Origin of the sequence: Kitasatospora sp. NPDC056731 (assembly GCF_040687675.1) — a bacterium.
Classification (GTDB): Bacteria; Actinomycetota; Actinomycetes; order Streptomycetales; family Streptomycetaceae; genus Kitasatospora.
Genome location: NZ_JBFBNR010000010.1, coordinates 57,672 through 115,342 on the forward strand (window position 1 = coordinate 57,672; position 57,671 = coordinate 115,342).

Consider the following 57,671-nt stretch of genomic DNA (forward strand, 5'->3'; position numbering starts at 1 on the left):
ATTGGGGCCAAGAACACGAGCACACACTGAGCGGATCTCCCGGTAAGCGTCCTCCGCCTCGGCAGTGATCCCCCTGTCATCGAGAATACGGGCGAGGGACAGCCGCGTGGCTAGGGTCTCTGGGTGCTCAGCTCCGAGTCGACGTTCCTGCACCTCCAGGATAGACGCCTGCTCCTTCTCAGCCCCATCTAGATCACCCTGAATGCGCATCACAACGGCGAGATTATGGCGCAGCATCAGGACTGCAGGCTGGTCTTCCAAATGCGTATCCGCCGCGTCTACGAGGGCTTCACGGTAGACGCTCGCCGCCTCCTCTAATTCGCCGAAATCCTTCAAAGCGACCCCGAGACTATTACGGGCAGTGATTGTGTCGGGATGCGCGGGCCCAGACCTCCGCTGTTCGTCGTCCGCGATTTCTCGAAGCTGACTAATCGCTTCTCTAAGCTCACCACGTGCGTGTAGCACCGCCACGAGATCGTGTCGGACGTCCAATCGGCCACCATCGTCCTCTGCCAGGGCGTTCAGCGCCTGGCGTAGTTGCTCCTCCGCCTCGGCAAGGCTTCCCTGCTGGAGCAGGAGCGTGCCCAGCGACGCGCGGACGTTAGCGACGTTCCGGTGGGAGCCGCCGAGGACTTGCTCCTGAAGCGTCAGGACCTGACGCATCTCGGATACCGCGTCATCCGTTCGCCCCATGCGACCCAAGGCCATCACCCAGTCAAAGCGAGCATTGAGTGTGACTGGGTGATTCCTTCCATGTCGCGCGGTCGCCGCGGCCAGGATTGACCTGAATTCCGACTCTGCCTCCACCATGTCGCCGATGGATCGCAGTGCCGCAGCGTGACTACTACGACCTGCCAGCACGTTGGGATGGTCGTCAACGAGCTGCTTCTTCTGCGCCTCGATCAGCTGCTCGAAGACCGCCGAGGCGCTTTTCGGATCGAGCTCGCCTCGCCGCATGAGCATTACGGCCAGGCTGTGGCGTGAGTCGAGCGTGTCGGGATGATCCGGGCCCAGGATGCGGGTGCGTGCGTCCAGCACAGCCCTGATCTCGCCCTCCGCCTCACTGAACTCCTGACGCAGGAGAAGCGTGGTTGCAAGGTTGGAGCGGGTGATCAGCGTGGACGAGTGATCGACTCCGAATGTTTCTTCCTCCAGTTCAAGTACCCGGCGGAATTCCTGCGCTGCGCGGTCGTTATCTCCCTGATCTCGAAGGGAGATCGCGAACTCGTGATGGGCCTCGAGGACATCTGGGTGCGTTTCGCCCAACTCAGTCCGCAGCCCTTCTAGTACTTGGCGCCCCTCGTCCGCCGCTTCTTCAAAGCGCCCCATGCTTCTGATACAGATCGCGCGGCCGTGTCGCGATCGAAGTGTATTCGCTGCATTTGCGCCGTACAGCCGGGCTTCATGGCGAATCACCTCGGCGTACTCTCGCTCCGCCTCCTCAAGCTTCCCTCGCTGCGATGCGGCCCTTGCCCGTTCGTATCGCACGGTAAGGGTCGTGGGGTCAGCCTCTCCGAAGTGCCTGACGCACTCCCTCACGATGCGGTCGAGTTCGGCCTCGGCTGCCTTTAGATCGCCCATCTCCTTAACCGCGATCGCCCTGTGCCGACGGATGTTGACGCCGATCCAGGGGCTTACTCGCTCGGATTCGGCTCGCGCCAGCGCTTCGTCGGCCAATCGGCACGCCGCCTCGTAGTCGCCCCGGACGCTCAGATAGGCCACAGCAACCCCAACGCAAAGCAACACATTGCCGAGACGCTCATTGGCAGCGGTGTCCCATTCTGGCAACCGATTGATCACGACTAGCCAGTGTGGGATGAGCCCCTGCCAGGTTGGCCAGGAACTCGGGTCCCGTGTATTCGCCAGGTACGGAGTGGCCGTTACAAGTAGGTCGGCAGCCGAATCCCATACCTCTCGGTAGTCCAGAGGGGCCGATAGGAGCGGGGCAACCGACACCTCGGCCACCAGTCGATGGATCTGGTACACAGGCTCTGCCGAGCGCACATTGAGTCCGATAAGGCCAAAGCGGCTAAGGCCGCCCATCGCTGCTCTGATTGCCCTAGGCGGTAGGTCCTCGGGCCACATCCCCAAGGCGGCAATCGTGGACGGATCGATCAAGACCTTCGGCAAGGGCGCGGCAGGCGCGAAACAGGACAACAACTGCAACAAGCCACGCGCCGATGCCGTCCCCTGCCGTTCGAGCAGGGCGAGGGACAACTCCCAGGTACCAGCGATCGTCCGGCGGGCACGTTCCTCCTCGCTTCGCAGATCCCCGTACACACCCTCGTGTACGTCGTCGAGGAACAGTGGGGAATCGTCAAGAGCATCGACGTATTCAGCGAAGGTCTCGGCTTCAGCCAGCGGGTCGCCGTGTGCCATAGCCAGGTAAGTGCCCGCCAAGTGCAACGCGAGCGGCAGAGAGCCGAGGCGATCGGCCAGCGCCACGGCGGAGTCCATGTCCCCCGCTGCGGGAGCCAGTTCCTGGAGAACCTGGCCTGCAAATTCGAGTTCAAGCACCTCGAGGCGGTGGAAGCTTGCGACCCGGTTGCCCCAGGATCGGTTGTTGCTGTCGCGGGTGGTGACCAGGACCCCTTGTGACCTGCCAACTGGGGTCCTGACCCAGCCCGTGCCGTCTGCCAGTGCCGTTCCTGGACACGAAAGCACATCGAGATCATCGGCATCGTCGAAGACGAGCATCCAAGGGCGGTCCAGGGTCGCGAGATGTCGCCAGAGCAGATCAGCGGCGGGCCGCCCGCCCTTTTCCCAGGCATGGGTCACATGCTCGGTCGGAGCGCCGGCTAGGAGGGCAATGTGCCGCATCCCGTCGGCCACGGCCGCTGCGGATCCGGCCTGGATCCAAAAGACCTCGACCCCGGTCTCCCTAGCCCGGTCTGCTACAGACAGAGCCACCGTAGTCTTGCCCACCCCACCCATTCCGGAGACGACTTGGATGCGTGGATGATCCACCGTTCCGGTCGGTGTGAGGACTGTAAGGACTGTGAGGATCCCGTCCCGGCCCAGCACGGCCTCCGGCAGCCTGCCGTACGGCGCCTCCACCGATCCCAGCGCGAGCAGTTCCTCAACCGACGGGGTCGGCTTGGCGAGTCCCGTTGCTAAGTTGATGTTGACCGCAGCATGGAAGACCGCGCCCGGGGCGTTGAGGCCTGTCGAGCCAATGACGGCATTCGCTGGTGCGTCTCGATCTGGCAGGGGCGGGGGCGCCGTCATCGTGCCTGCTCACCTGAGCCGAAGGACATGTTCACCGTGCCATTGAACGTAGCACCCGGCGCGTTCAGGCCGTGGGAGTCCCGCACGGAGTTGACGATGCCACTGGCTGGCAAGACCAGGCGAGACAGCCACTCCTCCATCTCGCTTCGGAAGTTCGGGTCCGCTGCGGCCTCACGACGCAGCGCCTCGGTCAGCACGGCGACCGCATCCGGATCGCTACTGTCCCGCCCATCCAGTGCGGCAACGGCCTGGCTGTCGTTGGAGAAGCGGCTCCGAAGGCGACGCCACAGATCCGTCACGACAGCCTCGCTAAGGCTTCCACTGGCGCCGCTCAAAGCCGCCAGCGCAAGCTCGGCGGACGTCATATCCATGTCTACTCCCGTGAGTTGCTCACATCGTCACGCCGCAAAGCACTCTAATGGCGCACGGCCGCGAGGGTCGGCGCCTTGTGAAAGGCCCGGCGATCCAGTCATGTTGAACGGCTGCGGCGCAGCTCGGGCGACTTACGCGTCGGGTCGAGCTTCAGGTTCGAGCGAGAGTCGCCGGCCTCACCTTCCGCAAGCCAGGCGTCGAGCGCAGTACGCCGGTAGTACACGCGGCCGGCCAGCCGGAAGCTCGACGGCCCTGACCTTCGGTCACGCAGGCCGTACATGGCCTTCGGCGTCCTGCGTACATAGACCGCAGCCTCCGCCAGCGTCAGGACCGGCGACTCCACGTGGGTCCCGTGGGCCCGATTTGCGGCAGTCATGTTCGGTCTCCGTCGTCAGCACCCGCAGCGAGCTGTGCCCTGATCTCGTCGATGCGGCTCTGTGTAGCAGCGGCGGTCTTCTGCTGACGCTTGAGCTTCGCTTCCACAGACGTCAACTCGGCGGCAAGACGCTCCCGCTCAACCGGACCAGGCGTACCGGGCTTGCGCGCGACGTCGTTGTCGCAGAGCGGCCCGATGCGCTCGCTGGACACCACTCCCCTGTCGACCTCACACTCCGGGCAACGAGCGATCCCCAGCGAGTAGTAGCTATGGTCGCGGTGTTGTGTCGTCTCCTTAACGTGGTCGCAGGTCAGCGTCAGCTTCCAGACATCCAGCTCCTTCTTCCGGTCCTCCGGCCGCGAGGAGAAGAGGATCTTCGCGATCTTTTCGGCCTGCTTCGGGCCCATCGGCGGCGTGGGACAGCAGCCGAAGCAGTGCAGTACCGGAGAGCCCGAAATACCCCAGCGTCCCTCATGACACTCGCCGTGCCGCTCCTGAAACTGCTTCTCGGCGAGGTCACGTTCCTGACGCTCCTGATCTGTCATTGGCGACTGGGGCGACCGATCGCCCGCTTGCCCAAGCAGGGGTTGCCCACAGCCGCGACATGGCACGCCGGCCTTGTACTCCTCCCACCTGAGGTACTTGCCCTCGCGTCGCCATCGCTGGCGCCGTTCCTCGTCCCGCTGGTGCCGTTCCTCACGGGCCAAGGCCTCGCGACGGGCCCGCGCTGAGGCCCGGTGCTGCCGTTGCTCCTCCGTCAGTTTCGCCATGACCCCACCCGCATGCACGCCTCCTTGTTCAGACCGCCCACAGCATCTTGGGCAGGCTGCCACCGCGATCGACAGGGATGCACCAATCAGTCAGGAAGCGGCGGACTCCAGCGAGCATTTGACCGAGCTGGGCAGGAACACGATGGAAGATGAGAGACCTGAGATCGTTCCCCCCTATAAGGCGGACCGCCACAATGATCGGCCCGTTCCCCCAACGGACTGCTACCCGACTTGATGACGCTCTGCGGGATTCCTTAGGTGCTGCTCAAACGGCGGTCAAACCTGCTCAGTTGATCTCCCCGCCCTTCATGTAGCCCTGTCCGACGTGTCGAGGTGGTCGTGGCCGGGCGGAAGCCTGCGTGCGCATGGCGTGCGGCCAGTTCGGGGGCCTTGATGTTCACCAGGGAGGACAATGCGGACGCCCACGCGCTGCGCCAGCGGGGACGGTCGATCTCGGCGATCGGGCGGTATCTGGGCCGGGATCGCAAGACGACCCGCGCCTACGTGGCCAGGGAGCGGATCGCCGGCGTCCGGGCGCCCGCTCTGGATGAGTTCGTACGTTCGACGGGCAACGGCACGTCGGCCCAGAAGACCCGGCAGAGCCAGATCCTTGTCGGATTGCTACGGGCCATCCTCTAGCCCGACCGTCGCGCAACACAGGCCCGCGTCCACCAGCGTGGACACTCGCTGCACGGCTGACCACCGGATGTCCACCGAGAGCGATCATGAGCGCCCTCCAGCGCCGTGATCCACGATCTCGCCCGAACCGGCACGTGCCGCGCCGTCCGCTCACGCACTCCGTTAGTCGTAGCTCGCTGCGGCGGCGCGTCGATCGCACGGCTCGGATAGGTCATTCATTGAAGATCGATTGTCTGTAGCGCGGGCGGCAAGTCCGCGCGGTAGGGAATCAAACCGAGGCGCCGCTGCCTAACCGTGGCCGCGACGGAGACGTGGGCCCGCACAGCCGCTCCGGTTGGGGCCTTGACCACGACGGTCACCGTCTCGTCTCCGATCAAGGGGACCGAGCTCGTCGCCTTGAACCGCCATTCGGGGTCGCTGTCACGCTCACCCATACCCACCAGGAACAGCTGCTCGTGTTGCTGATTGGGGGTGACCTCCAGGGTGGACTCGACGATGGCGAGCTTGGCTGTTAGCGCGATCCGGCCACCCACTCCACCGGCGGGAGCGAGGCGCTTCTTCGGGGCAATGGACCAGGCGATCGGCTGTCGGTCTGCAGGCTCGTCGGGAGCCTCCAAGCGGATGCCGAGGCCAGCGTCGACGAACGGGTCGTCGTTGTCGGACGGCCGGAAGGCGCAGACCAGGCTGAGGAGCAGGTAGTCGCTGTGGGCGGACTCCGACTCCAGGAAGTCGAGCCACTCCTCGTCGCCCTGGGCCGCCTGCTCAGCCGTGAGCCGACGCACCGCGGCCACCCCCAGGGACACCCGGCCGCGCAACGGGGCTGACGTGGTCGGGGTGTTGAGCCGCGGCATCGGAGACAGCTCGACGTCTTTGAGGACAGGTACGTCGATGATGATGTGGTTCACTGCGCTACTCCTCGAGGTGTGTGCGGCGCGCGCCAGTCGCCAATGAAGCAGAACGAACCCCAGTCCCGGTACGCGGGGTGCTTGGTGCGTGTGTGGCACTGGGCGGCACGAAATGCGGACCGACGATCGCCGTTGCCAGTCAGCTGTCGGTACAACTCGGCGAAGAAGTCCGTGGCCACGTCCGGATGAACCGGCCACAGGCATCCGACGACGGCCGAGGCCCCGGCGGCCAGGAAGGCTGCCGGCAGGCCGCGCAAGTTGTCGTTTACGTCGTAGCGGCCCAGGGCCGACTCGCACGAGCTCATGGTGACGAGTTCGACGCCACGCAGGTCGGTTCTGAGGATGTCGTGCGCGAAGACCCGACCGTCGTTGTCGGGATCGGGCGACAGGAAGAGACACTGGTACCAGGAGGCCCACTCATTGTGCGCGCCATGCGCCGCGACGTGCACGTAGCGCGAGGTGCCGAGCTCGCGCAGGAAGCGGCTGGGCGTGGCGGCGGCTCCGAGCACGGCTCGGCCACGCATCGACGCCGCCACCGAGGATGCATGGTGCTCCAACGCCGTCTCGGCGACCAGGCCGTGCCGCACACCGCCGGTCGCCGACCCGAACGCCACGAACTCATGGCGTGCTGTGTGCGGCGTCAGCTCCGCAGTGGTGGTGCGGAGCGAGGCGAGGCTCGAAAGCTGCGTCACGGTCCATTCGTCCGCCACCAGCCCGTCTGCGACGGGAAGCAGCGGAAAGGGGATGAAGTGGAGTGGCCCGTTCGGCCAGATACACAGATGCCGCTTGCCTTCGTCCTGCCAACGTCCCATCAGCTCCGCGAAACCAGCCAGGCATTGCGCGCTGGAGTACTCCAGAGCGGTGCCCGCCTCGCGGCTCACCAAGCGGTGCAGCGGATCGGAGGTGACGGCCTGCCTCAGCACGGAAACGGGGCCGGCCACCGGGTGGATCAGCATCGTGTGGAGACCGCGGGTGAGGCGGAGCACATCCCCGCCGACGTCGTTGAACGCGACGGTCCGCAGGCGCACTTCCTCGCGCGTCACCGCCAGGCCCACCGTCCCGGTGCGGAGGTCCGTCGCGTTCGATCCCGGGAACTGCCCGAGGAACAACGACAGCAGCACCGTGTCCTCCGGGAGCAGCGCCTGGACTTCGTCCAGACCGAGGAAGGCGTTTCGCGGGAGGTTCCGGGTCTGGTGGAGTTCCATGCTGATCCGGCGGTCGACGGCCCGCTGCAGGTTGCGCTGCCGGGCGCCAGGGCCGCACTCGGGTTCGGCCTCGCCGATGCCGACGTAGCAGAGGATGGCGTCGTCCGGGCTCAGCGACCTCTCCGCAGGCGGCGGTTGGGCAGCGTCGAGGCTCGCTCGGTCGATCGCGGCGGCGAGCGCACGTGACGGGGTGAACGGACCGGAGCGTTCGGCCGCGATCGCGAAGCCCATGCCCTTGGCCACTTGGTGCAGCAGAAGAACGGTGGCCGCATCAACGCGGGCGTGCGCAGAGAGGAGGTGGCCGAGGGAGAGGTACAGCTCTCGGAACTTCCAGGCGATTCCCTCGTCCGTGCTCGTTCGGAGCGAAGTCATACTGCCGAGCAGTGCGCTGGCAGCACTGCTCGCCGCCGGATGGTCACAACGCCGGACACATGCCAACCCGGCTTCGAAGGCGTCGAGCGCCAGGTCCTCCTGGTCGCACATCGTGTACTGCGCGCCGGCCACGGCGAAGCACTCGGCCGCCGTCACCCAGTCCGCCGCGCGGTCGGCGCGTACGGCCAGGTCGTAGGACAAGCGGCCGTACAGGTGCGCCACCATCTCGACGTGCTGGTCCACCCAGTCCGGAGCCGATCGGGCGGCCTCCAGGATCAGAGTTCGGCCCAAGGCCTGCTCGTCATCCTCGCCACAGTGCGCGGCGAGGTGGACAAGCGCCGCGGCCCGCTCGCCCGGCTCCCGGGTCGGGTCTGCTGTGAGCTCCTCCGTCACGGCCCGGATCCCGCCCGGCACTGGGCAGCCGAGCGTGTCCTCGTGGAGCAGGTGCACCTCACTGGTCCAGCGCGCCCGCCGCTGGTCGGGCTTCCGGAGCCGGAGGCCCGCCCCGTCAGCGGCCTCGATGAGTGCCGCCTCCAGATCCCGGCGCCCCATCTCGGCCACGAGGACCAGTGCCTCGGTGAACACGCTCGCCGCCTCGTGCTCGCCCTGTCGCTCCCGGACTTCGTCCAGCGGTACCGGCAGCAGGCCGTCCAGCCCGCGAGGCAGGAACAGTTCACCGAGCAGGGCGAGGATCCGCAGCAGGTACAGGTAGCCGAGCGGGTCGCGGAACGGGTCCAGGGTCCCGACAGCCTCCCGGGCCGCCGCCCTCGCCTCCTGGTCGTACGAGATCCCGGTCAGACCGGCGAGCATGGAGAGCGCCTCGACCAGGGCCTTGAGCGTTCGGCCGCGCCGGTGGCCGGTGGCGAGTACCGCCGCCTCCTCGAGCCGGGCCACGGCTTCCTCGACTGCATGCTGCGGGTCCGGCATGGTGACACCCTCCCACCGAGCGGTGTGGACACTCATGTACCGGTCCTCGCGGTCACGCCGGAGCTGCTGGGCCGAGGCGAACGACAGGTCCGCCAGCCCCCCGGTGTACGGGGTCAGACACAACAGACCGTCCGCGAACAGGGTCTCGGCAAGTTCGGCGACATCCCGCACGACGTCATGACCGCGTAGTTCGTCGATCTGCCGGCCGGCCACCTCGCGCGCGTGCTGGAACAGCGCAGCGTCCGGCTGCTCGGCCAGGGCCAGCCGGGCCGCCTCGACGTACGCGTCCGCCACCCACCACCACGGACCGTCCCGATCGGTCCCCCAACGCCGCTCAGCCGCTGCCAAGGTCAGGGTCAGCACGGCAACCGCTCGCCAGGGCGCGCCAATCCTGACCAGGTCGACGGCCCCCGCCACCACGATTCGCACGGCGGTCTCCGACAGTTCGCCGCCTGACTCACCGACCCTCCGCAGCGCCTCCTGCTCGGTGATGACCCGTTGGTCCACCTCGTCGCCGAGAGTGATCAGGCTATGTGCTTGCGCCGCCTCGGCCTCAGTCGGCGGCGGTGCCGGAGCCGCCGCGTCCTCCGTGCCCCGGTCGGTGGCGGCCGCACCAGCACGCCTCAGCCGGAGGGAGTTCTCCAGCAACAACCCGGTCGCCTTGGCCAGGTTCGTGCGATCCGGCCGCCGACCGTGCTCTTGGTCGAGATCCGCTGCCCGACGTAGCCAGTCGACCGCCTCCAGCAACTGGGCGACGACGTCACTCTGCTCGATGCCTGGTACCTCGGCCTGGCGGCCGAACCCTGTCCCCACGCCGATCATCGCCGACACCTGCTCGATAGACCCCGGTGTTGCCAGCTCCAGGGCCCGACGGTACGAGCGCGCGGCATGGGCCAGATCTGCCGGGCGTCCGGTCAGCTTGAAGCGGCCGACGTGGGCAGTGCCGAGGGTCAGCAGACGCGTGGCGGTCTGCGAAGCCGACGGTTTCGGCAGCGCCGCCACAGCGCTCAACAGCTCGACGGACCGGTCCGCGTCGGCCAGCCGCGACCGGTCGTCCCGAGCCGACGCTGTCGCACGGTACTGGTGGACCAAGCCCAGCAGGGTGTCCTGGTAGGCACCGTCCCCACCCCGGGGAATGTACTGCAGCAGCTCAAGGGCCTCGTCCAGAGCAGCCCAGTCCTGTTGCTCCTCGAAGTCCCCCACCAGGTCAGCCGCATGCTCTAGCGGATCGGCCCATGGGTCGTGCCCGGTCTCCTGTACCAGCCTGGGCCAGAGCTCACGCGGGACCTTCCTGTGGTCCGCAAGGAATAGCAGACCGAAGAGATGGATCGCCATCTCGTGCTCCACCTGCGCGCGACCATCATCGCCAAGCACACCTGCTCGTGCCCAGTGGAATACAGCCGCTGTGTACAGAGCTTCGGTGTCGACGTTGCGTGACCCCTGAACCTCCTCGGCGACGAGGGCCATGAGTCGCATGGCAGCCTCATACCCTGCTTCATCGAGTAGCGGCTCCGTCTCCGACCGGTAGGCGTACCCGGCAAGCCGAGCATCCAAGTCCTCGACGAGTGCGTCCCGCATTGCTCCCCCGTAGTGACCGACCGCCATCGTGACACGGTCCGACCCACATGGCGGCGGAATGCCAGTCTTCCAAAGCGCCCGCAGGCCTCAGACCGCTCTCTGCCCACCATCACTGACCGTTCCGCCCTCAAGCCCTGCGGCTTGGCGGGGTAGGTAGTGCACTCGATGTCTCGAGCACTCCGACTGAAGCTCTTAGCCGGTCTCCCTGCCCGAACCAGTAGCCGATGATGGTGCCGATGATTCCGGTTACAGGCACCATGTACATACTGAAGTCGTTCGCAGGGATACCCGCCGCCATGGTGTCGTGATCTGTGGTGAAGGTGTCGAGGGCGTTGGTGACGTGCTGCCAAGGGGTCGCGAGAGCCTCGTTGCCGCGTCAGCCCTGCCGCCGATCCGCCTACACGATCCCCGCCGTGGCGCAACCACGTTCGCGCTCGCGGGCGGGGTCGACATGAAGGTGGTGTCCGAAATGCTCGGCCACTCCTCCATCAAGATCACCTCGGACATCTACACCAGCGTCCTGCCCGAGATCGCCAAGGATGCCGCCGAGGCTGCCGCGAAGCTCGTCCCCCTTCAACGGAAGACCGAAGCCGAGGCTCACGCCAAGGCCGCCACGAAGGCTGCGGCCGAAGCCGAGAAGGCGAAGCGGAAGGCCGCGAAGAAGGCGAAGTTCAAGGCCAAGAAGGCCAAGGGTTAGACCAAGATCAACACCCGCGCTCACGCATCGCGTACGCAAGCGATCTTGTAGCGCGTCGCCGACACGCCTGCCCGTACACCAAGAAAAGGCAAAAGCCCCAGGTCACGGCGAGTGAGTCCTGGGGCTTCTACAGAGCCGCCTGCGGGATTCGAACCCGCGACCTACGCATTACGAGTGCGTTGCTCTGGCCAGCTGAGCTAAGGCGGCGCCGTTGTCACGCGTGGTGGCAACGCGGGCCAGTCTACACAGGTTTCGCGGGTGATCCACACCCGGTTGGCGGGGGTGGGGGTCAGGCGGAGGAGACGGCGAGTTTGGCGGCGAAGCCGGCGAAGAGGACGGCGACGCCGCTGGTGAGGGTGGCGGAGAGGCGCCTGCGGCGGCGGAAGGTGGCGGCGAGGGTGGTGCCGGCGAAGATCAGCAGGGAGAGGTAGAGCACGCTGAAGGTCTGGAGGATGCCGCCGAGCAGGCCGAAGGAGAGGGCCGGCTGACCGTAGGCCGGGTCGACGAACTGGGTGAAGAAGGAGAGCAGGAAGAGGATCGCCTTCGGGTTCAGCAGGCTGATCACCAGGGCGCGGCGGAACGGGCGCTCGACGGGTTCGGCGGCCGGTTCGGCGGTGGCGGCGGGGTTGTCGGGGTTGTCGGCGGTCCGGCGTTCGCGCCAGAGCTGGCGGGCGGCGCGGAGCATGCCGTAGCCGATCCAGAGCAGGTAGGCGGCGCCGCCGAGCTTGACCACGGCGAAGACGGCCGGGTTGGCCTTGAGGAGGGAGGCGGCGCCCAGCGAGGTGAGGCTGATCAGGGTGAGGTCGCCGACGAAGACGCCGGCGGCGGCCTGGTAGCCGGTCCGGATGCCCTTGCGGGCGGCGACGGACAGCACGTACAGGGAGTTGGGGCCGGGCAGTAGGACGATGACGAGGGCGCCGAGGACGTACGTCGCCAGGTCGTTGACTCCGAGCACGGTGCGCTCCGGGGAGGGGATGAGGGCGGGGGGCGCTCATCGTAACGTCGCACCGGCGGTCGGTTGAAGCGGAAACCATCCCGCCTACCGGGCGCAGCGCCTGCCCGGCTCCGGTGCCTCGCCCGCCAGCAGGTAGCGGTTGACCACTCCGTCCACGCAGGCGTCGTGGTGCCCGTACGCGGTGTGGCCGTCCCCGTCGTAGGTGAGCAGGCGTCCGGACTCCAGTTGCCCGGCCAGCGCCTGGGCCCACGCGTACGGGGTGGCCGGGTCGCGGGTGGTGCCGACGACGACGATGGGGGCGGCGCCGGCGGCCCGGATGGTGTGCGCCGTGCCGGTGGCCCGGACCGGCCAGTAGGTGCAGGCCAGCGCCATCCACGCCATGTCGCGGCCGAAGTGCGGCGAGGCCTGTTCGAAGTCCGGCACGGCGCGCTGGACGTCCTCCGGCCCGGCGAACGGGGCGGGCAGGTCGAGGCAGTTCACCGCCGTGTTGGCAAACATCAGGTTGGGGTACGAGCCGTCCGCCTCGCGCCCGTAGTAGGAGTCGGAGAGCCTCAGCAGGCCGGTGCCGTCGCCGGCCTTGGCGTCGGTGAGCGCGGTGCGCAGTTTGGGCCAGAGGAAGTCGGCATACATGGCCTGGATGACGCCGGTGGTCGCCTGGGCCGCGGTGAGTCGGCGGCCGTGGTCGGTGCTGGGCAGCGGATGGGCCTGGACGGTGGCGAGCAGGGCGGTGAGCTGATCGCCGATCTGCTGCTCGGTGCGGCCGAGCGGGCAGTCCTCGTGCTTGGCGCAGTCCTTGGCGAAGGCGGCCCAGGCGGTCTCGAAGCCGCCGGCCTGGGTGCGGTTGCCGGTGACCGAGTCGAGCGACGGGTCCACCGCGCCGTCCAGCACCAGCCGCCCGACCCGGCCGGGGAAGAGCCCCGCGTAGGTGGCGCCGAGGAAGGTGCCGTAGGACTTGCCGACGTAGTTCAGCCGCTCGTCGCCGAGCAGGGCACGCAGCACGTCCATGTCGCGGGCGGCCTCGACGGTGCCGAGGTGGCCGAGCGCCGCCCCGGCGCGCTGCCGGCAGCCCTCGGCGAACTCCTTGTCGGCGGCGATCAGCGCGTCGATTCCGTGCTGGTCGCCGGGGGTGAGGTCGACGGCGGTGTAGGCGTCCATCCGGGCGCCGCTCAGGCAGGTGACCGGGTTGCTGCGGCCGACTCCGCGCGGGTCGAGGCCGACCAGGTCGTACCGGGCGCGCACGCCGCTGTCGTACGTCCGGGCGGCGGCCTCCAGGTACTCGACCGCCGAGCCGCCGGGCCCGCCGGGGTTGAGCAGCAGCGAGCCGAGCCGGCCGCCCCCGGCCCCCTCCGCGGAACCCGAACCCGAGCCCGCTGGGACGGCGGTGGCGCGGGCCGCCACCAGGGTGAGGTCGCCGTCGCCGGGGCGGTCGTAGTCCAGCGGCACCCGGAAGGCGGTGCACTCGAACCCGCCGTCGCACGACTGCCAGTCGAGCCGCTGCGCGTAGTACGGGGCCAGCCCGGCCGGGACGGCGGCGGGCAGCGGCTCCAGCGGCGTGACCCCGGGCGGGGCCGGGGTGGACGACTCCACGGCCCCGGCCGCGTCCGACGAGGCCGCCCCAGCGGGACCGGACGAACCCGACGAGCTCGACGAGCTCGACGAACCCGCACCGCACCCGCCCGCCAGCAGCCCGACGGCGAGCGCCGCGGCCAGTACCCGCCCGGTGGCCCTCATCCGACCCCTCGCGATCATCCGAGCCCTCTCGATCGTCACCCAGGGTCGTCGCCCGGCGACCCGACTCGCATTGCACCACAGCACGCCGCCCGGCACCCGCCACGGGCACCGGGCGGCGACGCCCCGTCCGGGCCGGCGGCTCAGGACGCCTTGGCCAGCGCGTCGGCCAGGTACTGCGCCGCCTGCCGGACGAGCCGCATCCGCTCCCGGTCGGGGGTGTAGTCCTGCACGTTGTCGGAGATCTTCACCTCGGCCTTGGCCGCCGGTCCGGCCCCGGCCTGGAGCGCGGCCTGGAGCTTGCGGGCCGTGTCCAGCCCGGCCGTGTCGGCCTTGGCGGCGGCCAGCAGGAGCTTCGCCGCGCTGCCGGCCGGGGCCTCGGCGCCGGCCTGGGTGAGCGCGGCGGCGTCGTAGCGGCCGGACACCGCGGCGGCGGCGCCGTACAGATCGGGGCGGGACAGCCCGGCGGCGGCCGCGCACGGAGCACCGCCCTCGACGCCGAGGGTGCCCCAGGAGGCCGGGCCGGGCGCCAGGATTCGGAACGAGGCGGCGATGGCGGCGCGCAGCGTCTCGTCGTCGGCGACGGCGGCCGGCGCGGCGGCGACCAGGTCGCAGGGGTGCGCGGTGCCGTTCGGCGCCTCGGGGGCGACCAGGATGAAGGGGCGGGCGCGGCCGGTCTGCAGGGCTGCGGTGAGGCCCTCGAAGACGTCCGGGACCTCGGCGTCGGCGGTCTTGCGCGGGGTGGCCGCCTGCATCACGACGACCGGGAAGCGCGCGTTCGGCTCCTTGGCGTACTGCGGCGGCAGCCAGACCCGGACGGTGCGCGGCTGCCCGTCCGGGCCGGGCACGGCGGACTGCAGCAGTTCGCCGCCGCCCGGCTGGCCGACGCCGTCGAAGTGGCTCACGGCGGCCGCCGGGGCGCCGGAGGCTGCGGCCGGCTCCGCCACGACAGGCGGCGCCGGCTGCTGCCGGACCGCCGGTCCCCCGCCAGGGCCCGCACCCGCCGCGTCGACCATCGACTCGGCCCGGTCCGATTCCTGGCCGCGGGGGGTCAGGCCGCCGAACGCCCCGAGCGCCGTGAGCAGCGTCAACGCGGTGACGCAGACCCCGCAGATCATCGCTCCGGCCGCCCGCACCAGCATCGGCCAGCGTTCACCGGCCAGTTCGTAGGTCGCGGCGGCGCGCAGGTCGCGCCAGCGCTGGACCGCGCCGCGGGCCAGCCAGATCCCACCCAGCGCGGCCATCAGCAGGGGGATGACGAGGAGCGAACGAACCATGGGACGCACCGCCTCGGGAGGAGGGCCGGCGCCGGACGGGACCCGGTGCCGTACGGGGGCGACGGCCCCGGCACCGGGGCACAGTCGGCCCCCAGCGTGCACAACGGGCGGACGGTCGCACGCGGGTGTGCCCGGCGCGTATCGATCGTTCACTCGAAGGTGGGACAACGGGACGGCTCCGGGAGGCCTACGCCGGGCACCCGGCCCGACGATCCCACCCCGAACGGCCCAGCGGCCCAGCGGGCCGGCAGGTCGGCAGGTCGGCGCAGCTCAGCCCGCGCGCAGCGCCACCGTCATCGCCTCGACGGCGAGCAGCGGGTCCACGTTGCGGTCCAGCGCCTGCCGGCAGGCGAGCACCGCCTCGATCCGGCGCAGCGTGCCCTCCGGCGGGCCGTCCTGCGCGACCCGGTTCAGGGCCTGCCGCTGGTCCTCGTTGGCGAGGGTGCCGCTGGAGCCGAGCTGGAGCGCGAGCACGTCCCGGTAGAAGCCGAGCAGGTCGAGCAGCGCGACGCCGAGGGTCTCCCGGCGGGTGCGGGTGGCCCGGCTCTTCTGCCGCTTCTCCAGCTCCTTGACCGCCCCGGCCATGCCGCGCGGCGCCTTGCTGCCCTCGGCGGCGCCGTAGGCGGCCTTCAGGTCGTCGGTCTCCTTGGCGTCCTGGGTCTCGGCGAGCGCCTCGGCGTCGGCCTTGGCGGTGTCGACGAGACGCTGGGCGGCGGCCAGGCAGCCGCCGATGTCGCCGACCTCCAGCGGGATCCGCAGCACCTCGGCGCGGCGGGTGCGGGCCTGGTCGTCGACGGCGAGGCGGCGCGCGCGCTCGACGTCGCCCTGCCCGGCGAGTGCGGCCAGCCGGGCCGTCTCCGGGTCGACGCCGTCGCGGCGGACCAGCATGTCGGCGACGGCCTCGGCGGCGGGCGTGCGCAGGACGAGCAGGCGGCAGCGCGAACGGATGGTCGGCAGCACGTCCTGGACGGAGGGGGCGCAGAGCAGCCAGACGGTGCGCGGGGAGGGCTCCTCCACGCCCTTGAGCAGCGCGTTCGCGGCGGCCTCGGTGAGCCGGTGGGCGGCGTCGACCAGGATCACCGACCAGCGGCCGCCGGTCGGGTAGCTGGAGGCGCGCAGCACGAGCTCGCGCATGTCGCCGACGCCGATGGACAGGCCGTCGGTCCGGACGTACTTGACGTCGGCGTGGCTGCCGGCCAGCACGGTGTGGCAGCCGTCGCAGAACCCGCAGCCGGGCGTACCGCCGAGCGCGAGGTCCGGGCTGGTGCACTGGAGGGCCGCGGCGAACGCGCGCGCGGCGGTGACCTGCCCGGCCCCGGGCGGGCCGGTGAACAGCCAGGCGTGCGTCATCAGGGAGGCGTTCCCGCCCGGCTGCGGGCCGGCTCCGCGGCCGGCCGCGATCGTCGCCCCGGCCGACCGGGCGGCGGCGGTCAGCTGCTCGACCACCCGCTCCTGGCCCACCAGGTCGTCCCAGACGGCCACTGCTGCTCCCAAGCTCCGTACGGCAGCGCTCCCGGCGCCTCTTCCCCGCCGTCGAGCATACGTGTCCGCTCCGACAGCCACGGCGCGCTCCGGAGCGCCCGCCACCGAGGAGGCGCCCCGCCACCGAAGGCGACGGGCGGCGCCGCCGGGGCTCTCCACCCCGACGACGCCGCCCGTCGTCCGTACCGCTGTCCTACCGTCGTCCGTACCGCCGCACGCCCGAGGTCAGCCCCGACGGCCCCAGCGACGGCCCTTGCCCTTGCCGCCGCCCTCGCCGACCCCGCCCTCGCCGACCCCGCCCTGGTCGCCCCCGGGGGCAGGCCGGTCCTGGCCGCCACGCGGGTCCTGCGGGGCCGGGCCGCCGTGATTCCAGCGCGCCCACTCGTCACGCGAGCCGAGCAGGGTGTCGGTGAGGCTCGGCAGGTCGTCCATCGGCGTCTCCTCGGCCCACTCCGGCCGGGGTCGCTCGGCGGTGGCCTGCGACTCGTCGGCGGGCTGCGGCTCGTCGCCGACCACCGGCAGCTCGCGGGTGCTGTCCACCGGCTCCTCGCGCCACAGCCCCGGCGGCACCCGGTCCTCGGTACGGCCCGCCTCGGTACGACCCGCCCCCGCACGGCCCGGCTCCACCCGGCCCGGTGCCGGACGCTCCGACACAGAACGTTCCGACAAAGAACGCCCCGGCGCCGGACGTCCCGGCTCGATCCGCGGCAGCACCGCGGTCCGGTCCGCCTCCTCCGTGACCTTCGGCAGCACGGCTGTCTCGTCCACGGCGGTCGGCGGGACGACCGGCAGCTGGGCGGTCGCGTCGGCGGCCTCCGCCGCCCGGACGGCCGCCTGGCTGTCCCGCAGCGACAGCTCCCGCGTCGCCTCGTCGGTGCCGCCGGGCCCGGGAGTGCCCACGGGCCCCGCCCCCGGGACGTCCCGGACGGCCCGCAGCTCGGTGGTCACGGCATCCCCGGGAACCGAACCAGCGGCCGGACCAGCGGCCGGACCGGCAGCCTGACCCGCAGCCGAGCCCGAGGCCGAACCGACCGAACCGACCGAACCGGCCAGGCCGGCCGACCCCGCCGCCGCCCGATCCGCCGCCGTCTGCGCCGCCGCAGCCGCGGCCGCGAGCGCGGCGGCCTGCGCCAGCCGGGCCTCCTCGGCCCGCTGCAGCGCCTCCTCCGCCCGGCGGCGCTGCTCCTCGCGCTGGAGCTCCCGCTGCCGCTGCAGCTCCGCCTGGGCGGCCGCCTCGTCGGCGAGGCGCTTGCGCTCGGCGGCCTCCGCGGCCAGCCGGGCGTCCTCCTCGGCCTTCCGCTTGGCCTCCTCCTCGGCGCGGCGGCGGGCTTCCTCCTCCGCCCGGCGGCGGGCCTCCTCCTCGGCCTTGCGCCGGGCCTCGGCGGCGGCCCGTTCGGCCTCCTCCTTGGCCAGCCGCTCCTGCTCGGCCTGTTCGGCCCGCAGCTGCGCCAGCACTTCCTGCCGCTTGCGCTCGGCGGCCTCGGCCTCGGCCTTCTTGCGGGCCTCCTCGGCGGCGCGGCGCTCGGCCTCTTCGCGGGCGAGCCGCTCCTGCTCGGCGCGGGCGTCCTTCTCCTGCTCGGAGAGCGGCAGCTCGCGGTCGAGCCGGTGCCGGATGGCGGTGGTGACGAAGCCGGGGGCCTGGCTGCCGTCGACGACCAGGTAGCGCGCCGGGTCGGCGGCCGCGAGGGCGAGGAAGCCGGCCCGGACCCGCTGGTGGAACTCGGTGGGCTCGGACTCCAGCCGGTCGAGCGCCTCGGTGAAGCGCTCCCGGGCCCTGGTCGGGTCGACGTCCAGGACGACGGTCAGGTCGGGCAGCAGCCCGCCGGTCGCCCAGCGGGAGATCCGGGCGACCTCGGTGGCGGCCAGGTCGCGTCCGGCGCCCTGGTAGGCGATGGAGGAGTCCATGTACCGGTCGGTGATCACCACGGCGCCGCGGGCGAGGGCCGGCCGGATGACGTTCTCGACGTGCTCGGCCCGGTCGGCGGCGTAGATCAGCGCCTCGGCGCGGTGCGACAGGCCGGTGTTGCCGACGTCCAGGACGAGGCCGCGCAGCCGCTGGCCGACCGGGCTGCCGCCGGGCTCGCGGGTGAGCACGACCTCGTGCCCCTTGCCGCGGATCCACTCGGCGAGCGCCTGGGCCTGGGTGGACTTGCCGGCGCCGTCGCCGCCCTCCAGGGCGATGAAGAAGCCGGTGCCGGCACCCTGGCGCGGGGCCGGGCCGACGGCGCCGCGCACCGCGTCGAACAGGTCCCGGCCGAAGGGCGCGGTGCCGCGCCGGTCGTCGGTCCGCAGCAGGACGCCGGCGGCGAGGACCAGCGTGAGCAGCCCCGAGGTGGCGACGGCCAGGGCCGCACCGCCGTGGATGAAGGTGAACGAGCCGGGCTCGACCGTGCCGTACTCGACGTCCCCGTACGCCGCGGCGATCAGCGGGACGACGACCAGCGCGGCGCCGACCACGACCCGCAGCACCGCGTACAGGTGCTCGGTGACCTTCGGCAGCCGGGCCTCCTCGACCTCCTGGCCGAGCAGGGTGCGCCCGGCGGAGACGACGATCCCGGCGGTGAGGCCGGCCAGCACGGTGAGGGCCAGGACGAGGACGAAGTCCAGCACCAGCCCGGCCAGGATCAGCGCCACACCCTCGGTGAGCAGCGCCAGCGCGAGCAGGCGGCGGCGGGAGAGCGCGGGCAGCGTGGCCCGGGTGAGCCGGGAGCCGAGGGCGGGCGCCGCGGTGGCGGCGAGGACCAGCAGGCCGTAGCCGATCGGCCCGGCCCGGTGCTCGGCGGCGGTGAGCAGCGCGAGCGCGGCGACGCCGGCCATCGAGGCGTACCCGGCGGCGACGGCGAAGGTGAAGTACGGGGCGCTGCCGGTGCGGCCCTTGCTCAGCGCGGGGCCGGGCGTGGCGTCGGTGGGGGCGCGCAGGCCCTGCAGCGGCGAGTGCGGGGCGACGGCCACCGGGCCGACGGGCAGCTGCTGGAGGTAGTCGCGGGCGGCCGAGGCGGCGAACAGGCCGGCCGCGCCGAGCGCGGCGAAGGTGACCTGGTGGGCCCGGAGCCAGTCCGAGCCGAGAGCGGCGCCGATGTTGTTCAGCAGGGTGAGGGCGACCAGGCCGGCGGCCGCGAGCGGCAGGGTGGCCCAACCGGTGAAGCGGTCGATGCTCCGGACGGTGTCCAGGTGGGCGGCGGCGGGCCGCTGCTCGGCGGCGGGGGCGTACGGATCGGCGGGCGGCAGCAGGCCCGGGACGGCGGCGTCCTTGGCGATCCCCCGGACCCGCTCGGCGGCACCGGTGACGAACACGGTGGCGAGCAGGACGTAGGCGGCGCCGCCGGAGGGCTTCGGGCCGGAGCCCAGCCAGACGGTCCACCAGGGGGCGAGGCCGATCAGCAGGGCGCACAGCGCGTCGGCGCCGAACAGCGTCCAGCGCCGGTCCAGCCGGCCGGCGACCAGTCGGTGCACCGGTCCGAGCAGCGCGACGCCGACCAGCCCGGTGGCCGCCAGCCGGACGGCGAGGACCGCCGTGACGGCGAAGGCGAGGCTGCGCGGCAAGGCGCCGAACTGGCCGCCGAGGGCGACGGCGATCACGGTGAGCGCGAGCAGCACCAGCAGGCCGAGCCGGTCGGCGGTGCCGCCGATCAGCTGGGTGGTCCACACGCGCCGGTAGGGGCGCGTCCGCAGCAGCGCGCGAGCCCGTTCGACCGGGGTCCCGGCTGGCGCGACCTCGGGCAGCCCGGACGTGGCGTCGCGGGCGGCCGGGGCGGCGCTGGGGGTGGGCTGCTCCTCGCTCGTCATACGGTCAGCGTAGCGGGCTGGGGTTGACCGGAATGAGATGAACGGGGTTCCGGATCCCGCTCATCACCGGGTTGTGACGTTCCGCGCACACCGTCCGACCGACCTCGGGCCCGCGTCCCCGGGGTGGGGTCGCGGGCCCGTAAGCACTGGCGGAGACGCCGGCGAAGGCACTGGCAGCGGCACCGACGGAGCCCCTGCCGGAGGATCCGGAGGAGATCAGCCCTCGTCGGTGGCCGTGGCCTTCCCGACAACGGTCTTCTTGGCCGCCGTCTTCTTCGCCGCGGTCGCCTTCGTCGCCGTCGCCTTCGTCGCGGTCTTCTTGGCGGCGGTCTTCTTCGCGGCCGCGGTCTTGGTGGCCGTGGTCTTGGTCGCCGTCGCCTTCTTGGCGGTCGCCTTCTTGGCCGGGGCCTTCTTCGCCGTCTTCTTCACCGGCCCGCGCGCCCGCTTCTCGGCGAGCAGCTCGTAGCCGCGCTCCGGCGTGATGGTCTCGACCTCGTCGTCCTTGCGGAGCGTGGCGTTGGTCTCGCCGTCGGTCACGTACGGTCCGAAGCGGCCGTCCTTGACCACGACGGGACGCTCGCTGACCGGGTCGGTGCCCAGCTCCTTGAGCGGCGGGGCGGCGGCGGCCCGGCCGCGCTGCTTGGGCTGGGCATAGATGGCCAGGGCCTCCTCCAGGGTGACCGTGAACATCTGCTCCTCGTCGGTGAGCGAGCGGGAGTCGGTGCCGCGCTTGAGGTACGGGCCGTAGCGGCCGTTCTGCGCGGTGATCTCCACGCCCTCGGCGTCGGCGCCGACCACGCGCGGCAGCGAGAGCAGCCGCAGCGCGTCCTCCAGGGTGACGGCGTCCAGCGACATCGTCTTCAGCAGCGAGGCGGTGCGCGGCTTGACCGCGTTCTTGCCGGTCTTGGGCGTGCCCTCGGGCAGGATCTCGGTCACGTAGGGGCCGTAGCGGCCGTCCTTGGCGACCAGCATGTTGCCGCTGACCGGGTCCGGGCCGAGCTCGAAGTCGCCGCTGGGCTTGGCCAGCAGTTCCTCGGCCAGCTCGACGGTGAGCTCGTCCGGCGGCAGCTCGTCGGGGATGTCGGCGCGCTGGCCGGGCTCGCCCTCGACGTCGGAGGCGCGCTCGACGTACGGGCCGTAGCGGCCGACCCGCAGGGTGATGTCGTCGCTGATCCGGAACGAGCTGATCTCCCGGGCGTCGATCGCGCCGAGGTCGGTGACCAGTTCCTTCAGGCCGCCCAGGTGGTCGCCGTCGCCGTTGCCGGCCTCGGCGGCGCCGCCGGTCGTGTGGCCGTCGCCCTCGCCGAAGTAGAAGCGCTTCAGCCACGGCACGGACTTGGCCTCGCCGGCCGCGATCCGGTCGAGGTCGTCCTCCATCTTGGCGGTGAAGTCGTAGTCGACCAGCCGGCCGAAGTGCTTCTCCAGGAGGTTGACCACGGCGAAGGAGAGGAAGGACGGGACGAGCGCCGTCCCCTTCTTGAACACGTACCGGCGCTGGATGATCGTGTCGATGATCGACGCGTAGGTGGAGGGGCGACCGATCTCCCGGTCCTCCAGCTCCTTGACCAGCGAGGCCTCGGTGTAGCGGGCCGGCGGCTTGGTGGCGTGGCCCTCGGGGGTGAGCTGCTCGGCGGCCAGCGGGTCGCCCTCGACGACCTGCGGCAGCCGGCGCTCGCGGTCGTCCAGCTCGGCGTTCGGGTCGTCCGCGCCCTCGACGTAGGCCTTGAGGAAGCCGTGGAAGGTGATGATCTTGCCGGAGGCGGAGAACTCGACGTCACGGCCGTCCGCGGACGCGCCGCCGACCTTGACGGTCACCGACTGGCCGACCGCGTCCTTCATCTGGGAGGCGACGGTGCGCATCCAGATCAGCTCGTAGAGCCGGAAGTCGTCACCGGTCAGGCCGGTCTCGGCGGGGGTGCGGAAGCGGTCGCCGGAGGGGCGGACGGCCTCGTGCGCCTCCTGCGCGTTCTTGACCTTGCTGGCGTAGGTGCGCGGGGCGTCCGGCAGGTAGTCGGCCCCGTACAGCTGGGTGACCTGCGCGCGGGCGGCGGAGATCGCGGTCTCCGACAACGTGGTGGAGTCGGTGCGCATATAGGTGATGAAGCCGTTCTCGTACAGCTTCTGGGCCACCTGCATGGTCCGCTTGGCGCCGAAGCCCAGCTTGCGGCTGGCCTCCTGCTGGAGCGTGGTGGTGCGGAACGGCGCGTACGGCGAGCGGCGGTAGGGCTTGGACTCGACGCTGCGGACGCTGAACGCGGTCTGCTCCAGGGCGGCGGCCAGCTGCCGGGCGGCCTGCTCGTCCAGGTGCAGGGTGTTGGCGCTGCCGGCCTTCAGTCGGCCGTCCGAGCCGAAGTCGCGGCCGGTGGCGATCCGCTTGCCGTCCACCGAGGACAGGCGGGCGCCGAGGGTCTCCGGGTTGGCCGCGTCGGCCGGGGTGCGGCCGGTACCGAAGGTGCCGACCAGGTCCCAGTACGAGGCGGTGCGGAAGGCGATCCGCTCACGCTCGCGCTCGACCACCAGCCGGGTCGCGACGGACTGGACCCGGCCCGCCGAGAGCTTCGGCATGACCTTCTTCCACAGCACCGGCGAGACCTCGAAGCCGTAGAGGCGGTCGAGGATGCGGCGGGTCTCCTGGGCGTCGACCAGGCGCTGGTTGAGCTCGCGCGGGTTGGCCACCGCCTCCTGGATCGCCGTCTTGGTGATCTCGTGGAAGACCATCCGGTGCACCGGCACCTTGGGCTTGAGCACCTGCTGGAGGTGCCACGCGATGGCCTCGCCCTCGCGGTCCTCATCGGTGGCGAGGAAGAGCTCGTCGGACTCCGCGAGCAGCGACTTCAACTTGCTGACCTGGGACTTCTTGTCCGCGTTGACCACGTAGATGGGGGCGAAGTCGTGGTCGACGTCCACCCCGAGGCGACGCACCTCGCCGGTGTACTTGTCCGGGACCTCCGCCGCGGTACTGGGGAGGTCGCGGATGTGCCCGACGCTCGCCTCGACGATGTAGCCGGGGCCCAGGTAGCCCTTGATCGTCTTCGCCTTGGCCGGCGACTCGACAATGACGAGTCGCTGTCCGTGCGCGGTCTCGCTGCTCGGGGACACCTTCGCTCTTCTCTCCCGGTCCTTATGTGGGCTGGTCGGCGCCGGCAGCACGGGCTGCGCTCCGCCCGACCCCTCCACCGCCCCGGGGCTGCCGCTGTACGACGACCCCACCAGCGGAGTGTGACCGTACCCCGGCCACTCTTGTCAAACGGAAGGATCCCGCGTTTTCACTTTGCCGGGCTCACCGACGCCACTCGAACGGTAACCCGATGACGGAGGTTCGCGCCCCGTGGAGGGGGGCTTCGGCGGGTTCCGGAGGATGGAATGACGGATTTCAAAATCTGTCAACGGAATATCGCCGGCCCCACGGAGGGCCGCAGCGAGGCCTCCGCAGGGCGCCGGCCACCGGTTCCCGGCGAGCCCGACCGGGGTCGGCCGTCCGCCCCGGATTCAGCCGTTGACCGCCACGAGCAGCCCGGCACCCGCCGCCAGACAACCCATGCCGAGCACGCTCCACAGCAGGTCGGCGACGGCGGCCCGGCGGACCTCCCCGGCCGCCAGCACCACCCGGCTCGGGCGGCGCGGGTCGTAGCAGATCCGCACCGGGGCACCCGGAGTGAAGCGGTCCGGACGGCGCAGCGGGGTGTGTCCGCGCGGACGGGTGAGCACCAGCTCGGCGATCCGGCCCGCTCCGGCCCCTTCGGCCGGGGGCAGGACGGAGAAGGAGAGCAGCGGGGCGCTGTCGAGCTGACCGTGCGCCTCGTCCTCGGCCACGACCGTGGCCACCGCCGACGCCCCCGAGCGGCGCATCCGGTGGCGCAGGCGCACCTCGGCGGCGCACCAGAGCAGCAGCACGCCACCGAAGAGGGCGAGCACCAGCCCGCCCACCGTCGCCGTCGTCGTGTCCACCCCTGGCCCCCGGCTCCCCAGCTCTGTCCACAGCCTGTGGACAGAGCCTCACAGCAGGGGGCCAACGCGCGGCGGCCGACCGGAGACCGCCGGACGAACCGGGGAGTACGGGAAGGTGAACCGGCACCGACCGCCCCCGCCAGGGGCACCGCACCGGGGCACCACCCCGAGGGCGCCGGGTCAGGTGCGCCGGGTCAGCCCGCCGGGCGGATGAACCCCTGCTCGGTCAGCAGCCGCAGCGACTCGGGCACCCGGTCCCGCAGGACCACCCGGTCCTCGCCGAGCAACTGCGCGATGGCGTCCACGATCTCGCCCGCCGACAGCGAACCGTCACAGACCCCGACGAAACCGGCACCCACCGTGTCCACCTTGGTGGCCCGCCGCATGCCCCGGTTGTGACGCAGGATCACGTGCTCCGGGTCCTCCGCGCCCGGCTCGCCGACCTGCTCCTGGACCACCTCGTCGGCCAGCACGTAACGGGTCGCGAGCAGGCCCGCGTCGTCGTGCGAACGCAGGAAGTCCTGCCGGTCGAACCACTCCTCGATGTGCGGGCCCAGCGGCTGCTCCACCGGGTGCGGCCACTCCTCCACCCGGACGGTCGGGCGCTCCGCGCCGCTCGCCCGCAGGGTGATCCAGCCCATGCCGATGCCCTCGACCCGGCCCGCCTCGAAGGCGTCCAGCCACTCGCCGTACCGGGCCTGGTAGTCGCCGCCCGGACCGCGGTGATCGCCGCCGTCCCGCAGCCACAACTCGGCGTACTGGGCGACGTCCTGGACCTCCCGCTGGACGATCCAGGCGTCAAGTCCGGTGCCCGCCACCCAGCCGGCCAGCCGCTCGTGCCAGTCCTCGCCCTTGACGTGCTGCCAGTTGGCGAGCAACTGGCAGTAGCCGCCCGGCTCCAGGTGGTCGGCGGCCGAGCGGACCAGGCTGCGGCACAGGTCGTCGCCGGCCATGCCGCCGTCGCGGTAGGTGAACCGGCCGGTCGGCGAGATCACGAACGGCGGGTTGGAGACGATCAGGTCGAACCGGCGCTCCCCGACCGGCTCGAAGAGGCTGCCGGTGAGCGCCTCCCGCCGCTCGAAACCGGACAGCGCCAGGGTCAGCTCGGAGAAGCGCAGCGCACGCGGGTTCAGGTCGGTGGCGGTCACCTGCCCGGCGTGCCGGGCCGCGTGCAGCGCCTGCACGCCGGAACCCGAACCGAGGTCCAGCGCAGACCGGACCGGACGGCGCACGGTGATGTTGGCCAGCGTCGTCGACGCGCCGCCGACCCCGAGCACCAGGTCCTTGCGGGCCACCCCGTGCGCGGTCTCGCCGGATCCGATACCGCCCGCGCCACCCACCGCGCAGCCCAGGTCGGACACCACCCAGGCGTCCGAACTGTCCATCCCGGCCACCTCGTTGGCGTACGGCCGGACGTCCACCGTCGCCCGCACCAGTTCACCGTCGGAGCGCAGCCAGCCGTCGGCCAGGCAGTCCTCGACCGGCAGCGCGGCCGCGGCCACCCGGTACGGCACCGGCTGCTGGAGCAGGAACAGCCGGACCAGCGTCTCCAGCGGGCTGCCGCCCCTGGTCGCCCGGAGCGCCGGCACGGCCTCGCTACGGGCCAACGCCGCATAGCCGGTGGGCCCGAGCAGGTCGAGGCAGCCATCGGCGGTGAACGAGGCGGCGAGCAGCGCCTCACGCAACTTGGCGAGGCGGGTCTGGTCGAGAACGGGGCTACTGATCACCCCGCCATTGTCCCCCGCCCCGGACCGGGCGGCCGCCGGGTCCGGGGCGGGTCGGGGGCCGTCTTCGGGGCCGCCTTCGGGGGCGGGTCGGGGGCAGGGTCGGGCACCCTCCGGACCGGCGCCGGGGCGGCCGGCCCGACGGCCCCGGGCTCAGCTCGCGCTGGGCACGGGGGTGGTCGGGGTGGTCGGCGGGGCGGCGGGCGGGCTCGCCGGGGTGGTGTCGGTGCCCGCGGAGGGGGTGGTCGACGGGCTCGCGCCGTCCGTCGCGCCGGGCGCGGGCGTCCCGCCGGGCGCCCCGGCGCTCGGGGTGGCGGACACGCCGCCCGGGGCCGCGGCAGCGGGCTTGCAGCCGTCCTGCTTGGCCATGGCCGCGCCGAGGTCGCCGCGCTGCAGCTTGCCCTGCGCCTGCGTGGACAGCGAGGCCAACTGCTGGATCTGGTCCGAGATGCTGCGCAGGCCGTCCGCGAACTTCGACTGGTCGGTGTTGGTCACGGCGTCCAGCTTCTTCTGGATGTCCTGATAGCCGTCGGCCGCCTTGGTCAACTCGGCAACGGCGTCCTTCTGCAGGTTCGCGCCGTCCTTCACCTTGGGCACCCCGGCCGCGGTGATGGCCGCCGCGATGTCCTGGTTGGTCTTGGCCAGCCGCCCGATGTCCGTCGAGAGCCGCTTCTGCAGCTCGGTCGGGGTCTCGCCGGTCTTCACCTGGGCGGTGTCGGCGAGCGCGGCCTGCGCCTGGACGATCGGGTCCTTGGCCGAGCCGCAGACGTTCGACGCCCAGGACTCCAGCTGCTTGCCGTTGTCGTCGCCGCCGCAGCCGACGGCGCCGAACGCGAGCAGCGCGCCGAGGACGGGTACGGCCAGCAGTCGCTTGTTCACCGGGAGGAGCCTTTCGGTTTCGGTCGTCTTCGGTCGTCGAACCTACACGGCCGATGTCCGCCGCCTGCCGACCGGTTCCCGGGCCCCGGGTTGCCCCCACCGGGTGCCCGGCCCCGCTCAGGCGTGCTCGACGCGGATCGGGCGGATCGGATCGCCGGGCCGGACGGCGCGCGGCACGCTGACCGGCGTACCGAAGTAGACCTCTTCGCCCCAGGTGCTCACCGAGGAGCTGATCGGCAGCTCGACCCGGAGCGCCTCGGTGGTGGGTGTGCCCTCCAGCGTGGCGGCGGCCTGTCCGGCCTGCGACCAGCCACAGAATGCGAATCCGCAGGGGCTTCCTTCTCGCGACGGGTCCGATCACCGATCGGACCCGGTCATGCCGGAAGCAGCGAACCGCCAGATTCAACAACGTTTCAACGCGTCCCAGAGGACCGGATCGACGCCCGGACCACCCGGGCACACGAGGCACGCCGAAGGTCGGGCCCTCAGACCACCACGGACTCGACCGAGACCGGCCAGCTCATCCGGATCAGGCCGCCGTCCGTGCCATTGGTGACCTCAAGGTCCTCGACCAGGCCGGTGATCACGGCGAGGCCGAGGGTGTCCTCGTCCGGGTCCGCCTCCTCGGCGGCGCCGGGGGCCGGGACGGCGGCGGGGCCGGCCTCGTCCTCGACCTCGATGAGGAAACGCTTCTCCTGGTCGGTCAACGCGACCCGGACTGTGCCACCGATGCCACCGCGCTGGTGCAGGCCGACCGCACGGGAGCAGGCCTCACCGACCGCGAGCCGTACCTCGTCGAGCACCGACTCGTCGACCCCGGCCCGTCTCGCGACGGCCGCGGCGACCAGCCGGGCCGTTCGCACGTGCTCCGGAAGCGCACTGAATCGAAGTTCGACGGTTGCCATCTCTCCCCTTCGGGGTGCTCCGACCGGGGCCGACGATGCGGCCCCTGCGGGCCGGCGGAACCGGCCCCGGGGCGGCCGGGAAGCACCGGGGCCCGCAGGCCCCGGCACCCCGGACGCTTGGGACGAACGGGCCGGCCTCCACGGGCACGGGCCGGCCCGGCCGCGTCAGTCGGTCGCGTTGACCGCGTCGTCCACCGAGGTGTGGATCGGGAAGACCTTGGTCAGGCCGGTGATGCGGAAAATCTTCAGGATGCGCTCCTGGTTGCAGACCAGGCGCAGCGAGCCCTCGTGGGCACGCACCCGCTTCAGACCGCCCACCAGCACACCGAGGCCGGTCGAGTCGAGGAAGTCCACGCCTTCCATGTCGACGACGAGGTGGTACTTGCCGTCGTTGACGAGCTCGACCAGCTGCTCCCGCAGCTTCGGGGCGGTGTACACATCGATCTCGCCGCCAACCTCGACGACCGTACGATCGCCGACTGAACGGGTCGACAGGGACAGGTCCACGGAACCTCCAGCACCTTGCCTTGCTACGTCATGTGCGATCCTCGGCCGGCCGGCCGCCACCGCATGGTCGCGAGCCCGGGCGCGCCCAGCCACACGTGGCAAGCCTCGGCGCTGCGACCCACGGCCATCCGGCCGTCACGGCCACATTCAACCACCTGCGACCATGCCCGCACGATGGCTTACGACGATTCTCCGTCACGCCGGTGACACACTGGGTCCTCATGCCGCCCCGACACAGCCTGCCCGAGGCACTGCTCACGACCCTGTCCACCAGCCGGGGGCGGTCCGACCGGCTCACCCATACGGAGCACCTTCCCGCCCGACCTGCGCGTTATGCGCCGTGGCCCGAGTCGATCCGGCCCGAGATCGTGGCCGCCGCCCTCGCCGTCGGTGTGGAGCAGCCCTGGGCGCACCAGGCAGAAGCGATGAAACTGGCCAAAAGTGGTCAGACTGTGGTGATCGCCACAGGCACCGCCTCGGGCAAGTCGCTCGGCTACCTGGCCCCGGTCCTCAGCGACCTGCTGGACGGCACCGAGGCCCGCAACGGCCGCGGCGCCACCGCGCTCTACCTCGCCCCGACCAAGGCGCTCGCCGCCGACCAGCGCCGCCGGGCCGCCGAACTCGCCCCGCCCCGGGTCCGACCCGCCCTCTACGACGGCGACACCCCGCCCGAGGAACGCGAGTGGGTCCGCCAGTACGCCTCGTACGTGCTCACCAACCCGGACATGCTGCACCGCGGCATCCTGCCCGCCCACGCCCGCTGGGCCTCCTTCCTCAAGGTGCTGCGCTACGTGGTCGTCGACGAGTGCCACAGCTACCGGGGCGTGTTCGGCTCGCACGTCGCCCAGGTGCTCCGGCGGCTGCGCCGCATCTGCGCCCGATACGGCTCGTCACCCACCTTCCTGCTCGCCTCCGCCACCACCGCCGACCCGGCCGCCACCGCCGAGCGCCTGACCGGCCTGCCCGCCCGGGCGGTCACCGAGGACGCCTCGCCGCGCGGACCGATGGTCTTCGGCCTCTGGGAGCCGCCGCTGACCGAGAACGTCGGCGAACACGGCGCGCCCGTCCGCCGCACGGCCACCGCCGAGGCCGCGCACCTGCTGACCGACCTGGTCGAGCGCCAGACCCGCACCGTCGTCTTCGTCCGCTCCCGCCGGGCCGCCGAACTCGTCGCGCTCCAGACCCAGGACCAGCTCGGCCGACCGCTCGCCGACCGGGTGGCCGCCTACCGCGGCGGCTACCTCGCCGACGAACGCCGGGCCCTGGAACGCGCGCTGCACACCGGCCGGCTGCTCGGACTCGCCTCCACCTCCGCTCTCGAACTCGGCGTCGACGTCTCCGGCCTCGACGCCGTCCTGATGGCCGGCTACCCCGGCACCCGGGCCTCGCTCTGGCAGCAGGCCGGGCGGGCGGGCCGCGAGGCCCAGGGCGCGCTGGCCGTCCTGATCGCCCGGGACGACCCGCTGGACACCTACCTGGTGCACCACCCGGAGGCGCTGTTCGCGGCGCCCGTCGAAGCCACCGTGCTCGACCCGGACAACCCCCACGTGCTCGCGCCGCACCTGTGCGCGGCAGCCGCCGAACTCCCGCTCACCGACGCCGACCTGGAGCTGTTCGGCCCCTCCACCGCACCGCTGCTGCCCGTCCTGGAACGGCGCGGCCTGCTGCGCCGGCGCAGCGACGGCTCCTGGTACTGGACCCGCCGCGAACGCGCGGCCGACGCCGTCGACCTGCGCGGCAGCGGCGGCAGCCCGGTGCAGATCGTCGAGGCCGACACCGGTCGCCTGCTCGGCACGGTGGACGCCGCGGCCGCCCACACCACCGTCCACACCGGGGCCGTCCACCTGCACCAGGGCCGCACCTTCCTGGTCCGGGAACTCGACCTGGAGAACTCGGTCGCCCTGGTCGAACCGGCCGACCCGCCGTACACCACGGCCGCCCGCGACATCACCTCCATCTCCGTGCTCGACACCGACACCACCGTTCCCTGGGGCGAGGGCCGGCTCAGCTTCGGTTCGGTGGAGGTGGTCAATCAGGTGGTCGGCTACCTCCGGAAGCGGATCTCCACCGGGGAGATCATGGGCGAGAGCAAGCTCGACCTGCCGCCCCGCACGCTGCGCACCCGCGCGGTCTGGTGGTCCGTCACCGAGGACCAGCTGCTGGACGCGGACCTTCCGCTCGACCAGCTGCCCGGCGCCGCCCACGCCGCCGAACACGCCTCGATCGGCCTGCTGCCGCTGTTCGCCACCTGCGACCGCTGGGACATCGGCGGCGTCTCCGTTCCGCTGCACCCCGACACCGAACTGCCCACCGTGTTCGTCTACGACGGCCACCCGGGCGGGGCCGGCTTCGCCGAACGCGGCTTCCAGCGGGCCGTCGAGTGGCTGACGGCCACGCGCGAGGCGATCGCCTCCTGCGAGTGCGAGCGCGGCTGCCCGTCCTGCGTCCAGTCACCCAAGTGCGGCAACGGGAACGAGCCGCTGGACAAGGCCGCAGCCGTCCAACTGCTGGACGTCCTGTTGGCCGGCGCCCCCACGACGGCAGGCTCCGGGGCGGCAGGCGCCAGGACGGCAGGCTCCAGGACGGCGGACCCCTCAGTGGACCCTGGAGCGGCGGCTCCCTCAGCAGACTCCTCAACAGGCCCTTCAGCGGACCCCTCAGCGAGCTCCGAAACGGACCACGAGACGGACCACGAGAAGGACTCCGGGGCGAAGCCCGAGCCGAGCGCGGACGGTGGGCCGCCGACCGGCTCATGAGCCCGCCGCCGAGCCGCTGGTCGACCCGCCGAGGCCGTCCTCGGCGGCGGTGACTGCGGCCCGCACCGGCCCGGCCCGCGCCCTCGCCCGCGCCGGGCCGACCGGCAGACGCGCCGGCAGCCCACCGACCGTCACCTCGGCCACCACCTCGACGGCATCCCCCGTCCGGTCCACCGTGCAGGACACCAGGCCGGCGCCCTGCGCGGCGGCGATCCCCTCGGCCCGCCCGCACCCGCCGTCCGGGTCCAGCAGCAGCCGGTCCGCGGCCGCGAGGGCCGCCAGGTCGGCGGCCGACTCGGCCCGGTGCCGCGCGGCGACCACCGCTCCGACCGCGATCGTCCCGGCGAAGACCGCCGTGCCGAGCATCGCCAGGGCGAGCAGCCAGACCGTCGCCGAACCGGCGTCCGGCCCGCGCCCGCCGACGGCGGCCGCCCGGGCGGTACGAGTCCTCGCCCACCGCCGCACCCCCGACCGCACCCCGGTCAGGCCGGCCATGAACCACCACCTCCCGCGATTCCCGCTCCTCCCGTGACCCCCACGAGGGTGTCCTCCCGCGCCGCCACCGCGGTCGCGCCCAGCCGTACCGCGAGCAGCCCGCCGAGCCTGCCCGGCGCCCCGCACCGCGCGTCCACCTCCACCCGCACCACCTCCGCCGCCATCGCCACCCGCACCTGAGCTCCCGGCGGCGCGGCCGCGCGGGCGAGTTCGGCGGCGTCCGTCTCCCCGCGTGCAGCCGCCCTGGCCCCGACCCGGGCCGCGTCCACACAGCGGATCTGCGCGGCCGCCGCCAGTACGCCCCAGATCAGCATCGCCGCGAGCAGGACGAGCGCCGGCAGGGCCACCGCGGTCTCCGCCGTGACGAAGCCCGCATCGCCGCGACGGCCCGGCCGCAGCGACCGCGCCCGCCCGCCACCACGTGCCGCCGCCAGGCCAGGGCGAGCCTTCGGCCTCCCGCCATCCGCCCGGAGGCGGTGCGCGGCGGCGTCGGGGTGCGCGCACCGAACGGCAGCGGAGGGGCCCGACGCGGAGGGGGCACCTCCCGGCTGAAGGCCGGGGGACGCCTGCCGGCCGACGGCAACGCGACGAGAAGCACTCCCCAACGCCGCCGTGCAGGCGGGAGTTCGTGGACGGCCGCTAGGTCGCATGAAGCGCCCGTTCCAGTGAATCGGTCAGCGCCCCCATGATGGTCGCGCTGGTCACCACCTTGTACAGCCCGGCCGCGAGGGCACACGCGGCCAAGGTGCCGACGGCGTATTCCGCCGTGGTCATCCCGGCGTCCGACCGGCCCCGGCTCCGGGCCATCCCGCGCATCCGGCGGGCCACCCAGCGGCTCCTGCGCCGCCACCCTCCGGGCGCCTGACGGAGCGCGCGTCCGCTGCCGGGCCTCGTTGCGATCACTGCAGTCATGAATCTCTCCTGTCTCCGAAATTCCGAAATACCGATGCCCCGCCATACCGATGTCCCCGATGCCGCCTACGCGGCTGCCGCCGACGCCGCTGCCCACGGCTCCGCCGCCGATCCGCTTGGCGCGGCCCCGCGTTCACCCGCCCTGGGCGAAGCGGGTGGTGAGGCCGATGACGACCGGCACCACGCCGATCAGGACGAAGGCCGGGAGGAAGCAGAGCCCGAGCGGAGCGGTGGCGAGCACCCCCGCCCGGCGAACCCGGGCTTGGGCCGCCCGGGCTGCCGCCGTCCGCCGCCCCTGCGCGAGCCCGATCAAGGGCCCGGCCGCCGGAGCCCCGCCGAGGCTCGTCCGGACCAGGCAGCGGGCCAGCGGGGCCAGCGACGGGTGCTGCTCGCCCAGACGGCTCCAGCACAGTTCCGGCGGTGCGCCCAGGGCCAGTTCGGCACCGATCGCGACCAGCCGGGGCCCCATCGGTGCCCCCACGCTCCGGCCGACCGCCGACACCGCTGCCGAGGGTGAGGCCGCCGAGCCGAGGCAGGCCGCCAACAGCTCAGCACTCAGCGGGAGTTGCCTGGTCAGCAGCTCCTCCTCCAGGACCGCCTGCCGCTCCGTCGGCGACCGCACCCGGGCCGACCACCGGTGCACGCCCGCCGCCAGCAGCGCCCCGACGACCACCCCGACGGCGCCGCCGAGCAACACCGTCGCGCCTGCCCCGGCGCCCACGGCCAGGGCCACGGGCCGCCAACGCCCGCCACCACGACCACGACCGCCGCCACCACCGGATGCCGGCGGTACCCGCACCAACACCCGCCCGAACAGCCGCCGTTGTCGCGCCCACCCACGCACCAGCGCCACACCGGCCACCACCACCGGCCCCCCGGCGATCACCCACCCGACTCCCCGGATCACCCCGACACCACCTCCGCCCGCGTCCGCACCCGCGCCCGTACCCGTGAGAGCCCGCAGCTCCCACCGCCACCAGTGCCCCGCGCCCCGGCAGCCCGCCGGGGCGCTTTCAGGGCGCCCTGAGCGCCCTGAGCCGCCGCCCGGACGATGCGCGCCGTCCAGAGCACGCCCAGGCCCTCCAGTGCCGCCCCCGCCGCGAGGCACCCCAGCCCGGCCGGCGTGTGCAGCAGGATGCCCACCGGCCGGGCCCCGAGCGCCACCCCCAGCAGCAGCCCGGCGGCCGGCAGAGCGGCCAGGACGGCGATCGTGGTCCGCGGCCCCGCCAGTTCCCCGGCGATCTCCTCCGCCAGCGCCCGCTCGCCGCGCAGCGCCTCCGCCACCCGGTCCAGCGCGACGGCCAGCCCCGACCCGCCGTCGGAGGCGACCCTCCAGCAGGCCGCGATCGCCGACGCCCCGCTCCCGCCCGGCAGTTCGGCGAGCAGGTGCAGCGCGGCGGGCACGTCCCCGCCGTACCGGCCCGCCGCGAGCCGCGCCACCGGTTCCTCGCCGAGCCTGCGCAGCCCGTCCGGGTCGGCCGCGAGGCGGGCCGTGACCAGGTGCAACGCCTGCTCCGGCGTCGCCCCGCCACGCAACTCCCCTGCCAGCCCTGCGCAGAGCTCCACCACGGCGGCCGCCCGCCGCCCGGCCTCCACCGTCACGCGCCGTCGCAGCCGCCACCGCCGCAGCGGCAGTACGGCCAGCCCGGCGGCGAGCACCGGCAGCGGCGAGGAGGTCGCCTGCCCGGCCGCCAACCCCACCGGCAGGAACAACAGTTCGGGCGCCAGCCAGTCGGACGGTCGCGGCCGTGCGCGCCCCGCAGTCACCGCCGGCGGGCCCGGCACCGGAACGGGCGGGGGCCCACTGCCCGCCAGCACCAGCCTGTACCGCCGCCCGCCCGGCAGCTGCTCCTGCACCGCACGCCATGCGGCGACGGCCAGCAGGCACAGCACCAATGCCCAGCAGAAAGAACTCTGATCACTCATCACGCCAGGACCCTCCCGGTCGTCGGTCTTTCCTGTTCCACGCCCCGAGCAGTGTCAGGGCGCCCGCCGCGCACCCGCCCAGCAGCAGGACGAACGCGAGTTCCGCCGCCCGCACGGCCACACTCGCCAACCCGGCCGCACCCGCCAGCCCGGCCGCACCTGCCGACCCGGCCACCGCCCCCGTCACGTCGGCCCCGCAGCGAGCGACACCCCGCGCACCGCCAGCAGCCCGACCAATCGCTCCCAACCCGCCCCGGGGACCAGACCGCCCGCCACCGGGAACTCCACCGCCGGGGTGGTGACGGCCAGGCCGTCACGGCCGGCCGCCAACGTGTGGATCTCCGCCACCCGGCGGCGCCCCGAGCCCGGCTCCCTGACCAGGTGCACCACCAGGTCGAGCGCGGCCCGGAGTTGGCTGTGCAGCGCGGGCCGGTCGAGCCCGGCGAGCGAGCCCAGCGCCTCCAGTCGGACCGGCACGTCCGCCGCCGTGTTGGCGTGCACCGTGCCGCAGCCGCCTTCGTGCCCGGTGTTCAGCGCGGCCAGCAGATCCGACACCTCGGCCCCGCGGACCTCTCCGATCACCAGCCGGTCCGGACGCATCCGCAGTGCCTGCCGGACGAGGTCCCGCAGCGTGAGCTCACCCAGCCCCTCCTGGTTGGGCGGTCTGCTCTGCAACCGGACGACGTGCGGATGGGCCGGCCGCAGTTCGGCGGAGTCCTCCGCGATGACGATCCGCTCCTCCGGACCGACCAGGCCGAGCAAGGCCGCGAGCAGCGTGGTCTTGCCCGTGCCCGTCCCGCCGGACACCAGTAGCGACAGCCTGGCCCGCAGGATGCCGGCCAGCAGGCCGGCGCCCTCCGGCGGCAGCGCCCCGCCCGCCACCAGTTCGTCGAGCGTGAACGGCTGGGGCCGGCAGACCCGCAGCGAGATGTGCGTGCAGCCGGCCGCGATCGGCGGCAGCACGGCGTGCAGGCGGGTGCCGTCCGGCAGCCGGGCGTCCACCCAGGGCCGCGCGTCGTCCAGCCGCCGCCCGGCCGCGGTGGCCAGCCGGTGGGCCAGCCGCCGTACCGCCTCGGCGTCGGCGAACCGGATTCCGGTGGCCCGGTGCAGGCCGCCGCCACGGTCGACCCACACCTCGTCCGGACCGTTCACCAGGACGTCCGTGACGTCGGGCGCCGCCAACAGCCGCTCCAGCGGGCCCGCACCCACCAGTTCGGCGCGCAGCGAGCGCACGGTGTCCAGGACTTCGTCCCCGCCGAGCGGCGGCCGGGTGGCCCGCAGCACGGCCGCGACCGACCCCGCCGTCGGGGCGGCACCCGACTCGGCCAGCCGCAACCGGACCGCGTCCACCAGCTCCGCCGTCCGCTCCTCCCGGGCGGTGCGCCCGTACGGGCAGGGGTGGCGCGGCGCTTCGGGTGGCCCGCCGGGCGGCGGCACACTCCTGAGCGGCCGGTGCTCCCGCGCACCGTCGCCCCGGCTCTTCGGACCGCCCCCCGCCCGCACGGTGGGGCCTGTTCTGCGCAGACGGACCATCAGTACACACCTCCTCCGACCGCCGGCACCGGCGGCAACACCTCGTCCAGGAAGGTCTCGCAGAAGCGCGCGAGCGGGCCGCCGTCCCGGATGCCGGGCGGGACGCCCTTCTCGACGTCCTCCGCCAGGCCGGGCTCCGGCTCCAACTCCCCCGCGAGCTCCAGCCGCAGCCCGCGGGCGATCCGGTGGGCCGGGAGTCCGAAGGTGCGCGGTGACCGCACCACCGCCCGGACGTCCCCGAGCCGCATCCGGGCGGCCGCCGCGACCCGGTCGGCGGCGGCCACCGCGCGCAGTTCGGCCGGCACCACCAGCAGCGCCAGGTCGGACTGCTCCAGCGCCTGCCCGGCGGCCGCGTCGAGATGGCGCGGCACGTCGACGACGACCAGCCCGCCGCGCCGTCGGGAGGCGGCCAGCACGCTGCGCATGGCCTCCGGCGGCACGGTCAGGGTGTCGCCGCGGTCCCAGGACAGGCAGGAGAGCGCGGAGATCCGTTTGAGCACCGGTAGCGCCCTGGCCAGTTCGACCCCGCTGACCCGCCCGCGCGAACCGGCCAGATCGGGCCAGCGCAGCCCGCGGGCCGCCTCACCGCCGAGCAGGATGTCGAGGCCGCCGCCCAGCGGATCTCCGTCGATGAGCATCGTCCGCCGCCCCGCCCGCGCGGCCGTGACCGCGAGGGCGCAGGCCAGGGTCGAGGCCCCGGCCCCACCCCGGCCGCCGAGCACGGCGACGGTGAGCGCCGGGGAGCCGGCGCCCTCGGCCGCGTCGGCGATCCGGTCGAGCAGCCAGGCTTCGGCGTCGGGGAGGAACAGCACGTGCTCGGCGCCGAGTTGGACGGCTCTGACCCACACCCCGGCGTCGTCGAGGTCCAGCCCGAGCAGCAGCACCCCGCCGCGTCGGCCGAGCCCGGCGCACCGGGCGGCCTGGTCGTCCCCGATGAGCACCAGTGAGGCGCCCTCCCAGAGCTCGCGCGGCGGTGGTGCGCCCCGGATCAGCCTCGGTTCGGTGCCGACGGCCGCGCAGAGCCGCAGCAGGTGCTCGGCCAGGCCCTCGTCCTCGGTGACGACGAGCGGACCGGTGGCCCCGGGCCCTTCGGTGGTGGCGTGGTCGGCGATCGGCGTCGACATGGCGGGCTCCCCTCTGCGCCGACGGCCGCCAGGGGCGGTCCGGGGCGCACGTCGGACGGTTCCGGCGAACGGCCGCCCGGCAGACCTCGTGGGAGAGAGGGAGGTGAGATCCGCCCGGCGACCGCCGCCGACCATCACGGTGGGGGGAGATCGGGATTCCGTCATCCACGATGCGAATCCCTGTGGATAACTCGTGGGCTGTGGAGGAAAACGTTCACCCGGGCGGGGGATTAATCGTCAAAGAATTGACGATCGGGGATCACGGAGACGAACCGGAAGCCCGTCGCGCCCCCCGCCGGCCACCCGGCGGACCCTCCCGGAGGCCGCCCGGACACCCCGCCGCAGCAGCCCGGCCCACCGATCGGAACCAGCCGAAGAGCCATGGGCAGCCATGAGCAAACGGCGACGCAGAGTGACGAAAGGTGGTCAGTGGACCAGGGTGTCGACACCCCCTGTACACCGTCGGCGGGGCGGCCGCGGCGCTCGCCGCGAAGGGCCTTCAGGCCCTGAAAATGGCCCCGGACGTGCGACGACCCCCGCCGGGGGGGAGAGCGGGGGTCGTCTATCCACAGCCCGACTCGGGGGGGAGGAGCCGGACCGGGTTAGCACGGTCGCGAACGATCCGTGACTTCCATGGTGTACCCGAGCGGCCAGAAACACAAACCCGCACGCCCACGAGTACACCGAATGGCGGCCTGTTTTGCGGCTCCCTCTATCCTCGGTTCCCGTGGACACCACCGAGAACGCCGACGACCACGCCGACGAGTCCCCGGGCGAGGCCACCGGGCCCGCGCAGACCCGCTCACCCGTTCGCCCCAGGCCGGGCGGGCCGCGCACGGCGGCCTTCTTCGACCTGGACAAGACCATCATCGCCAAGTCGAGCGCGCTGGCCTTCAGCCGCCCGTTCTACCAGGGCGGTCTGATCAACCGTCGGGCCGTACTGCGCAGCGCGTACGCCCAGTTCGTCTTCCTGGTCGGTGGCGCGGACCACGACCAGATGGAGAAGATGCGCGAGTACCTCTCCTCGCTCACCCGGGGCTGGAACGTCCAGCAGGTCCGCGAAATCGTCGCGGAGACGCTGCACAACCTGATCGACCCGATCATCTACGACGAGGCCGCCTCACTGATCGAGCAGCACCACGCGGCCGGTCGGGACGTGGTGATCGTCAGCAGTTCGGGCTCCGAGGTGGTCGAGCCGATCGGCGCGCTGCTCGGCGCGGACCACGTGATCGCCACCCGACTCAAGGTCGAGGACGGCTGCTACACCGGCGAGATCGAGTACTACGCCTACGCCGAGAACAAGGCCGCCGCCATCCGGGAGTTGGCCGAGTCCGAGGGCTACGACCTGGCCGCTTCCTATGCCTACAGCGACTCCTCCACCGACCTGCCGCTGCTGGAGGCCGTCGGCCACCCGTCGGCGGTCAATCCCGACCGCGCGCTGCGGAAGGAGGCCCAGGCCCGGGAGTGGCCGGTGCTGGTCTTCGACCGGCCGGTGGAACTGCGGCGGCGGCTCCCGGAGTTCTCCGCGCCGAGCGGCTCGGTGCTGACGGCCGTGGCGATCGGGACGGCGGCCGTGACCGCCGGGGTCATCTGGTACCTGGCCCACCGGCGCCGTCCGGAGGCCTGAGCCGCCCGCCGCGGGCCCGCAACACAGGCAAACGCGGGCCACCCACCGCGGGCCTCGCAACGCAGGCAAATCAGACAATCAGCACAGAGTTCACTTTTCGGGTTCCCCTTTCGCCCGAAACGCGATACAAATGAAGCACGGCCCGCGAGACCCGGTCAGGACCCGAAGAGGTCAAACCGACAACGCAGTTAAGGCCCCACGGACCGCGTGTACAGATAACCGAGCACCCACATGCAGCCGACCCGCTGTCGGGCCGCTGGACCAGACGAACGGGCAGGATCCCCGTCTGATCAGCACTTCCGGTGCATGCATGGTCACCCGGTATCTGCACCAGCGGCGGCACCAGGCAGGATCAGGTGCCGCCGCATCTTCGCGTCAGAAGCGCCAGAAGCTCCGTGAAGAGCCCGCGCCCGCGCCCGCTCAGACCATCCCGCGCTGCATCGCCTCGCAGACCGCCGTGCTCTCCCGCACCCCGAGCCGCAGCGCCCGCCCGCAGTGCGCGATCCAGGCCGCCATCCCCTCGGGCGTGCCCGCCAGGTAGCCGGCCAGGGCCCGCCGGTAGGCGTCGGTGCCGAGTTCCGCCAGCCCGACCTCGGCCGGGCAGATCGACTTCGGGTCGAGCCCCTCGGCGAGCAGCACGATCCGCTGGGCGGCCCGCGCGATCACGCCGTTGTACGCGCCGAACGGCCGCAGCGCGAGCAGTTCGCCGTGCACCACGGAGGCGACCACCAGGGCCGGCGTCCCCACGCCCTGGCCCTCGGCGCGCGCCACCAGCAGCCGGGAGAGCTGGTCGAGCCGGGCCGCGACCTCCTCGGCACCCGGGGCGGGCGGCAGCACCGGCACTGGCTCGTCCACCTGGGCGACCTCGACGCTCTCCACCGGCTTGAGCCCCAGCGGGAACAGCTCCTCGACGCCCTCGCCCGCGCGGCGGGGCCGCCCGGCGGACGGCTCGCCGTCGCCGACGGCGAGCAGGTGCAGCCGGGCCAGCACCTGGAGCGGCGAGTGCCGCCAGATGCTGAGCAGCTGGCCGGCCTCGGCGGCGATCCGCAGGGCCGCGCCGACCGTCCGGGCCTCGGGGTCCGCGCTGAAGTCGCTGCGGCGCCGGACCTCCTCCAGCGGCCAGTCGGCCCCGGCCAGCGCCGCCGACGCGCGGGCGCCGCGCAGCGCGGACTCGGAGGTGACCTCGGCCGCGCGGCGGCGCATCACCCGGTGGCCGTAGAGCCGGTCGACGGCCTTGCGCACCTCGGCCACGGCGTCGGGCACCCCGGGGAGCTGGGCCAGCGGGGCGAGGGGATCTGTTCCAGTGCTCACCTACCGAGAGTAATGAACAGCCGGCCCCTCCCGGAACAGCAACCCCGGATCACCCGTTAGAGGCAATCCTCACTTCCCTCCGCCGAGGAGGCCCAAACCCCGGCTAGCATGGCCACTATCGGAGACGATAACTATTTCCACTTAGGGGCCTCGGCATGTGCGACCCCTGAGCAGGTGGCCCCCGAGCGCGGGCCCAGAGCGAGAGCCGGAGTCCCAGATGAAGATCGCCTTCGTCGGCAAGGGCGGCAGCGGGAAGACCACGCTGTCCGCACTGTTCATCCGCCATCTGGCCGCCGTGGGCCGGCCGGTCATCGCCGTCGACGCCGACATCAACCAGCACCTGGGCCCGGCCCTGGGTCTGACGGATGCCCAGGCCGCGGAGCTGCCCTCGCTCGGCGCGCACCTGCCGGAGATCAAGGAGTACCTGCGCGGCAGCAATCCGCTGATCCGCTCGGCCGACGAGATGATCAAGACCACGCCGCCCGGCCGGGGTTCGCGCCTGCTGCGGATCGTCGAGGAGAACCCGGTCTACGCCGCCTGCGCCCGCCCGATCGCCCTGGACGAGGGCTCGGTCCGGCTGCTGGCGACCGGCGCCTTCACCGAGGAGGACCTGGGGGTGGCCTGCTACCACTCCAAGGTCGGCGCGGTGGAACTGCTGCTCAACCACCTGCTGGACGGCCCCGACGAGTACCTGGTCACCGACATGACGGCAGGCTCGGACTCCTTCGCCTCCGGCCTGTTCACCCGCTTCGACCTGACCTTCCTGGTGGCCGAGCCGACCCGCAAGGGCGTCTCCGTCTACCGCCAGTACAAGGACTACGCCCGCGACTTCGGCGTCCGGCTGCGGGTGATCGGCAACAAGGTGCAGGGCCCGGACGACCTGGCGTTCCTGCGCCGGGAGGTCGGCGACGACCTGCTCACCACCTTCGGGCACTCGGACTGGGTGCGCCGTCTGGAGCAGGGCGCCGAGCCGCCGCTGAAGTCGCTGGAGCCGGCCAACCGGGCCGTTCTGGAGGAGCTGCGGGCCGAGGCCGAGGCCGCGTACGGGCAGCGGGACGTGCGGCGCTACACCGAGCAGGCCGTGCTCTTCCACGTGCGCAACGCGGAGAGTTGGGCCAACGCCAAGGTCGGCGTCGACCTCGCGACCCAGGTGGACGAGACCTTCGTGCTGGGCGGGCTCGGGGTCGTCGGCGAGCGGCCCGCCCCGGCGGGTGCGCACGTCTGACGCCGCTCCGCCCGAACGGGCCGTGGCCCTCCCCCCTTCCCCGGGGAGGGCCACGGCCCGTTCCGCATGTCCGGACCGCCCGGCGCCGCCAGCAGATTCCCAGCGGTTCGAACACCACCCAATGGGGTGAATCAGGGGGTTTTCCCCTTCCCTCCCGGAATGACGCTGTGCAAAGCTTTCATTACCCTCGGTTTACCGAGTCTTGATGGTCCGTTCCCGACGGCCCTCGGCGAGACGTCCCGCACCTCGCCCAGGCCCCTGGCGGGCCCTGATGGTCAAGGTCCGGCCGGTGACACCCGCACTCCCCGCCGCGCCCACGCCATCCCGCCACACCGTCGCGACCCACGACAGCCGATCCGCCCCGGAGCCCCACCCACCGCCGGACCTGACTGCGTTCGTTCCCCCGGACAGACGGGAAGACAATGACCCTCGACATCTCCAGCGCCCCCATCGCCTCCGACACCACCGACCACGCACCACCGGGCCCCGGCACCAAGGCCCGCTGGGCCCAGGACCTCTCCGCCTCCCTGGTGGTCTTCCTGATCGCCGTGCCGTTCTCCCTCGGCATCGCGCTCGCCACCGGTGCCCCGCTCACCGCCGGCCTCGCCGCCGCGGCCGTCGGCGGCATCGTCGTCGGGCTGTTCGGCGGCACCCCGCTCCAGGTCAGCGGCCCCTCGGCCGCGCTGACCGTGATCACCGCCGGACTGATCGTCCAGTACGGGTGGCGGGCCACCTGCGCCATCACCCTGGCCGCCGGGCTGCTCCAACTCCTGCTCGGCCTGCGCCGGGTGGCCCGGACCGCGCTCGCCGTCTCGCCCGCCATCGTGCACGGCATGCTGGCCGGGGTCGGGCTCACCATCGCCATCGCGCAGCTGCACGTCGTCCTCGGCGGCTCCCCACAGAGCTCCGCGATCGCCAACCTCCTCGCGTTGCCAGGCCAGTTGGCCGGGCCGCACCCGCCCGCACTGCTGGCCGGCTCGGTGACCGTGGCCGTCCTGCTGGGCTGGCCCCGACTCGGCCGGCTCCCCGGCCGCGCGGGCGAGTTCGGCGCCAGGCTGGCCAAGGTGCCGGGCCCGCTGGCCGCCGTCGCCACCGCGACCGCGCTCGCCCTGGCCCTGGACCTGCGGCTCGCCCACATGCGGCTGCCCGCCTGGCAGCCGCACGCCCTCGTGCCCGCACTGCCGCACGGCCCGCTGGCCGGGGTGCTGGCCGCCGTCCTGACCGTCACCGCCGTCGCCGGCGTGGAGTCACTGCTGTCCGCCGTCGCGGTCGACCGGATGTCCCGCCGTACCGGCGACCTCGACCGCGAACTGCGCGGCCAGGGCCTGGCCAACATCGTCAGCGGGCTGGTCGGCGGGCTGCCCGTCGCCGGCGGCGCCGTCCGCAGCACCGCCAACGTGCGGGCCGGCGGCCAGACCAGGTGGTCCTCGGTGCTGCACGGCGTCTGGGTGCTCGCCGCCGCACTGGCGCTGACCGGCGGGCTGCGCCGGATCCCGCTGGCCGCGCTGGCCGCGCTGGTGCTGGTGGTCGGGCTGCAGATGGTGAGCTTCGCGCACATCCGCAACGTGCACCGGCACCGCGAGTTCCCGGTCTACCTGACCACCGTGCTCGGCGTGGTGGCGCTCGGCGTGCTGTGGGGCGTCGCGCTCGGCGCCGGCACCGCCGTGCTGCTCGCGCTCTACCGGCTGACCCGCGCCCACGTGGACGTGCTGGCCGGCCCGGCCGGCGCGGTCACCGTCCAGACGCACGGGCCGCTAACCTTCACCGCCGTGCCCCGGCTGAGCCGGGCGCTGGCCGGGATCCCCTCCGGCGCCGAGGTCACCGTGGTCCACGACGGCTCCTTCCTGGACCACGCCGCGTACGAGACGCTGCACAGCTGGCGGACGGGCCACCAGTCCGCGGGCGGACGGGTCTCGATGGTGACGCGCCGCAGGGACGACGAGGTGCTCGACCCCGACGGCACCGTCCGGGCGGGCAGTTCACCCGGCCCGCACCGCTGCCGGGCCTGGACGCCCTGGGTCGGCCACCACTGCATCGAGCAGCAGGAGGATCCGCACGGCCGGCTGCTGGACGGCGTCCGGGTGTTCCAGCAGCACACCGCCCCGCTGATCCGGCCCGAACTCGCCCGGCTGGCCCGGGAGGGGCAGACGCCCTCCCAGCTCTTCCTGACCTGCGCGGATTCCCGGATGGTCACCAGCATGATCACCAACAGCGGCCCGGGGGACCTGTTCACCGTCCGCAACGTCGGCAATCTGGTACCGGCCCCGTACGAACCCGGCGCGGCCGACGACTCGGTGGCGGCCGCGGTGCAGTACGCGGTCGAGGTCCTGGAGGTCGGCTCGATCACGGTCTGCGGCCACTCCGGCTGCGGCGCGATGAAGGCCCTGCTGGACGGCGTGCACGAGCGCCCCGGGCCGCCCACCCCACTGGCCCGCTGGCTGCGCAACGGCCGCGGCTCGCTGGACCGGCTCCGCCGGGTCCCCGCCGGGTTCGACGCGCGGCCGGTGGTGGACCTGGTGGAGCAGCTCTGCATCACCAACGTGGTCCAGCAGCTGGACCAGCTGCTGGCCAACCCGGCCGTGGAGCGCCGGGTGGAGGAGGGCACCCTGCGGCTGGTCGGGATGTACTTCGACTTCGCGACCGCCCAGGCCTACGTGCTCGACCGGGCCGAGGGGACGTTCAGTCCGATCGAGGCGCGCATCGGGACGGCAGCGGCCGCAACCGCGGCCGGCCCGGCAGCGCCGAGGACACCGCCGACCGGGCCGGTGGCGGGCGACACGCCCGAACGGGTGAATGAGGATGGCCGGGTTCCCGCCGACGGCGCCGAGGACGGCCCCTGGCTGGCCGCTTGAGAGCCGGGCCCGTGTCCCCGCCGGGCGGGCCGGGGCACGGGCCCTCCGGCCGTCGTACGGCGCACCGCCCCGAGGCGGTGCGCCGTATGATGGTCCGTTCGACTGTCGGTCAAAGGTCTACACCAATTACCCGGAGGCTCTTGTCAAGTGCCCCATTCGCCTGGTGAGCTGTGCGCTGGGACACACGGGACAATCCCCACGCACGGGATCGTCTCCGATCATGACTCGATGAGGAGTGCGCGTTGAGCAACGAGAGCCTGGCCAACCTGCTCAAGGAGGAGCGGCGATTCGCCCCGCCGGCAGAGCTCGCCGCCGCCGCCAACGTCACCGCGGCCGCGTACGCGCAGGCCTCCGAGGACCGCCTGGGCTTCTGGGCCGAGCAGGCCCGCCGCCTCAGCTGGGCCGTCGAGCCGACCGAGACGCTGGACTGGTCCAACCCGCCCTTCGCCAAGTGGTTCGCCGACGGCAAGCTCAACGTGGCCTACAACTGCGTCGACCGCCACGTCGAGGCCGGTCTCGGCGACCGGGTCGCGATCCACTTCGAGGGCGAGCCCGGCGACAGCCGCTCGATCACCTACGCCCAGCTCAAGGACGAGGTCTCGCAGGCCGCCAACGCGCTGCTGGAGCTCGGCGTCCGCAAGGGCGACCGGGTCGCGGTCTACCTGCCGATGATCGCCGAGGCGGTCGTCGCGATGCTCGCCTGCGCCCGGATCGGCGCCACCCACTCGGTGGTCTTCGGCGGCTTCTCCGCCGACGCCGTCGCCTCCCGCATCGAGGACGCCCAGGCCAAGCTCGTCATCACCGCCGACGGCGGCTACCGCCGCGGCAAGCCGTCCGCGCTCAAGCCGGCCATCGACGAGGCGCTCACCAAGGTCGACGGCGTCGAGCACGTCCTGGTGATCCGCCGCACCGGGCAGGAGATCTCCTGGACCGAGGGCCGTGACGTCTGGTGGCACGAGATCACCGCGCGCCAGTCCACCGAGCACACCCCCGAGGCGCACGACGCCGAGCACCCGCTGTTCATCCTCTACACCTCGGGCACCACCGGTAAGCCCAAGGGCATCCTGCACACCTCGGGCGGCTACCTCACCCAGGCCAGCTACACCCACCACGCGGTCTTCGACCTCAAGCCGGAGACCGACGTCTACTGGTGCACCGCCGACATCGGCTGGGTCACCGGCCACTCGTACATCGTCTACGGCCCGCTCTCCAACGGCGCCACCCAGGTCATCTACGAGGGCACCCCGGACACCCCGCACCAGGGCCGGTTCTGGGAGATCGTCCAGAAGTACGGCGTGACGATCCTCTACACCGCGCCGACCGCGATCCGCACCTTCATGAAGTGGGGCGACGACATCCCCGCGAAGTTCGACCTGTCCTCGCTGCGGGTGCTGGGCAGCGTCGGCGAGCCGATCAACCCCGAGGCCTGGATCTGGTACCGCGAGCACATCGGCGCCGGCAAGACCCCGATCGTGGACACCTGGTGGCAGACCGAGACCGGCGCCATGATGATCAGCCCGCTGCCGGGCGTCACCGAGACCAAGCCGGGCTCGGCCCAGCGCGCCCTGCCGGGCATCGCGGCCACCGTGGTCGACGACGAGGCCAACGAGGTCCCGAACGGCTCCGGCGGCTACCTGGTGCTCACCGAGCCGTGGCCGTCCATGCTGCGCACCATCTGGGGCGACGACCAGCGCTACATCGACACCTACTGGTCGCGCTTCGCGGGCCGCTACTTCGCCGGTGACGGCGCCAAGAAGGACGAGGACGGCGACATCTGGCTGCTCGGCCGGGTCGACGACGTCATGCTCGTCTCGGGCCACAACATCTCCACCACCGAGGTCGAGTCGGCCCTGGTCGGCCACCCGTCGGTGGCCGAGTCCGCTGTGGTCGGCGCCACGGACGCCACCACCGGCCAGGCCATCGTCGCCTTCGTGATCCTGCGCGGCGGCGCCACCGAGAGCCCGGAGCTGGTCGAGGAGCTGCGCGCGCACGTCGGCCGCACGCTCGGCCCGATCGCCAAGCCGAAGCAGGTCAAGGTGGTCGGCGAGCTGCCGAAGACCCGCTCCGGCAAGATCATGCGCCGTCTGCTGCGCGACATCGCCGAGGGCCGCGAGGTCGGTGACACCACCACCCTCGCCGACAGCACGGTGATGAGCCAGATCCAGGCCCAGCTGCCGCCGGCGGGTGGCAACGGCTGAGCCGGCCGACACGGTGAAGCGTGCCCCGGGCGGTGGTCACCGCCCGGGGCACAGCCATGCCGCGGGTCTGAAGCCCCCTTCCGGTCGGCCGCCGGGGTGTACAGCGGGGCGGACGGGAGCGGGCGGTGCCCCGCGGCCGACGGTGACGCGTTCACCCGTCTGCACGCGGCCTGGGCCATTCGGGTGCCGTGCCGCTGCTCCTCCGGAGTGCAGAACCCACCCGCAGGGCTTAAGTCCTTGAATAGGACAATCCGGATGTCACCCGAACGATCCCCTAGACTGTTAACGACGCATCAAGATCCCTGAACGGGAGTCCGAGCGTCACAGGGCGCGCCGGGAAGTCTGGTCGGCAACTGCACCACACGTGCATCCGTTGCCGCTCCCAGCCCCTCAGGAGGTCCTCGTGACCGACCAGCCGCCCGTCCACGAGCCGACGACCCGCCGCCGGCAGCTGCTCGGCCGACTGTCCCTGCCCGAGCGGACGTTCATCACCGACGCCCTGCGCACCGAGACGGTCGGCGGCGTGCTGCTGCTGCTCGCCGCCGTGGCCGCGCTGGTCTGGGCCAACGTCTGGCCGCACGCCTACGAGAGCGTCCTCGACTACACCGTCGGGCCGTCCGCCCCGCTGCACCTCGACCTCACCCTCGGCAACTGGGCCAAGGACGGCCTGCTGACGATCTTCTTCTTCGTGGCCGGGATCGAGCTCAAGCGCGAGTTCGTCGCGGGCGAGCTGCGCACCCCGAGCGCCGCGCTGCTCCCGGTGGTGGCCGCCGTCTGCGGCGTCGCGCTGCCGGCGATCCTCTTCGCGCTCGTCAACTCGGGCAGCGGCGGTCACCCCAGCGGTTGGGCCATCCCGACCGCCACCGACATCGCCTTCGCACTCGGCGTGCTGGCCGTGGTCGGCAGCCACCTGCCGTCCGCCCTGCGCGCCTTCCTGCTCACCCTCGCCGTGGTGGACGACCTGATCGCGATCCTGATCATCGCGGTCTTCTACAGCTCCGGCATCAGGTTCTGGGCGCTCGGCCTGGCCTTCGCCGGCCTGGTGCTGTTCTGGTTCCTGCACCGGCGCGGGGTGCACGGCTGGTACCTGTTCGTGCCGCTGGCCGTCGTGAACTGGGCGCTGATGCACGAGAGCGGCATCCACGCCACGGTCGCGGGCGTCGCGATGGGCCTGATGCTGCGCTGCCACCGGGAGGGCGACGAGCAGCACTCCCCCGGCGAGCACATCGAGCACCTGGTCCGCCCGCTCTCGGCCGGCCTGGCCGTCCCGGTGTTCGCACTGTTCGCCGCCGGGGTGACGATCTCCGGCCCGTCGCTGCGCGAGGTGTTCACCCAGGCCACGCCGCTCGGCATCGTCATCGGCCTGCTGGTCGGCAAGACGGTGGGCATATTCGGCGGCACCTGGCTGGCCGCCCGGTTCACCCGGGCCGAGCTGAACCCGAAGCTCAGGTGGGCCGACATGTTCGCGGTCTCGGTGCTCGCGGGCATCGGCTTCACCGTCTCGCTGCTGATCAGCGAACTGGCGTTCCGCGACGACCTGGCCCTCGCCGACCTCTCCAAGACGGCCGTCCTGGTCGGCTCGCTGCTCTGCGCGACGGTGGCCACCGTGCTGCTCAAGCTCCGCAACCGGCACTACCGCGAACTGTGCGAGGAGGAGGACCGGGACGTGGACGGCGACGGCGTCCCGGACGTCTACCAGGAGGACGACCCGGCCTGGCGGGCCCGGGCCGCCGGGCTCGCCCCGCGACCCGACGGCGAGGGGCCGGAGAAGCCCCGCTGAGGCCCGCCGGCGGCCCGGCAGAGCCCGGACACGTCCCCCCGGCGGGGCCCCGGAGTGGTGTGCGACTGACCGGTAGGGGCATGATTCTGAGCTGTCGACAGTCCACTGACGCCTCCGGGCCCCTCCGGCCCCCCGAACCGCACCACGCGGCGGCGTCACGCCGCACAGCCGCAGAGGAGAACCGCTGATGCCCGCAGGAGCCGCAGACCCGTCCAGCAACGGCCGGGCGCCCTACGAGGGCGAGCGTTCGGTGGGGCAGCTGTTCGCGGCGGCCACCGCCGACCTGTCCGCACTCGTCCACGACGAGATCGCGCTCGCCAAGGCCGAGATCCGGGCGGACGTCAAGCGCGGCGTCTCCGGGGGCGTCTCGCTGGGCGTCGCCGCCGTGGTGGCGCTGGCCGCCGTCCCGATGCTGAGCGCCGCGGCGGCCTTCGGCATCCACGCGCTGGGCCTGTCGCTCGGCTGGTCGTTCCTCATCGTGGCCGGCGCCTACCTGCTGCTCGCGGTGCTGCTCGGGCTGATGGCCTGGCGCTCGTTCAAGCGGATCGAGAAGCCGCACCGCACCATCGAGGGCGCCCAGAAGACCGCCGACGTGCTGAAGAACGCCCGGCCGCGCCCGGCCACCAAGGAGGAGATCGACCGGGCCCTGGGCCGCATCCCGTAACCGTCCGTCCGGTGGCGGTGCACGCCGCCCGCCCGGACCCGCCGGGAGCGAGTGCCGGGCGCCGTCCGGCGCACGGATGTGACACGCTCTCGGTATGCCGCTTGACCAGAAGCCCGTATCCGCGCAGCCGTCCGCCGACTCCGGACCCGACCTGGCACCCGGGGGGGAGCCCGCCGATGAGGCCCCCGGCACCACCCCCGACGGCGGCGCCGAGGCCTGGAGCGTCCGGCAGAGCGGCCCGTGGACGCACCGCGACCTCGCGGCCAACGGCGCCCGGTTCCACATCGCCGAGCTGGGCTCGGGCCCGCTGGTGCTGCTGGTGCACGGCTGGCCCGAGTACTGGTGGGCCTGGCGCCACCAGCTGACCGCGCTCGCCGAGGCCGGCTACCGGGCGGTGGCGCTCGACCTGCGGGGTGTCGGCGGCAGCGACCGCACCCCGCGCGGGTACGACCCGGGCAACCTCGCCCTGGACATCACCGGGGTGATCCGCTCGCTCGGCGAGCGCCGGGCGCACCTGGTCGGGCACGCCGCCGGCGGCACGCTGGCCTGGGTGGCGGCGGTGATGCGCCCGTCGGTGATCCAGAGCCTCACCGTGGTCTCCGCCGCGCACCCCCGGGACCTGCGCCGGGCCCTGCTGACCGACCGCCGCCAGGCGGCCGCCTTCGAGCACGTGCTGGGCTTCCAGCGGCCGTGGATACCGGAACGCCGTCTGGTGGCCGACGACGCCGCGCTGGTCGGCCGCTACCTGGACGCCTGGGCCGGTCCGAACCGGCTGGACGAGGAGGCGGTGCACGCGTACCGGCAGGCCATCCAGATCCCCAGCACGGCGCACTGCTCGATCGAGCCGTACCGCTGGCTGCTGCGCTCGATGGCGCGCCCGGACGGCATCCAGTTCGCCCGGCGGATGAAGAAGCCGATCACGGCGCCGACCCTGCACGTCCAGGGCGCGGCGGACCCGGTGCTGCTGTCGCACACCGCGCTGGGCGGCGGCGAGTACGTGGCGGCGCCGTACCGCTGGCGGCTGATGCCGGGGGTCGGGCACTTCCCGCACGAGGAGGCCCCGGAGCAGTTCACCGCGGAGTTGCTGGACTGGGTCGGCCGTCACAAGGAGTGATGGTGCAGGAGCGGCGAAGGGGCCGGGAGGGAAGGGCCCTTGGTCCCAACTCCCTTGATCTGACGCACATATGACAACCGCATAGGCCAATTTCGACGCGCGCCCGGCGGTTACCCCCACCGGCCCAGGGGCATCCATTCCGGTATGACCTGGATGCCCGATCGCGGCGGCGCCCCGCGCGCCCGACGCCACAACAGCTCCCAGCGCTCCGCCCACCGCCCCGACTGGGCGGACGACCTCGGCTACGACGGCCCCGACCGCCGTCCACGCCCGGCGCAGCGGCAGCTCGGCATCCCCCGCATCCTCGGCCGGCGCGCGCGCTGGGTCGGCGCACGACTGCGGCGCGAGACCTGAGGCCTCGCGCCGCGTCGTCCGGCCGGTCCGGCGGACCGGTTCCGGCCGGCCAATCGGTTCGGCCGGTCAGTCCCGCCGGTCGGGTGGGCTGGCCGGCCAGTCCCGCCGGTCAGTTCACGAGCGTCGGCGACACCGCGGTGAACCAGAGCAGGACGAAGGTCGCCACCGACATGATCGGCACCAGCACCTTGGTCTCGACGTTGTTGCCGCTGCGCTTGATCAGCACCACCTCGTAGCGCTCCTTGTGCGGCCAGAGCAGTGGCGCGCCCTTCTTGGTCAGGCAGTCGCCCAGCAGGTGCGCCAGGGTGCCCAGCGCCACCGCGTACGGCAGCCAGCCCGGCGAGTTCGGCATCCAGGTGTTCATCCCGAAGGTGCCGAGCGCGGACAGCCCGATGACGGTGATCCAGCTCTCCGGGCCGTCCCCCGGCGGGCAGAGCCGCAGCGCCCGGATCGCGAGCGCGATCAGGAAGAACGTCAGCACCAGGGTGAAGTTGCGGCCCAGGTAGGTGACGCCCGCCCAGGTGCCGGCGCCCATCAGCGCGACGAACAGCAGCGAGTGGGTGGCGTGCCGGTGCCCACCGGAGGCCCAGGCCACGAAGCGGCAGAGCGCCTTGGAGATCGGCCCCAGGAAGTTGGCGATCGAGCCGTCGTGGTGGTCGAGGTCCGGCAGCAGGGCCGCCCCCGCGCACAGCACCGTGCCCATCAGTATGTCCGCCGGCTGCAGCGTGGTGTGCAGCAGCAGCGGGGGCAGGAACGGCGCGGAGGCGGCGTACAGCATCGCCCCACTGACCGCGTGCGAGTGACCCATCATCGGACTACCACGACCTCCCGTAAGACTCACTCCGGGACGGCGCCCGGTTGAGCCGAACGGGTGAGCGCGGCAGAGGCTACCAGGGCGGACTGACGGTGTGACGGATATCGGATCGTCGGACCCGGCGCGTCGGACCGCCCCGGGGCCCGGTCAGAGCGCGCAGCCCTGGGTGTCCACCGGGGTGCTCGCGGTGCTGCCCCTCTCCGCGTCCTCCCGCACCTCGGCCGCGGTCAGCACGTACCCGGTGTCGGCGCTGTCCAGCGACTTGGCGAACACCACGCCGTAGACCTGGCCGTCCGGGGTGAGCAGCGGGCCGCCGCTGTTGCCCTGGCGGACCAGCGAGCGGACCGAGTAGACGTCGCGGACCACCTGGCCGCGGTGGTAGATGTCCGGGCCGTTGGCCTGGATCCGGCCGCGGATACGGGCCGGCTGGACGTTGAAGGCGCCGTTCTCCGGGAAACCCGCCACGATCGCGCTGTCGTTGGTCTTCGCCTCGCCCGCGAACGCCAGCGGGGGCGCGTTCAGCTTGGGGACGTCCAGGACGGCGATGTCGCGCTGCCAGTCGTAGCGGACCACCGTCGCGTCGTACAGCTGGCCGACCCCGCCGATCTGCACGGTCGGCTCGTCGACCCCGCCGACCACGTGGGCGTTGGTCATCACCCGGTGCGGGGCGAAGACGAAACCGCTGCCCTCCAGGGTCTTGCTGCAGGAGGTGGCGGTGCCGACCACCTTGACCAGGCTCTGCTTGGCCCGCGCCACCGCCGGGCTGCCGGCCAGCGCCGGGTCGGGGGTGTCGACCTGGGTGATCGGCTCGTGCTCGAAGGGGTTGAAGACCTGCGGGAAGCCGTTGCGGGCCAGCACCTTGGAGAAGTCCGAGAACCAGTTCGGCGCGTCGTCGGGCAGCGCGTTCTGCACGCCGCCGAGGATCGCCGAGGAGCGGACCTGCTTGGACACCGTCGGCAGCGACGCCCCGGCCAGCGCCGAGCCGATCAGCCAGGCCACCAGCAGCATCGAGACCACGTTCACGGCCGCGCCGCCGGTCGCGTCCAGCACCCGCGCCGGACGGCGGCCGATGTGGCCCCGGAGCTTCCAGCCGAAGTGCGCGGTCACCGCCTGGCCGATCGCGGCGCACACGATCACCACCACCACGGCCACCACCGAGGCCGTGGTGCCCGGGCTGAGGTGGTCGAGCAGCAGCGGCAGCAGCTGGACGGCCAGCAGGCCGCCGCCCAGGAAGCCGACCAGGGACAGGACACCCACCACGAAGCCCTGCCGGTAGCCCGACACGGCGAATGCCACGGCAGCGGCGATCAGCAGCACATCCAGGACGTTCACCCGGACACCCTCCCACGGCCCGCGGCCCGGCCGCGCAGACGGCCCCTCACGTGGGACCGGCATCGCCGCCCGGCAGCGCCCGGGAGTGGTCGAGATCGCCCTGCACCAGGGCCAGCGCCTCGTCCGAGAGGTCGACGATCCGGGACGGGTCCCAGGGCCGCTCCAGCCCGCCGTGGTGCAGCACCCGGTCGATCACCCCGGCCGTGAACCCCCAGACCAGCCGCCCGGCCACCGCGAAGGCCGGCCCCACGTGCCCGGACGGGTGGCGCAGCCGCACCCGGTTCGCCGGGTCGGCCAGATCGGCGACCGGCACCCGGAACACCGCGCCGGTCTCCCCCTGGTCCACCGGCCGCACCGGCGACTCCTCGCGCCACCAGCCCAGCACCGGGGTCACCACGAACCGGCTGACCGGGATGTACAGCGCCGGCAGCACCGCGAACACCTGCACCCCGGCCGGGTCCAGCCCGGTCTCCTCCCAGGCCTCGCGCAGCGCCGCCGCGACCGGGCCCGGGCCGTCCGGGTCACCGTCCTCCGGATCCAGCGCGCCGCCCGGGAAGGACGGCTGCCCGGCGTGCGAGCGCAGCGAGCGGGCCCGCTCGATCAGCAGCAGGTCCGGCCCGTCCGGGCCCTCGCCGAACAGCATCAGCACCGCCGCCGCCCGGCCGCCCTCCACCGGCGGCAGGAAGCGGCTCAGCTGCTCCGGCAGCACCCGCTCGGCCGCCTCCCGCACCGGCTCCAGCCAGGCCGGCAGGCCGTCCCCCTCGACCACCCGCACCGCCGACGGCTCCGGCGCCCGTCGTGCCTCGCGGGTCACTCGCCCACCGCCAGGTCCGCGATCCGCCCCTGGTGCCCGGCGGCGTCGGCCCGGGCGGCGGCCTCCCCGGGGAAGTCCCCCGGCGGCCTCAGCCGCTGCCCGGGCTGCCCGCCCAGCTCGTACTTGAGCAGCTTGCGCGCCTTCTCCGGGTCGGTCTCGCCCTCCCCGTACGACGGGCAGAGCGGCGCGACCGGGCAGGCGCCGCAGGCGGGCTTGCGGGAGTGGCAGATCCGGCGGCCGTGGAAGACCACCCGGTGCGACAGCATCGTCCACTCCGACTTCGGGAAGATCTCGGCGACGGCCGCCTCGACCTTCACCGGGTCCTCCTCGGCGGTCCAGCCGAACCGCCGGGCCAGCCGCCCGAAATGCGTGTCCACGGTGATCCCGGGCACCCCGAAGGCGTTGCCGAGGACCACGTTGGCGGTCTTGCGGCCCACGCCCGGCAGCGTCACCAGGTCGTCCAGGCGGCCCGGGACCTCGCCGCCGAAGTCGTCTCGCAGAGCGATCGAGAGGCCGATCAGCGACTTCGCCTTGTTCCGGAAGAACCCGGTCGGGCGGATGACCTCCTCCAGCTCCTCCGGGTTCGCCGCCGCCATGTCCTCCGGCGTCGGGTACTTCGCGAACAGCGCCGGCGTCGTCTGGTTCACCCGCAGGTCCGTCGTCTGCGCCGACAGCACGGTCGCCACCAGCAGCTGGAACGGGTTCTCGAAGTCCAGCTCCGGATGCGCGTACGGGTACAGCTCCGTCAACTCGCGGTTGATCCGCCGCGCCCGCCGCACCATCGCCAGGTGCGACTCCGGCTTCCCCGGCTTCACCCCCGGCACGGCCTTCGCCTTCGGTGCCGCCGCCGCCCGGACCTTGCTCTCTGCCATGCACGAAGGCTACGCCGAACGGCCCACGGCGGGCAGCGGATCACCGGAGCCCGCAGGAGCCGCGGACCGACGTTCGGATGGGCGCGGTCTGGTGGCTCGCGACGGCGGGCTGCCCCAGGCTGAGGGCTACGACGACGCGAGGTGCCCATGTTCGACGAGAGCTTCGCCTTTCCCAGCAGCCTGCTGCGCCCGGTGACCGGCGCCACCGGGCGGGTCGCGGTGATCGGGGCCGGGGTGGCGGGCCTCGTCGCCGCCTACGAGCTCCAGCGCCGGGGCTTCGGCATCGTCCTGTACGAGCGGTCGAACCAACCCGGCGGACGGGTGCGCACGCACCGCTTCTGGGACGGCACGCACGCCGACCTGGGCGCCATGCGCATCCCCGGGAACCACCACTGCGTCCTCCACTACGTGTCCCAGTTCGGCCTGCGGACCAGGCCGTTCGTCAACTTCAACCCGGACGCCTACTACCACCTGCGCGGCCACCGCGCCCGCGTCCAGGAGGTGCACGCGCTGCACCCGGCGTACGCGCTGCGCGCCGCCGAGAAGCAGGACCCGCGGCGGATCCTGGACCGGCTGCTGACGGCCGCCTGGGAGACGCTCACCCCCGACCAGCGCCGGCGGGTGCTGGACGGCCACTGGGACGACCCGGCGCTCGACCGGCTCGTCTCGGTGTCGCTGTGGCAGTACGTCCACGAGCACCTGTCGCAGGACGCCTGGGACCTCCTCGGCCACGCCAGCGGCCTGGTCCACTACGAGCAGTCCTCCCTGCTGGAGGTCCTCGTCGACTACTTCGGCCTGTTCCACGCGGGCCAGGTGGAACTGGTCGACGGTACCGACCGCCTGGTGCACGCGTTCGTACGCCGACTGCGGCCGAGGACCCTCCAGCTGTCCACCCAGATCGACGAACTCTCGCTGACCCGCCGGGGCGTCCGGGTGCACGGGCGGCGCCTCGGCGGCACGATCACCGAGGACGTCGACTTCGTCGTCTGCTGCGTCCCCGTCCCCGCCCTCGACCAGATCAGCTTCCGGCCCGGCCTGCCCCACCACCAGCGCCACGCGATCCGCGGCATCAGCTACGCCAGCAGCACGAAGACGCTCGTGCACACCAAGCGGCGCGGCTGGGAACTGGACGACCGGATCTTCGGCGGCGGCAGCTTCACCGACATGCCGATCCAGCAGTGCTGGTACCCGTCGGACAACGCCCGGCCCGTCGACGGCCGGACCAACGGGAGCACCGTCGGCAGGCGGCGCTGGGCCGCCCGGGACCCGCAGCGCTCCCACGAGCCCGCGGTGCTCGTCGGCGCCTACCTGTGGGGAGCCAACGCCCGCCGCTTCACCACCCTGCCGCCGGCCGACCGCGACCTGCTGGTCCTGAAATGCCTGGAACGGCTGCACCCCGGCATCCTCCGCGACGCGGACGACATCGTGCACTGGAACTGGGACGACCAGGTCGGCATGGGCGGCGGCGCCTTCGCCCACCTCGCACCCGGCGAGCACACCCGGTACCTGACCGGGCTCGGCGCCCCGCACCCGACCGACGACCCGAGGATCTTCTTCGCCGGAGAGCACCTGTCCGGAGCGCACGCCTGGATGCAGGGCGCCGCCCAGTCGGCCCTGGCCGTGGTCGGCCAGGTGATCGACCGGGGGCAGCACGCCGACGACACCGCGCGGCTGCGGGCCGGGTGAGCGCGGCACCGGCGCCCCGGCGCCGAACCGGCGAGCGGAGCGGCAGCCCGGCGACGGGAGCGGCGCTGCACCGCGACGACCTCGGACCGCTGCTCGCCCCGGCCGCCGCCGCGACCGAGCGGATCGGGCTGGAGATCGAGAACGGCATCGTCGACCCGGAGACCGGGCGGGCCGCCCCCTACGAGGGGAAGAACGGCGTCCGGGCCGTCCTGGAGGCCGTCCTCGCCGAATGGGGCGGCACGGACCGGCGCGACAACGGCCGGCTGACCGGCGTGGACCTGACGGACACCGCCCAGATCACGCTCGAACACGGCGGCCAGGTCGAGTACTCCTCCGTCCCGGCCGCCGACCTGTCCACGGCCGTGGACGACATGCGGGCCACGATGGAGCGCCTCGCGGAACTCGTCGGGCGCTTCGGCCTGGCCCTCCTGCCCGGCGGCAATCTCCCCTTCGACCGGCTCGACACCGTCTCCTGGGTGCCGATGCTCCGCGGTGCCGTCATGCGCGACTTCTTCGACCGGATCGGCGAGGCCGGCAGCGGGGCCCCGAAGATCATGTCGATGTCGCTGTCCACCCAGGTGCACCTGGACTACCTGTCCGACGAGGACTTCACCCAGAAGCTGCGGATGCTGACCGCCGCGTCCCCGGTGGTCGCCGCACTGCTCGTCAACTCGCCGCTGCAGGGCGGCCGATCGAACGGGCTGCTCTCGCACAGGTCGCAGAACTGGCTGCGGATGGACCCGCGCCGCTGCGGCGTCCTGCCGCCCGCGCTACGGCCCGACGTCGACGCCGACGACGTCATCGACTGGGCGCTGGGGATCCCGATGATCTACTACCGCGGCCCGGACGGACGGTACCGGCCCGCCCCCGACCGGCCGTTCGCCGAGATCCTGCGGCAGGGCTTCGACGACGGCACCATGCCGACCTTCGACCACTGGGTCTCCCACATGTCGCAGATCTGGACGGACGTCAGGGTCCGCCGGACCCTGGAACTGCGGGCCGGGGACGGCCCGCCGTACCGGCACATCCCGGCCGTACCGGCGCTGTGGGCGGGGCTCGCCTACCACCCGCCCTCGCGGACGGCGGCCTGGGAACTGCTGCGCCACCACGGCGTGGCGGAGCACCGCGCGGCGAGGGCCAAGCTCCCCGCCGACGGCCTGGACACCATGCTCGGCGGCGACCGGGTCCGCGAACTCGCGGCGGAACTCGTCCGGCTCGCCCGGGCAGGCCTGCGGGCCCGGGTCCGCGCCGGCCTGGAACAGCCGAAGGTGCTCGACTACCTCGACCCGCTCGACGAAGTGCTGCGCACCGGGCAGACCTTCGCCGAACAGTGCACGGCCCGCTGGGACACCGACCTCCGCCGCGACCCCCGCCGCTACGTCGCGGCCTTCCGCGTCTGAAACCCCACGCCCGACCCTCCCGCCCGGCCCTCCCGCCCTGGTGCGCGGCGACGCCGCCCGCCACGCCCGAGCCGGTGGAGTTCTTCGACGGAAGGGCCTTCCTCGCCCGAACCGTCGCGGGTTAGCGTGACCGGCGGCGGCCGGCCCCGGGTCGGCCGCCGCCTGCCCACCGAAGAACGAGGACGCATGGACCAGGACTTCAAGGACATCCCCACCACCACCCTGGCCGACGTGCTCGGGCGCGCCCAGGTCATGGACATCGGCATCCGTCCGCTGTGGGCGGGGGCGCCGCGGGTGGCCGGCCCGGCGTTCACCGTGCAGTGCCCGCCCGGCGACAACCTGATGCTGCACGCGGCGATCTACCGGGCCGGGCCGGGCGCCGTGATCGTCGTCGAGTCGGGCGACCTGGACTACGCACTGGCCGGCGGCAACGTGTGCGCCGTCGCGCAGCGCCGGGGCGTCGCGGCGTTCGTCGCCGACGGCCTGATCCGGGATCTGGGCGAGGTGCGGGAGCTGGGCTTCCCGGTCTTCGCCCGCGGCGTGATCCCGATCCCGGGGGCCAAGCGGGAGCTCGGCACGCACGGCGCCCGGGTGCGCTGCGGCGGCGTGCCGGTGGCGGCCG

Annotated in this window: 44 protein-coding genes and 1 tRNA gene (2 of these 45 cut by a window edge); 14 read left to right on the forward strand and 31 right to left on the reverse strand. The window is 72.9% G+C overall.

Annotation, left to right across the window (positions count from 1 at the left end):
- The 4 genes from AB0R04_RS12600 to AB0R04_RS12615 form a co-directional block, all read right to left on the reverse strand.
- On the reverse strand, positions 1 to 3,228 hold the 5' portion of the coding sequence (locus AB0R04_RS12600; protein WP_363370438.1) for a tetratricopeptide repeat protein. It extends 570 nt beyond the left edge of the window; the window shows 3,228 of its 3,798 coding nt (coding positions 1–3,228); it begins with the start codon at positions 3,226 to 3,228; the stop codon falls past the left edge of the window.
- A complete protein-coding gene (locus AB0R04_RS12605; protein WP_363370440.1) occupies positions 3,225 to 3,599 on the reverse strand; it encodes a hypothetical protein in 375 nt (124 codons plus the stop codon). The genes AB0R04_RS12600 and AB0R04_RS12605 overlap by 4 nt, the downstream gene beginning before the upstream one ends.
- A 98-nt stretch (positions 3,600 to 3,697) precedes the next feature.
- Entirely contained in the window at positions 3,698 to 3,976 is a 279-nt protein-coding gene (locus AB0R04_RS12610; RefSeq protein WP_363370442.1) for a helix-turn-helix domain-containing protein, read from the reverse strand.
- Positions 3,973 to 4,521: a hypothetical protein gene (locus AB0R04_RS12615; protein ID WP_363370444.1), complete on the reverse strand. Its 549-nt coding sequence runs from the start codon at positions 4,519 to 4,521 to the stop codon at positions 3,973 to 3,975. Before AB0R04_RS12615 ends, AB0R04_RS12610 begins: the two co-directional genes overlap by 4 nt.
- 618 nt (positions 4,522 to 5,139) lie before the next feature.
- Between AB0R04_RS12615 and AB0R04_RS12620 the strand changes: the two genes are divergently transcribed.
- The gene (locus AB0R04_RS12620) at positions 5,140 to 5,385 is read left to right on the forward strand and encodes a hypothetical protein (protein ID WP_363370446.1); all 246 of its coding nucleotides are present in this window, start codon (positions 5,140 to 5,142) and stop codon (positions 5,383 to 5,385) included.
- Between the two features lie 215 nt (positions 5,386 to 5,600).
- Here AB0R04_RS12620 and AB0R04_RS12625 read toward each other — a convergent pair whose 3' ends face one another.
- Together AB0R04_RS12625 and AB0R04_RS12630 are read right to left on the reverse strand one after the other, a co-directional pair.
- Positions 5,601 to 6,290 carry a hypothetical protein gene (locus AB0R04_RS12625; protein WP_363370448.1) on the reverse strand — a complete coding sequence of 230 codons (690 nt, stop codon included), beginning with the start codon at positions 6,288 to 6,290 and terminating at the stop codon, positions 5,601 to 5,603.
- The gene (locus tag AB0R04_RS12630) at positions 6,287 to 10,261 is read right to left on the reverse strand and encodes a CHAT domain-containing protein (protein ID WP_363370450.1); all 3,975 of its coding nucleotides are present in this window, start codon (positions 10,259 to 10,261) and stop codon (positions 6,287 to 6,289) included. The genes AB0R04_RS12625 and AB0R04_RS12630 overlap by 4 nt, the downstream gene beginning before the upstream one ends.
- Before the next feature lie 415 nt (positions 10,262 to 10,676).
- Between AB0R04_RS12630 and AB0R04_RS12635 the strand changes: the two genes are divergently transcribed.
- Positions 10,677 to 11,069, forward strand: coding sequence for a tyrosine-type recombinase/integrase (locus AB0R04_RS12635; protein ID WP_363370452.1), 393 nt, complete (start codon positions 10,677 to 10,679; stop codon positions 11,067 to 11,069).
- A gap of 133 nt (positions 11,070 to 11,202) precedes the next feature.
- Here the strand turns inward: AB0R04_RS12635 and AB0R04_RS12640 are convergent.
- The 13 genes from AB0R04_RS12640 to bldG all read right to left on the reverse strand — a co-directional run bounded on the left by AB0R04_RS12640 (position 11,203) and on the right by bldG (position 28,260).
- Positions 11,203 to 11,276, reverse strand: a tRNA-Thr gene (locus AB0R04_RS12640).
- An 82-nt stretch (positions 11,277 to 11,358) separates the two neighbouring features.
- A complete protein-coding gene (gene leuE, locus AB0R04_RS12645) occupies positions 11,359 to 12,024 on the reverse strand; it encodes a leucine efflux protein LeuE (protein ID WP_063348703.1) in 666 nt (221 codons plus the stop codon).
- Positions 12,025 to 12,108: 84 nt separating this feature from the next.
- Positions 12,109 to 13,755 carry an alpha/beta hydrolase gene (locus AB0R04_RS12650; protein WP_363370455.1) on the reverse strand — a complete coding sequence of 549 codons (1,647 nt, stop codon included), beginning with the start codon at positions 13,753 to 13,755 and terminating at the stop codon, positions 12,109 to 12,111.
- A 140-nt stretch (positions 13,756 to 13,895) separates the two neighbouring features.
- Positions 13,896 to 15,029, reverse strand: a complete 1,134-nt coding sequence (locus tag AB0R04_RS12655; protein WP_363370457.1) for a hypothetical protein — start codon at positions 15,027 to 15,029, stop codon at positions 13,896 to 13,898.
- A 270-nt stretch (positions 15,030 to 15,299) separates the two neighbouring features.
- Positions 15,300 to 16,511 carry a DNA polymerase III subunit delta' gene (locus tag AB0R04_RS12660; protein WP_363370692.1) on the reverse strand — a complete coding sequence of 404 codons (1,212 nt, stop codon included), beginning with the start codon at positions 16,509 to 16,511 and terminating at the stop codon, positions 15,300 to 15,302.
- A 225-nt stretch (positions 16,512 to 16,736) separates the two neighbouring features.
- On the reverse strand, positions 16,737 to 20,297 hold the full coding sequence (gene tmk / locus AB0R04_RS12665; RefSeq protein ID WP_363370459.1) for a dTMP kinase: 3,561 nt from the start codon (positions 20,295 to 20,297) through the stop codon (positions 16,737 to 16,739).
- Between the two features lie 216 nt (positions 20,298 to 20,513).
- A complete protein-coding gene (gene topA / locus AB0R04_RS12670) occupies positions 20,514 to 23,396 on the reverse strand; it encodes a type I DNA topoisomerase (RefSeq protein WP_363370461.1) in 2,883 nt (960 codons plus the stop codon).
- Between the two features lie 390 nt (positions 23,397 to 23,786).
- Complete coding sequence (locus tag AB0R04_RS12675; RefSeq protein ID WP_063348697.1) at positions 23,787 to 24,245, reverse strand: DUF3592 domain-containing protein; 459 nt, start codon at positions 24,243 to 24,245, stop codon at positions 23,787 to 23,789.
- Positions 24,246 to 24,439: 194 nt separating this feature from the next.
- Positions 24,440 to 25,972: a methyltransferase gene (locus AB0R04_RS12680; RefSeq protein ID WP_363370463.1), complete on the reverse strand. Its 1,533-nt coding sequence runs from the start codon at positions 25,970 to 25,972 to the stop codon at positions 24,440 to 24,442.
- A gap of 150 nt (positions 25,973 to 26,122) precedes the next feature.
- Positions 26,123 to 26,848: a hypothetical protein gene (locus AB0R04_RS12685; RefSeq protein WP_363370465.1), complete on the reverse strand. Its 726-nt coding sequence runs from the start codon at positions 26,846 to 26,848 to the stop codon at positions 26,123 to 26,125.
- Positions 26,849 to 26,965: 117 nt separating this feature from the next.
- Positions 26,966 to 27,127, reverse strand: a complete 162-nt coding sequence (locus tag AB0R04_RS12690) for a cyclophilin-like family protein (RefSeq protein ID WP_363370695.1) — start codon at positions 27,125 to 27,127, stop codon at positions 26,966 to 26,968.
- A 206-nt stretch (positions 27,128 to 27,333) separates the two neighbouring features.
- Positions 27,334 to 27,753, reverse strand: coding sequence for an ATP-binding protein (locus AB0R04_RS12695; RefSeq protein ID WP_350882018.1), 420 nt, complete (start codon positions 27,751 to 27,753; stop codon positions 27,334 to 27,336).
- Positions 27,754 to 27,918: 165 nt separating this feature from the next.
- The gene (bldG, locus tag AB0R04_RS12700) at positions 27,919 to 28,260 is read right to left on the reverse strand and encodes an anti-sigma factor antagonist BldG (RefSeq protein ID WP_049659132.1); all 342 of its coding nucleotides are present in this window, start codon (positions 28,258 to 28,260) and stop codon (positions 27,919 to 27,921) included.
- Positions 28,261 to 28,481: 221 nt separating this feature from the next.
- Here bldG and AB0R04_RS12705 point away from each other — a divergent pair, with 221 nt between their 5' ends.
- Positions 28,482 to 31,016: a DEAD/DEAH box helicase gene (locus AB0R04_RS12705; RefSeq protein ID WP_363370468.1), complete on the forward strand. Its 2,535-nt coding sequence runs from the start codon at positions 28,482 to 28,484 to the stop codon at positions 31,014 to 31,016.
- On the opposite strand, the gene AB0R04_RS12710 is transcribed toward AB0R04_RS12705, so the two are convergent.
- From AB0R04_RS12710 to ssd, 7 genes are all read right to left on the reverse strand, one after another.
- Positions 31,011 to 31,511, reverse strand: coding sequence for an Rv3654c family TadE-like protein (locus AB0R04_RS12710; RefSeq protein WP_363370470.1), 501 nt, complete (start codon positions 31,509 to 31,511; stop codon positions 31,011 to 31,013). The two genes, AB0R04_RS12705 and AB0R04_RS12710, sit on opposite strands and share 6 nt — an antisense overlap.
- Positions 31,499 to 31,858, reverse strand: coding sequence for a TadE family type IV pilus minor pilin (locus AB0R04_RS12715; protein ID WP_363370472.1), 360 nt, complete (start codon positions 31,856 to 31,858; stop codon positions 31,499 to 31,501). Before AB0R04_RS12715 ends, AB0R04_RS12710 begins: the two co-directional genes overlap by 13 nt.
- A 292-nt stretch (positions 31,859 to 32,150) precedes the next feature.
- Positions 32,151 to 32,327 (reverse strand): DUF4244 domain-containing protein, encoded by a 177-nt coding sequence (locus AB0R04_RS12720; RefSeq protein WP_107453058.1) that lies wholly within the window; start codon positions 32,325 to 32,327, stop codon positions 32,151 to 32,153.
- A gap of 229 nt (positions 32,328 to 32,556) precedes the next feature.
- Complete coding sequence (locus tag AB0R04_RS12725) at positions 32,557 to 33,156, reverse strand: type II secretion system F family protein (RefSeq protein ID WP_363370474.1); 600 nt, start codon at positions 33,154 to 33,156, stop codon at positions 32,557 to 32,559.
- 170 nt (positions 33,157 to 33,326) lie between these two features.
- A complete protein-coding gene (locus AB0R04_RS12730) occupies positions 33,327 to 34,349 on the reverse strand; it encodes a type II secretion system F family protein (RefSeq protein WP_363370476.1) in 1,023 nt (340 codons plus the stop codon).
- A gap of 183 nt (positions 34,350 to 34,532) precedes the next feature.
- Positions 34,533 to 35,882, reverse strand: coding sequence for a TadA family conjugal transfer-associated ATPase (locus tag AB0R04_RS12735; RefSeq protein ID WP_363370478.1), 1,350 nt, complete (start codon positions 35,880 to 35,882; stop codon positions 34,533 to 34,535).
- On the reverse strand, positions 35,882 to 37,006 hold the full coding sequence (gene ssd, locus AB0R04_RS12740) for a septum site-determining protein Ssd (protein ID WP_363370480.1): 1,125 nt from the start codon (positions 37,004 to 37,006) through the stop codon (positions 35,882 to 35,884). The genes AB0R04_RS12735 and ssd overlap by 1 nt, the downstream gene beginning before the upstream one ends.
- Positions 37,007 to 37,733: 727 nt before the next feature.
- On the opposite strand from ssd, the gene AB0R04_RS12745 reads away from it, so the two are divergent.
- Entirely contained in the window at positions 37,734 to 38,633 is a 900-nt protein-coding gene (locus AB0R04_RS12745) for an HAD-IB family hydrolase (RefSeq protein ID WP_079135773.1), read from the forward strand.
- 420 nt (positions 38,634 to 39,053) lie between these two features.
- On the opposite strand, the gene AB0R04_RS12750 is transcribed toward AB0R04_RS12745, so the two are convergent.
- Complete coding sequence (locus tag AB0R04_RS12750; protein ID WP_363370483.1) at positions 39,054 to 39,944, reverse strand: oxidoreductase; 891 nt, start codon at positions 39,942 to 39,944, stop codon at positions 39,054 to 39,056.
- A gap of 217 nt (positions 39,945 to 40,161) precedes the next feature.
- Between AB0R04_RS12750 and AB0R04_RS12755 the strand changes: the two genes are divergently transcribed.
- The 7 genes from AB0R04_RS12755 (at position 40,162) to AB0R04_RS12785 (ending at position 50,131) form a co-directional block, all read left to right on the forward strand.
- Positions 40,162 to 41,169, forward strand: coding sequence for an ATP-binding protein (locus AB0R04_RS12755; RefSeq protein WP_363370485.1), 1,008 nt, complete (start codon positions 40,162 to 40,164; stop codon positions 41,167 to 41,169).
- Positions 41,170 to 41,591: 422 nt separating this feature from the next.
- Positions 41,592 to 44,021 (forward strand): SulP family inorganic anion transporter, encoded by a 2,430-nt coding sequence (locus AB0R04_RS12760; RefSeq protein WP_363370487.1) that lies wholly within the window; start codon positions 41,592 to 41,594, stop codon positions 44,019 to 44,021.
- Positions 44,022 to 44,263: 242 nt separating this feature from the next.
- On the forward strand, positions 44,264 to 46,219 hold the full coding sequence (gene acs / locus AB0R04_RS12765; protein WP_363370489.1) for an acetate--CoA ligase: 1,956 nt from the start codon (positions 44,264 to 44,266) through the stop codon (positions 46,217 to 46,219).
- Between the two features lie 403 nt (positions 46,220 to 46,622).
- Positions 46,623 to 47,999 carry a Na+/H+ antiporter NhaA gene (gene nhaA / locus AB0R04_RS12770; RefSeq protein WP_079135771.1) on the forward strand — a complete coding sequence of 459 codons (1,377 nt, stop codon included), beginning with the start codon at positions 46,623 to 46,625 and terminating at the stop codon, positions 47,997 to 47,999.
- A 187-nt stretch (positions 48,000 to 48,186) separates the two neighbouring features.
- Positions 48,187 to 48,663, forward strand: coding sequence for a phage holin family protein (locus tag AB0R04_RS12775; RefSeq protein ID WP_063348673.1), 477 nt, complete (start codon positions 48,187 to 48,189; stop codon positions 48,661 to 48,663).
- A 94-nt stretch (positions 48,664 to 48,757) separates the two neighbouring features.
- The gene (locus tag AB0R04_RS12780; protein ID WP_363370492.1) at positions 48,758 to 49,777 is read left to right on the forward strand and encodes an alpha/beta hydrolase; all 1,020 of its coding nucleotides are present in this window, start codon (positions 48,758 to 48,760) and stop codon (positions 49,775 to 49,777) included.
- A 144-nt stretch (positions 49,778 to 49,921) separates the two neighbouring features.
- On the forward strand, positions 49,922 to 50,131 hold the full coding sequence (locus tag AB0R04_RS12785) for a hypothetical protein (RefSeq protein ID WP_063348672.1): 210 nt from the start codon (positions 49,922 to 49,924) through the stop codon (positions 50,129 to 50,131).
- Between the two features lie 109 nt (positions 50,132 to 50,240).
- On the opposite strand, the gene AB0R04_RS12790 is transcribed toward AB0R04_RS12785, so the two are convergent.
- From AB0R04_RS12790 to nth, 4 genes are all read right to left on the reverse strand, one after another.
- On the reverse strand, positions 50,241 to 50,942 hold the full coding sequence (locus AB0R04_RS12790) for a metal-dependent hydrolase (protein ID WP_063348671.1): 702 nt from the start codon (positions 50,940 to 50,942) through the stop codon (positions 50,241 to 50,243).
- 150 nt (positions 50,943 to 51,092) lie between these two features.
- On the reverse strand, positions 51,093 to 52,277 hold the full coding sequence (locus AB0R04_RS12795) for a MarP family serine protease (protein ID WP_063348670.1): 1,185 nt from the start codon (positions 52,275 to 52,277) through the stop codon (positions 51,093 to 51,095).
- A gap of 46 nt (positions 52,278 to 52,323) precedes the next feature.
- Complete coding sequence (locus AB0R04_RS12800; RefSeq protein ID WP_363370495.1) at positions 52,324 to 53,091, reverse strand: CoA pyrophosphatase; 768 nt, start codon at positions 53,089 to 53,091, stop codon at positions 52,324 to 52,326.
- Positions 53,088 to 53,963: an endonuclease III gene (gene nth / locus AB0R04_RS12805; protein ID WP_363370497.1), complete on the reverse strand. Its 876-nt coding sequence runs from the start codon at positions 53,961 to 53,963 to the stop codon at positions 53,088 to 53,090. Before nth ends, AB0R04_RS12800 begins: the two co-directional genes overlap by 4 nt.
- 147 nt (positions 53,964 to 54,110) lie before the next feature.
- Between nth and AB0R04_RS12810 the strand changes: the two genes are divergently transcribed.
- From AB0R04_RS12810 to AB0R04_RS12820, 3 genes are all read left to right on the forward strand, one after another.
- The gene (locus tag AB0R04_RS12810) at positions 54,111 to 55,649 is read left to right on the forward strand and encodes an FAD-dependent oxidoreductase (protein ID WP_363370499.1); all 1,539 of its coding nucleotides are present in this window, start codon (positions 54,111 to 54,113) and stop codon (positions 55,647 to 55,649) included.
- Positions 55,646 to 57,049, forward strand: coding sequence for a glutamate-cysteine ligase family protein (locus AB0R04_RS12815; protein ID WP_363370501.1), 1,404 nt, complete (start codon positions 55,646 to 55,648; stop codon positions 57,047 to 57,049). The genes AB0R04_RS12810 and AB0R04_RS12815 overlap by 4 nt, the downstream gene beginning before the upstream one ends.
- Positions 57,050 to 57,235: 186 nt before the next feature.
- On the forward strand, positions 57,236 to 57,671 hold the 5' portion of the coding sequence (locus AB0R04_RS12820) for an RraA family protein (RefSeq protein ID WP_363370503.1). It continues 182 nt past the right edge of the window; 436 of the gene's 618 nt are visible here — the first part of the coding sequence; the start codon lies at positions 57,236 to 57,238; the stop codon falls past the right edge of the window.

Bases quoted from the DNA above. Each gene is read 5' to 3' on its own strand.
- AB0R04_RS12605 (WP_363370440.1), bottom strand. From the start codon at position 3,599: ATGGATATGACGTCCGCCGAGCTTGCGCTGGCGGCTTTGAGCGGCGCC.
- AB0R04_RS12610 (WP_363370442.1), bottom strand. From the start codon at position 3,976: ATGACTGCCGCAAATCGGGCCCACGGGACCCACGTGGAGTCGCCGGTC.
- AB0R04_RS12615 (WP_363370444.1), bottom strand. From the start codon at position 4,521: ATGACAGATCAGGAGCGTCAGGAACGTGACCTCGCCGAGAAGCAGTTT.
- AB0R04_RS12620 (WP_363370446.1), top strand. From the start codon at position 5,140: ATGTTCACCAGGGAGGACAATGCGGACGCCCACGCGCTGCGCCAGCGG.
- AB0R04_RS12630 (WP_363370450.1), bottom strand. From the start codon at position 10,261: ATGGCCCTCGTCGCCGAGGAGGTTCAGGGGTCACGCAACGTCGACACC.
- AB0R04_RS12650 (WP_363370455.1), bottom strand. From the start codon at position 13,755: ATGAGGGCCACCGGGCGGGTACTGGCCGCGGCGCTCGCCGTCGGGCTG.
- AB0R04_RS12655 (WP_363370457.1), bottom strand. From the start codon at position 15,029: ATGGTTCGTTCGCTCCTCGTCATCCCCCTGCTGATGGCCGCGCTGGGT.
- tmk (WP_363370459.1), bottom strand. From the start codon at position 20,297: ATGACGAGCGAGGAGCAGCCCACCCCCAGCGCCGCCCCGGCCGCCCGC.
- AB0R04_RS12695 (WP_350882018.1), bottom strand. From the start codon at position 27,753: ATGGCAACCGTCGAACTTCGATTCAGTGCGCTTCCGGAGCACGTGCGA.
- AB0R04_RS12705 (WP_363370468.1), top strand. From the start codon at position 28,482: ATGCCGCCCCGACACAGCCTGCCCGAGGCACTGCTCACGACCCTGTCC.
- AB0R04_RS12710 (WP_363370470.1), bottom strand. From the start codon at position 31,511: ATGGCCGGCCTGACCGGGGTGCGGTCGGGGGTGCGGCGGTGGGCGAGG.
- AB0R04_RS12720 (WP_107453058.1), bottom strand. From the start codon at position 32,327: ATGCGCGGGATGGCCCGGAGCCGGGGCCGGTCGGACGCCGGGATGACC.
- AB0R04_RS12730 (WP_363370476.1), bottom strand. From the start codon at position 34,349: ATGAGTGATCAGAGTTCTTTCTGCTGGGCATTGGTGCTGTGCCTGCTG.
- AB0R04_RS12735 (WP_363370478.1), bottom strand. From the start codon at position 35,882: ATGGTCCGTCTGCGCAGAACAGGCCCCACCGTGCGGGCGGGGGGCGGT.
- ssd (WP_363370480.1), bottom strand. From the start codon at position 37,006: ATGTCGACGCCGATCGCCGACCACGCCACCACCGAAGGGCCCGGGGCC.
- AB0R04_RS12755 (WP_363370485.1), top strand. From the start codon at position 40,162: ATGAAGATCGCCTTCGTCGGCAAGGGCGGCAGCGGGAAGACCACGCTG.
- AB0R04_RS12760 (WP_363370487.1), top strand. From the start codon at position 41,592: ATGACCCTCGACATCTCCAGCGCCCCCATCGCCTCCGACACCACCGAC.
- AB0R04_RS12775 (WP_063348673.1), top strand. From the start codon at position 48,187: ATGCCCGCAGGAGCCGCAGACCCGTCCAGCAACGGCCGGGCGCCCTAC.
- AB0R04_RS12780 (WP_363370492.1), top strand. From the start codon at position 48,758: ATGCCGCTTGACCAGAAGCCCGTATCCGCGCAGCCGTCCGCCGACTCC.
- AB0R04_RS12785 (WP_063348672.1), top strand. From the start codon at position 49,922: ATGACCTGGATGCCCGATCGCGGCGGCGCCCCGCGCGCCCGACGCCAC.
- AB0R04_RS12790 (WP_063348671.1), bottom strand. From the start codon at position 50,942: ATGATGGGTCACTCGCACGCGGTCAGTGGGGCGATGCTGTACGCCGCC.
- nth (WP_363370497.1), bottom strand. From the start codon at position 53,963: ATGGCAGAGAGCAAGGTCCGGGCGGCGGCGGCACCGAAGGCGAAGGCC.
- AB0R04_RS12810 (WP_363370499.1), top strand. From the start codon at position 54,111: ATGTTCGACGAGAGCTTCGCCTTTCCCAGCAGCCTGCTGCGCCCGGTG.